Below are 40,566 nucleotides of genomic sequence, written 5' to 3'. Positions count from 1 at the left end.
GGCGTGAGCCGCGAAGCAAGTACATCACCAGATGGCGCAGGTGCCAAGGGCTTCAGCAGGGTCAGCTTCGCGGCTCACGCCGCTCCTACAAACGCCTTGGTCCTGCGCTCAGTCCGCCGGCGTCAGCTGCCGCAGTTCCTTGCGTGCGGCATCGATCCAGGCGCGCTGTGCCTGCTGGTAGTAGCGCGGCGAGGTCTCGGCGCGGTCGAGGATGTTCTGCAGTTGCCTGGCCGCGTCGTCGTCGCGGCCGGCGCGCTTGAGCAGCAGTGCATAGCGCAGCCGTGCTTCCTCGCCCGGGTAGCCGCCGATCATCGCCTCGTACTCGTGCAGGGCAGCAGGGATGTCCGCGCTGTCCTCCACGGTGCGGGCATACAGCAGGTGGCCGTCATGCGAGCGGAAGTTGGGGTTGGCCGCGATCAAGGCTTCCAGCGTCTTGCGCGCCTGTGCCGGCTGCTGCAGGCCGTACTGGGCTTTGGCCAGACCCAGCATCAGGTCCGGGTCCTCGCTGTGCAATCCGCGCAGCGCACCTTCGTACAATGCCGCTGCCTCGGCATATTCGCCGCGGTCCAGGTGCTCCTGGGCCAGGCGCCTGCGGTTGTCGGCGGTGTCGGAAACGCGCAGCCGCTGGTCGGCCTGGCGCTTGCCACGTGTCGGGTCGATCTGGTCGCGGACCTTGCGCAAGCCACGACGCGCGGTCGGGTTGTTGCGCAGTCCGGGCAGTACTTCGGCGATCACATAGATCAGCACCGCCAGGTACGAGAAGAACAGCAGGATGAAGATCCAGTACAGCGGTCGCCCGGTGCGCACGACGTGCACGCAGCAGGCGACCTGCAGGATCAGCGAAAGCAGAATGATCGGACTCATCCGTGTGTCCCAGTGGCGGAAGCGGCTCAGGCCGCTTCGTAGGCACCGTAGCTGCGCAGGCGCGCGTAGCGGCGCGCCAGCAGTTCGTCGAGGGGCAGCTTCTCCAGCGCGTCCAGCTCATTGAGCAGCACGGCCTTCAGGCGCTTGCCCATCTGCGTGGGGTTGCGGTGGGCGCCGCCGATCGGCTCGCGGATCATCTTGTCGATCAGGCCCAGGCTCTTCAGGCGCGGGGCGGTCATGCCCAGCTGCTCGGCGGCGTCCTTGGCCTTGCCGGCGTCCTTCCACAGGATGGACGCGCAGCCTTCCGGGCTGATGGTCGAGTAGACGCTGTATTCCAGCATCAGGGTGCGGTCGCCAACGCCCAGTGCCAGTGCCCCGCCGGAGCCGCCTTCACCGATAACGGTGCAGATCACCGGCACCTTCAGCTCGGCCATTTCCATCAGGTTGCGGGCGATGGCTTCGGACTGGCCGCGCTCTTCAGCGTCGATGCCCGGCCAGGCGCCAGCGGTGTCGATCAGGGTCAGCACCGGCAGGCCAAAACGCTCGGCCATCTTCATCAGGCGCAAGGCCTTGCGGTAGCCCTCGGGCTTGGGCATGCCGAAGTTGCGGCGCACCTTTTCCTTGGTGTCACGGCCCTTCTGGTGGCCGATCAGCATCACCGAGCGGCCGCCGATACGGGCCAGGCCACCAACGATGGCCTTGTCGTCGGCAAAGGCGCGGTCGCCGGCCAGTTCCTGGAACTCATCGCAGAAGATGCGGATGTAGTCGAGCGCGTAAGGACGCGACGGGTGGCGGGCCACCTGCAGCACCTGCCACGAGGACAGGTTGCGGAAGATCTGGGCAGTACGCAGGCGCAGCTTGTCTTCCAGCGCCTTGACCTCAGCATCGACATTGACCGCCGGCCCGGCGCTGGCATTGCGCAGGTCCTTGATCTTGGATTCCAGATCGGCGATGGGTTGCTCGAAATCGAGGTAGTTCGGATTCATCGGAAACCGTCAGCAATGAAAGGGGGGAAGTGTAGCCGAACGCGCCGTATCAACCCGTACGCGTCCGTCCGGACAATCAATTGGCCCAGGGCGGGCTGTACTTGACCTTGACCCGGCGCACGGCCGGGTCCTCGCGCAGGGCATCGAGCAGCTTGGGCGTGACCCGCACCGAGCCGCTGCTGCCGAGGTCGAGCATGCCGGCGATGCTGCCGGGTTTGCCGTTGAGCAGCAGGTCCAGGCGAAGGGGGGTACGGCCCGGGCGGGCGGTGGCGAGCAGGGCATCGATGCGCTGCCAGATCGGGCCGCCACGGCCGTCCACGCGCATCGATACGCGCAAGGCGTGGTCGGCGCAGAGTTGCTCGTAGTCCCAGCACTGGCGGATACGCAGGGCATAACCGCCGTTGAACTCGTCTTCGCGCAGGCCGCCCTTGACCACCAGGATGCGGTCCTTGGTCATCAGGTGGCCGAATTCGGCCAGGCCATCGGAGAACGCGCTGCATTCGACCCGGCCCTTGCCGTCTTCCAGGGTCACGAAGACCTGGCTGTCGCCCTTGCGGCGTACACCAATGACCATGCCGGCCAGGATCACCGGGGATTCCTGGCGCCAGGCGCGTTTCTCGCCGTCCTTGGAGGGGAAGGCCGGTGCAATCAGTTTGTCGAGTCCGCCGAGGTCGGTGCCGACCAGCTCCTTGACGTCATCGGCATACGGGTCGAACGGATGGCCGCTGAGGAAGAAGCCCAGCGTCTCGCGCTCGCCATTGAGCAGCTGTGCCAGCGGCCATTCCTTGCTCTCGGGCAGGTCGAGCTGGCTGGCGGTGCTGACCGGGTCCGGTGCACCGAACAGCGAGTTCTGCCCGGAGGCCTTCTCGCGCGCCATCTGCTCGGTGGCCTTGATCACCTCCGGCAGCTGCAGCGCCAGCGTCGCGCGGTTCTTGCCGATGCCGTCGAAGGCACCGCAGTTGATCATCGCTTCCAGCGTGCGGCGGTTGAGCTTGCCCGATTCCACGCGTGCGCAGAAATCCAGCAGCGAGGCGTACTCGCCGCCGCGTTCGCGTTGCTCGACTACCGCTTCGCAGGCACCTTGGCCGACGCCCTTGATCGCACCGAGGCCGTAACGGATGGTGTCGGCGTTGGCCGCCTCGAACATATAGGCCGAGTCGTTGACGCGCGGCGGCAGCACGGTCAGGCCAAGGTTCTTCACCTCGGCCAGGAAGCCGACCACCTTGTCGGTGTTGTCCATGTCCGAGGACAGCGTCGCGGCCATGAACTCGGCCGGGTAATGGCGCTTGAGCCAGGCGGTCTGGTAGCTGACCAATGCATAAGCCGCAGCATGCGATTTATTGAAACCGTAGCCTGCAAACTTCTCCATCAAGTCGAAGATTTCGTCGGCCTTGGGGCCATCGACGCCGCCGGTGGCCGCACCTTCGCGGAAGATCTCGCGGTGCTTGGCCATTTCCGCCGGCACCTTCTTGCCCATCGCACGACGCAACAGGTCGGCGCCGCCCAGCGAGTAATTGCCGACGATCTGCGCCATCTGCATCACCTGCTCCTGGTACACCATGATGCCGTAGGTGTCTTTCAGGATGACTTCGGTACGCGGATCGGGATAGATGATTTCTTCCTGGCCGTGCTTACGCGCGTTGAAGGAAGGAATCAGGTCCATCGGGCCCGGGCGGTACAGCGACACCAGCGCGATCAGGTCTTCGAAGCGGTCGGGACGCGCGTCCTTCAGCAGGCGGCGCATGCCCGAGGATTCGAACTGGAACACCGCGCCGGTATTGCCGTTGGCGAAGATGTCCTTGTAGGTCGGGGCGTCGTCGAGCGGGATATGGGCGATGTCGATCGGCGGAATGCCGGCACGCTCATGGCGCCTGTTGATCGCCTTCACCGCCCAATCAATGATGGTCAGCGTGCGCAGGCCGAGGAAGTCGAACTTCACCAGGCCGACTTCTTCAACGTCGTTCTTGTCGAACTGGGTGACCGGGTTCTTGCCGATGCCACCATCGTCATGTTCGGCGTACAGCGGGCAGAACTCGCTCAGCGGTTCCGGCCCGATCACCACGCCACCGGCATGCTTGCCGGCGTTGCGGGTCAGGTCTTCCAGCTGCAGGGCCAGGTCGATCAGATCGCGGACGTCGTCTTCGGATTCGTAACGCTGGATCAGCTCGGCCGAGGCCATTTCCGAACTCGTGCCTTCCTTGCCCTTGCCCAGCGCATCCTTCAGGTGGATGCCGAGGATGTTGGGGATCAGCTTGGAAACGCCGTCGACCAGACCGTAGGGGAAGCCGAGCACACGGCCGGTGTCACGCACCACCGCCTTGGCCGCCATGGTGCCGTAGGTGATGATCTGACTGACGCGCTCGCGGCCGTACTTGCGTGCAACGTAGTCGATCACCTCGTCGCGGCGATCCATGCAGAAGTCGATGTCGAAGTCGGGCATCGACACGCGTTCCGGGTTGAGGAAGCGCTCGAACAGCAGGTTGTAGGGCAGCGGATCCAGATCGGTGATCTTCAGCGCCCAGGCCACCAGCGAACCGGCACCGGAACCACGGCCCGGACCGATCGGAATGCCCTGGTTCTTACCCCACTGGATGAAGTCGGCCACGATCAGGAAGTAGCCGGGGAAGCCCATCTTGATGATCGTGTCGAGCTCGAACTCCAGCCGCGCGTCATAGTCCTCACGGGTCATGCCGGCAGCAATTGGATGCACCTGCAGGCGTTCTTCCAGGCCGTCGCGCGAGATCTTCTGGATCCAGCTGTCCAGGGTCTGGTCGTCCGGCACCGGATAGTTGGGCAGGAAGTAGGTGCCCAGCCGCATCTCGACGTTGCAGCGTTCGGCCAGCGCCAGGGTGTTGTCGATCGCGTCGGGGATGTCGGCGAACAGCTCGCACATCTGTTCCGGCGTCTTCAGGTATTGCTCGGCGCTGTACTCACGTGGACGCTTGGGGTCGTCCAGCACGCGGCCGGTGGAAATGCAGACGCGCGCCTCATGCGCGTAGAAATCATCCGGCGACAGGAAGCGCACATCATTGGTGGCCACCACCGGCAGGCCGCGCTGGCCGGCAGCCTGCAGCGCGAACTGGTTGAAGGCTTCTTCGCCATCGCGGCCGGTGCGGGTCAGTTCCAGGTGCAGGCCGTCACCGAACACGCGCTGCCAGTCGGCGAGCTGCTGCTCGGCCAGATCATGGCGGCCGTCATTGGCCAGGCGCCCGGCCAGGCTGTGACGGCCGGCCAGCGCGAAGAGGTTCCTGCAGCCGTCCTTCAGCCACTGTGGGTGCACGGCAACGCCACCTTCGTTGCGATGGCCTTCCATCCACGCACGGGTCAGCAGCCTTGACAGGCTCAGGTAGCCTTCGCGGTCGCGGCACAGCAAGGTCATGCGCCAAGGGTCCTGGCCGTCCTCGGTGATCAACAGGTCGGCGCCGGCGATGGGCTTGATGCCCACGCCTTCGGCAGCCTTGTAGAACTTCACCAGCGCGAACATGTTGTTCAGGTCGGTGACCGCCAGCGCCGGTGCCTTCATCTCGACCGAGCGACTCAGCAGGTTGGCCTGCTTGGCCTTCTTGGGGTCGGCCTGATCGGGTTTGGCGGGTACGCGGATGGTGGAGTCCACCATCGAGAATTCGGTGTGGACGTGGAGATGGACGAAGCGGGAAGAAGTAGACATGCGGAGCCAGAAGTATGCCGGTGCAGGGTAGCGACGGGGGCGGGGTGGGGCAAGGCTTGACATGCCTGCGACCCGCGCCGGCCCGGGCCAATGGCCCGCAGGTGCACACTATCAGGACAGGCGCAGGCCAGGCGGGCTTGGTCGTCCACGCCACGCCCGGCAGAGCTCCAGCCTGAGCTTGGCGGGTCTGGCTGGAGCGCTGTCGGTGTCGCTGTCAGTGGATGCGGAAGTAGCTGAGCGGTTCAGGTGCGTAGCTGCTTTCACGCACCCGCCGCTGGTGTTCATGCAGGCGGGCTCGATTTCATGCAGCTCCAGCCAGCTGCGGCGGTTGAAGGCGATGTCATGGTAGCCGCGGCCTTGGCGCTCGGCTTCCCGCTGGTAGTCGAGGAAGTTGGCGACTACGCCGGCCAGTTTCGGCCAGGCGGTGTCAATGGCGATGGCCTGATCCAGCTGGCCGACGCTGGTGACCGTGTCGGGGATCAGCGGGTGGCTGGCTTGCGGCGGGCAATGATCATATGCAATCGATTGCTTGCCCCGATGGGGCAGCGAGTGACTCAAGCGGTTTCCAGGCAAGCACGCACCGGGGCGAAGCTGCGCCGGTGCTGGGGGCAGGGGCCATGTGTGCGCAGCGCGGCCATATGCAGCGGTGTGCCATAGCCCTTGTGCTGGTCAAAGCCGTACTCGGGGTGTTGCTGGTGCAGCTCCAGCATGAAGCGGTCGCGGCTGACCTTGGCCAGGATCGAGGCGGCCATGATGCTGCGGTCAATGGCGTCGCCACCAACCAGCGCTTCGGCCGGGCAGGGCAGGCCCTTGGGAATCTTGTTGCCATCGATGCGGGCGAACTGCGCCACATGTGCGACGCCTTCCACCGCCAGGCGCATGCCCTGCATGGTGGCCTGGAAGATATTGAGGCTGTCGATCTCGGCCACGTCGACCATCACGATCTTGTAAGCCAATGCACGTTCGATGATGCGGTCGTAGAGCTGGTCGCGGCGTAGTGCGGTCAATGCCTTGGAGTCATCCAGACCGTTGATGCGTGGACGTTCGGGGTCGAAGACAACGGCCGCCACCGCGACCGGGCCGGCCAGCGGGCCGCGCCCGGCCTCGTCGACACCGGCGACCAGGCGTGGTGCTTGCCGTGCGAGCAGGGCGGCATCGTCAAACAAGGACAGCGAGGCATCCGCTGCCTTGGGGGTGCGCCTTGTGGTCACGGCTGGCCTTGCTTGCGCGGCGCCTGCAACAGGCCCGCGACAGCCTCTGCTGCACGTGCCGAGGCGTCCTGGCGTAGCTGCTGGTGCAGCTGCTGGTAGTCGTCCTGCAGACCGCTGACGCAATCGGGATGCTCAAACCAGTTGCGTACTGCGGCGGACAGGTTTTCTGGCGTGCATTCGTGCTGGATCAGCTCCGGCGCCAGGTCCTTGCCGGCCAGTACATTGGGCAGGGCAAAACGATCGACCTTGATCAGGCCCAGCGCCTTGACGATGCGATAGGTGAGCTCGGCAACGCGGTAGCCCACCACCATCGGGCGCTTGACCAGCATGGTTTCCAGGGTCGCGGTGCCGGATGCCAGCATCACCACGTCGGCGGCGATCATCGCTTCGCGTGCCTTGCCATCGAGCAGGTGCAGGCGCGCGCTGGGGAGCGCTGCGCTGCGGATCTGTTCGGTGATCATCGCCTTGCACTTGGCATTGGCCGCGGGCACGACGATATGCAGGCCGCGGTCTTGTTCGCACAGCTGCCAGGCGGCGGCGAAGAACGGCGGGCCGAGCCGGCTCACTTCGCCCAGGCGGCTGCCGGGCAGTACCGCAAGCAGCTTTGCCTGCTCGGGAATGCCCAGCGCTTGCCGCGCTGCCGTGCGATCGCTGTGCAGCGGAATTTCATCAGCCATCGGATGGCCGACGAAGCGTGCATCAATGCCGTGTCGGGCATAGATCGGCGGTTCCATCGGGAACAGGCACAGCACCAGATCGGCGCTGGCACCGATCTTCTCGGCGCGCTTCTCGCGCCAGGCCCAGACCGAGGGGCTGACGTAATGCACGGTGCGCAGGCCGCGCTGCTTGAGCCACTTTTCAACGCCCAGATTGAAATCCGGTGCGTCGATGCCGATGAATACATCGGGCTGCCAGTCGAGCACGCGCTGGCGGAATTCCTTGCGCAGCTTCAGCAGGCGCGGCAGATGGCGCAGGATCTCGGCCAGCCCCATCAGCGCCAGCTCGCTGGCATCAAACCAGGTTTCGCAGCCGGCATTTCGCATTGCGTCGCCGCCGATGCCTGCAAATTCGGCATCGGGGTAGCGCGCACGCAGGGCATTGATCAGGCCGGCGCCGAGCAGGTCGCCCGACGCCTCACCGGCTACCAGCGCGATGCGCGGCTTGCGGCCAAGCGCCAGTCCGGAATCCTGGGTTACAGCGTTCATCGTTGCAGCGGACGCTCGCCGTGCTCGATGAAGTCCAGCATCTGCTTGACGTCATCGCTGCTCTGGGCCTGCTCGGCCAACGCCACCTTGGCTTCGGCCAGCGGAACACCTGCAACGTAGATGGTGCGGTAAGCGCGCTTGATCGCACTGATGCGTTCGGTGTCGAAACCACGACGCTTCAGGCCCTCACTGTTGATACCGCGTGGACGACCGTGGCCGTCGATGCCGACCATGGTGAACGGCGGGATGTCGCCGGTGACCAGTGCACCCATGCCGAGGAAGGCATGGTCGCCGATGCGGCAGAACTGGTGGGCACCGGCGAAGCCGCTGATGATCACCCAGTTGCCGACCGAGACGTGGCCGGCCAGGGTGGTGTTGTTGGAGAACACGCAGTGGTCGGCGACATGGCAGTCATGGGCGACATGCACGTAGGCCAGCATCCAGTTGTCGTTGCCGATGGTGGTGACACCACCGCCGCCGGCAGTGCCGCGGCTGAGGGTGACGAATTCACGGAACACATTGCGGTCGCCGATCACCAGCTCGGTGCGTTCACCGGCGAACTTCTTGTCCTGCGGTTCGCCGCCGACCGCGACGTGGCCGATGAAGCGATTGTCGCGACCGATCCGGGTCGGACCGTGGATGCTGCAATGCGGCCCCACTTCGGTGCCATCGCCGATCTCGACGTCGGCGCCGATCAGGGTGAACGCACCCACGCGCACGCCTTGGCCGAGTTTGGCCGAGGGATCGATGACCGCGGTCGGGTGAATCAAGGGTGCGTTATCGCTCATCGTTTGCTCCAGGCAGATTATTCGCGGGTGCCGGCGCAGAGCACTTCGGCGTGTGCGACGATTTCACCATCCACCTTGGCTTCGCCGTAGTAGACCGCCATGTTGCGGATCATGCGCTTGACCTGCACATGCAGTTCCAGCACGTCGCCCGGCACCACCTGCTTCATGAAGCGCACGTTGTCGACCTTGACCAGGTAGAACAGCTTGGACTGCGCGTCGCGGCCAAGGCTGAGCTGGGTCAGCACGCCACCTGCCTGGGCCAGGGCTTCGATGATCAGCACGCCCGGCATGATCGGCTGGCCCGGGAAGTGGCCCTGGAAGTAGGGCTCGTTGATGGTTACGTTCTTGTGCGCGACGATGCGCTTGGCGTCCACATCCAGTTCGACAACCTTGTCGACCAGCAGGAACGGGTAGCGGTGCGGGATCAACGTCTGGATCGTGGTGACGTCGATGGGCATCTGCAGTGGTGCGTTCATTCTTTCTCCTTGCTCACAGCCAGGATGCGCCGTGCCAGCGAATCGAGCTGCTTGAAGCGCGCGGCGTTTTTGCGCCACGTGCGGTTGTCGGTCAAAGGGGTGCCTGACGAGTACTCGCCCGGTTCGGTAATCGAGTTGCGCACCACCGACTTGCCGGTGATGACGACGTGGTCGCAGATTTCCAGGTGGCCAACGACGCCGACGGCGCCGCCGAGCAGGCAGTAGCGGCCGATCTTGGCGCTGCCGGCAATGCCGGTCGAGCCCGCGATGGCGCTGTGCGCGCCGATCTGTACGTTGTGGGCGATCTGCACCAGATTGTCCACGCGCACGTCTTCGTCCAGAGTGGTGTCTTCCAGTGCGCCACGGTCGATGCAGGTGTTGGCGCCGATCTCGCAATCGTCGCCGATGCGCACGCCACCCAGCTGCGGGACCTTGATCCAGTGGCCGTTGTCCATTGCCAGGCCGAAGCCCTCGGCACCGAGCACCGCGCCCGGGTGGATGCGCACGCGCTTGCCCAGCTTGACCCGCGCAACCAGGGTGACGCGGGCCAGCAGTTCGGTGCCGGCCTCGACCACGCAGTCGTCGCCGATGATGCTGCCGACGCCGATGATGCAGCTCTCGCCGATCACGCTGCGTGCGCCGATGCAGACGTGCGGGCCGATATGGGCGCTGGCGGCCACCGTCGCGCTGGGGTCGATGACCGCGCTGGGGTGGATGCCGGGCTCGCGCACCGGGACGGTTTCGAACAGTGCGCCGATCTTGGCGAAGGTGGTGTACGGGTCCTTGGCGACCAAGGCGGCGCCTGGTGCGGCCTCGGCGTCATCGGCGCGCAGCAGCACGATCGACGCCTTGCTGTCGGCCAGCTGTGCCCGGTAACGCGGATTGGCCAGGAAGGTCAGCTGCCCGGGGCCGGCATGGGCCAGCGTGGCAACGCCGTGGATGGCGACCGACGGGTCACCGTGCACCTGCAGGCCGAATCGGTCGGCAAGTTCCTGAGCGGTATAGGTAAGAGTATTCACGCAGCAAGTTTACCGTGTGCGCCGATGGCGGTCATGCGAACGGACGTTATCACCCTTGCAGGGCAAGGGCAGCGGGGTGGGCGGGAGGCCGGATGTGGGCAGAAGGGTCAGCATGGCTTTGATGGGAATGGCCGGTTGCGCCGAGCGCAGGCACTGGACCCATAAAAGCAAAGCCCGGGACTGTGTTTCTTCCCGGGGCAGTTTGATGCGGTAATTCTGGTGGAGAGCCCCCTTTGGTAAAGGGGGCGCGCCGACAGGCGCGGGGAATCGGTAGACCAGAGCGCGCCCGAAGATTGCGCCATGGCGCAATCTTCGGTACCCGGGGCGCAGCCTCGGGTCAGCGGGTCAGTTCTATTTAGAACTGACCACCAAAGGTGAACTGCAGACGCTCGATCTCGTCACCGTCTTCCTTCTTCAACGGGAAGGCATAGCTGATGGAGATCGGGCCGACCGGGGCGCGCCACAACAGGGCGACACCGGCAGATGCGCGCAGCTCGTTGGCCTTGAAGTTGCTGGTGCCGTTGTAGACGTTACCGAAGTCGAAGAACGCCGAAACGCGCGCCGACGGGCTGTCGAACAGCTTCGGGAAATAGGCTTCGATCGAGCCGACTGTCTTCACCGAGCCACCCAGCGGCTGGCCATTGTAGTAGCCGCCGATGATTTCCGAGCGCGGACCCAGGGTGTTGTCCTCGAAGCCACGCACCGAGTTGGTGCCGCCAGCGTAGAAGTTCTCGAAGAACGGCAGGCCGCTCGCCTTGATCTGGCGGTGGTTGGCGGTGGGGTTGGTGGCGCAGTCAACCACCTGGGTGGTGTCAGCGGTGCCAGGTACCGCCGGGGTATCGCCATTGGCTGGCGTGCCGGGGGTGCCGGGGATTACATTCCAGCAGATGTCACGGACCTTGTCGCTGCCGTACGAATCGCCGTAACCCAGTTCCAGGCGGGTATTGATCACCAGTGACGGGATGATCGGCCAGTATTTGGAGAACTGGTAGCTGAGCTTGTAGTACTCAACGGTCGAGCCAGGCAGCGTGGCTTCCAGGCCGAGGCGCTGGTAGGTGCCGCGGGTCGGCATGAAATAGTCGTTGCGGGTGTCGCGTGCCCAGCCCAGCTCCGAACGCCAGGAGTGGAAGGTGCGCGTGCCAACGGCATCGATGTACTCGATGATCGAGGCGGGCGTGTAACCGGGGTACGTGGTGATCTGGTTGCTGTCGATGCCGAACATCAGCGAGAACGCATCGTTCTCGGTGATCGGAATGCCGAACACCACCTGCGCCGAACCGTTGGTGCTGTTGTACTGCGCGGTGTTGAAGTCGGAGTAGTCGAGCTCACGCCAGGACAGGTTGTAGCCCAGCGAGACGCCGTCATCAGTGAAGTAGGGGTTGGTGTAGCTGAAGCCATAACGCTGCAGGTAGCTGCTGCGCGAGGCCTCGACCGACACGCGGTTACCGCCGCCGAGGAAGTTGTTCTGCGACAGCTGCACCGAGGTGGTCATGCCGTAGGACTGCGAATAGCCCAGGCCGAACACGAAGCTGCCGGAGGTGGTTTCCTTGACGTTGTAGACCACGTCGACCTGGTCGTTGCTGCCGGTGACCGGTTGGGTCTCGACGTCGACCGATTCGAAGTAGCCCAGACGCTGCAGGCGGATCTTGGAACGGTCAATCGCAGCCTGCGAATACCAGCTGTTCTCGAACTGGCGCATTTCACGGCGCAAGACTTCGTCGCTGGTGCGCGAGTTGCCCTTGAATACGATGCGGCGCACGGCCACGCGCGGGCCCGGTACCACCTGCATGTTGACCGCCACGGTACGGTCGGCGCGGTTGCTGGTCGGGATCGGGTTGACCTTGGCGAAGGCGTAGCCAACGTTGGACAGGCTGTTGGTGATGCCATCAGCGCTGAACTCCAGCAGGGCGCGCGAGAAGGTATCGCCCGACTTCTGGATGACCATCCGCTCGACGTCTTCCTGCGGCAGGATGGTGTCGCCAGTGACCTTGATCTCGGAAATCTTGTACTGCTCGCCCTCGGTCACGCCGGCGGTGACGAACATGTCACGCTTGTCCGGGCTGATCGAGACCTGGGTGGAGTCGATGCTGAAATCGACGTAGCCACGGTCCAGGTACCAGGAGTTGAGCTTTTCCAGGTCGCCAGACAGCTTTTCCTTGGAGTACTGGTCATCGCGGCGATACCACGAGGCCCAGTTGTGCTCCTTGGATTCCCAGGTGTCGAGAATGTCGTTGGCTTCGAATTTTTCGGTGCCGATCAGGTTGACGTGGCGGATCTTGGCCGCCTTGCCTTCCTTGACGGCAATCGCAACGTCGACGCGGTTACGGTCCAGCGGGCTCACCGTCGGGGTGATTTCCACGTTGTATTTGCCGCGGTCGTTGTACTGCCGGCGCAGTTCCTGGGTCACGCGGTCCAGGCTCAGGCGGTCAAAGGTGCCGCCTTCGCTCAGGCCGATGTCGGACAGGCCCTTGAGCAGCTGCTCGCTCTTGATGTCCTTGTTGCCGGTGACGGTCAACTTGTTGATCGCCGGGCGTTCCTTGACGGTGACGACCAGGATGTCGCCCTGGCGGTCCAGCTGCACGTCTTCGAAGAAGCCGGTCTTGTACAGGGCGCGGATGGTGTCGCCGATCTTGGCGTCGTCCACCGTGTCGCCGCGTTCCACCGGCAGGTAGGTGAACACGGTGCCGGAGGAAATGCGCTGCAGGCCGTCCACGCGGATGTCGCTGGCGGTAAAGGGCTCGGCCGCCTGTGCAAGCACAGGCAGGGCCAGACCGGCAGCAAGTGCGAGGGCCAGCAAGCGGCGATTGGGAAGTCGCGTCATATCACGTCCGGTTGGAGTCGATTTCGATAATGCGTGGGTGCCGGCGTAAGACGACGACAACGGGAAAAAGTTCATCGCGGGACCAGGCTGAGGATGTCGTTGTAGAACGCCAATCCCATCAACCCCGCCAACAGCGCCAGACCGATGTATTGGCCGGCAGCCATGGCGCGCTCGCTAAGCGGGCTGCCCTTGACCAACTCGATAAGGTAATACAGCAGGTGCCCGCCGTCCAAGATGGGGATGGGCAGCAGGTTGATGATGCACAGGCTCAGCGACAGCAAAGCCAGGAAATACAGGAACCAATCCAGCCCGCGTTCAGCCGAGGCATTGGCCACGCGGGCGATGGTGATCGGGCCGGAAATGTTCTTTACCGAGGCGTGGCCAGTGAGCATGCGCCGCATCATACCCAGCGAATCTGTCGCCAATTTGCCGGTTTCGCGCACGGCGGCCGGCAGCGCGGCGAACACGCCGTACTGCTGGCGGGCGTCGTAGGCGGGGGCCTGGTTGGTGGCAAAGCCAACCCCGATCAGCCAGCGTGGCTTGCCGTCCGGCCCTTGGCCGGCCTGCGGGGTCAGCTCCAATGCCAGCCGCTCGCCGTTGCGCTCGACCTCGACCATGCCGGGACCGCCGCGCTGGCCAAGTTGCTGGATCAGCGGGGTGACCTGGTCGGCGCTGTCCACGCGCTGGCCGTCCACGGCCAGGATCAGGTCGCCGGTCTGCAGCAAGCCGGCGGCGGCCGAATCGGCGGAAACCGAGTCGACACGGGCTGGTTGCAGCCAGAACTGCCAGATGAAGCCTGCCTGCGTCGGAACCTGTCGCTCATCAAACCCCGCCGGCAGCTGCGACAGCGGCAGCACCCGGGTGCGTTCGTTGTCCAGGTTGTCGCGGACGCGCACGTGCGCATCCTGGCGGTCCATCGCAGCGGTGGTGAAGGCCATGCTGGCCTCGGCCCAGGTCTCGACGCTGCGGTCCTCGACGGCAAGGATGCGGTCGCCGGCGACAAAGCCGGCCTGTGCGGCCATGCCGGTGGTGCGGCCGATGGTGGCTGAATAGTCCTGGCGCCCGATCACGAACATCGCCCAAAGCAGGGCGATGCACAGGATCAGGTTGGCAGCAGGGCCGGCGGCGACAATGGCGATGCGCTGCCAGACGGTCTTGTTGTTGAAGGCGACGGCGCGTTCACCGGCCGGGACCTCGACCTCGCGCTCGTCCAGCATCTTCACATAACCGCCCAGTGGGATGGCGGCGATGGCGAACTCGGTGCCGTTGCGGTTGCGGCGGCTCCACAGTGGCTTGCCGAAGCCCACCGAGAAGCGCAGTACCTTTACCCCGCAGCGGCGGGCTACCCAGTAATGGCCGAATTCATGAAACGTCACCAGCACGCCCAGGCTGACGATCATCCACCACACGGACCCCAGGAAATCAGCCATGGGCACAGCTCGGTTGTAGGGTGGGATCAGACATTCGGCAGGCGGGCAATGGCGGATTCGGTGATTTGGCGGGCCTGGGCATCAGCTGCCAACAGGGCGTCCAGTGTATCGGCCGCCACGTAGGGCAGGGTAGATAGCGTGTGTTCCACCAGTGCCGGGATCGACAGGAAGCCTATGCGCCCCTGAAGAAAGGCTGAAACGGCGACTTCGTTGGCTGCATTCAGGATCGCCGGGGCGCTGCCGCCGGCCTCCATCGCCTGCCAGGCCAGGCGCAGGCAGGGGAAGGCGTCCATGTCTGGCGCCTCGAAATCCAGCCGGCCCTGCGTCAGCAGGTCCAGCCCGCCGACGCCCGACTCGATCCGTTGCGGCCAGCCCAGGCCGACGGCCAGGGTGGTGCGCATGTCCGGCAAGCCAAGCTGGGCAAGGGTTGAGCCGTCGATGAATTCGACCAGCGAGTGCACCAGGCTCTGCGGGTGCACCAGCACGTCGATGCGTGAACCGGGGACGTTGAACAGGTGGTGGGCCTCGATGACTTCCAGGCCTTTGTTCATCAACGTCGCCGAATCGACCGAGATCTTCGGGCCCATCGACCACTTCGGGTGGGCAACGGCCTGGGCCACGGTCACCTTTTCCAGCTCGGCGCGGCCGCGCCCCCGGAACGGGCCGCCGGACGCGGTCAGAATGATGCGGCGGACGCCGGCTTCCAGCCGCGCGTCGCGCGAGCGCAGGCATTGGAAGATGGCGTTGTGCTCGCTGTCGATCGGAATGATCTCGGCGCCAGCGTTGGCGGCCTCGCGGGTCAGCAGCTCGCCGGCCAGTACCAGTGATTCCTTGTTGGCCAGCAGCAGTCGCTTGCCGGCGCGGGCGGCGGCGAGCGTGGAAGACAGGCCGGCGGCACCAACAATGGCGGCCGCCACGGTGTCGCAGCAATCGCTGGCGGCCAGTGCGTCGATGGCTTGATGACCGGCATGTGCTTCGGTCGCCAGCCCGGCGTGCTTGAGGCCGTCGCGCAGGCGCGCGAACAGCGCCGGGTCGGCAATGGCGGCGTGGTCCGGGCGGTGTTGTTGGCACAGCGCGATCAAGCCATCCACATTGCTGCCAGCGGCCAACACTGTGGCACGCATCTGCTGCGGATGGCGGGCAATCACATCCAGCGCCGAGGTGCCGATGGAGCCGGTGGCGCCAAGAATGGCGACCTGACGTAAGGAAGAGGTGGACATGCTTAGAAGCCGAAGATTTCCTTGCCCAGCGCGAATACCGGCAGCGCGGCGAGCACGCCGTCGATACGGTCCAGCACGCCGCCGTGGCCGGGGATGATGTGTCCGGAATCCTTGGCGCCGGCGTGGCGCTTGAGCAGGCTTTCAAACAGGTCGCCGAGCACCGAAGCCAACACTGCCACCGCGGTGACCAGCATCAGCCAGCCGAACTGCGGGGCCTGCACGCCGGCAAGCCAGCCGAACACGCCAGCGGTAACCAGGCCAGCGACCAGTCCGCCAAGCAGTCCTTCAATGGTCTTGTTGGGGCTGATGCGCGGGGCCAGCTTGTGCTTGCCAAAGGTACGACCGGCGAAATACGCGCCGGAATCGGCCGCCCAGACCAGGGTCAATGCGGTCAACAACCACAGGTGGCCATTGCTGCCAGCGTGGATCAGGACCAGCGAGGCCCAGGCCGGGATGATCGCCAGGCTGCTGGCGGCGAGCTTCAGCATGCGTGCGCTGCTTTCGTCATGCGCGCCAAAATCGAAGAAACGCAGCCACAGCAAGGCCAGCAGCCAGAAGCCGACGCCGACCAGCGCGGCCAGTTGGAACAGCACCATGCTGCCGTCCGAGGCCCAGACCAGCAGCACCATCAGCAGCAGGTTCAGCACCACCAGCACGGTACGCGGCAGGCCAACCACGCCGGTGAGCTTGAGCCATTCCCACAGGCCGACCAGGAACACCAGGGCGGCAGCGGCAGCCAGCCATTGGCTTGGCAGGAACAGGATTGCGCAGATCGCCACCGGGGCCATGATCAGCGCTGCAATCACGCGGGTCTTTGTCATGAATGTGCGCTCGCTGCCGCAGCGGCGGCAATCTGGGCGCTGGTCAGACCAAAGCGGCGCTCACGCCTTGCATAGTCATCCAGTGCCAGTTGAAGGACGGCCGCATCGACATCCGGCCACAGCACGTCAGTGAACCACAGTTCGCTGTAAGCCAGCTGCCACAGCAGGAAGTTGCTGATGCGGGTGTCGCCACCGGTACGGATGAACAGGTCCGGCGGCGCCATGTCGGCCAGCGCCACGTGCTGGCCGAGGGCCTGCTCGTCGATCTGCTCGGGGCGCAGGGTGCCGGCGGCGACCTGTTCGGCCAGGGCGCGCGCAGCCAGTGCGATGTCCTGGCGACCACCATAGCTGGCGGCGATGCTCAGGGTCATCGCGGAATTGCCGACCGTGCGTTGCTCGGCCTTGTCCATGCGCTGGACGATGCTGCCGGCGAAGCGGCTGCGGTCGCCGATGAAGCGCACGCGCACGCCACGGCGGTGGAGTTCATCCACCTCGCGGTCCAGTGCGCCGAGGAACAGTTTCATCAGCGAGTCGACTTCCTCCTGCGGGCGGCCCCAGTTTTCACTGGAAAACGCAAACAGGGTGAGTGCGCCAACGCCACGCTCGAGGCAGAAATCGATGCTGCGGTTGACCGCGCGCGCACCGGCACGGTGGCCGATCATGCGCGGCCGCCGGCGCTGCTGCGCCCAACGGCCGTTGCCATCCATGATGATGGCAATGTGCCCCGGCAATGCCGGGGCCGCGGTATCGTCGTGCAGGACGGAGGACACGCCTCAGACCGCCATCAGTTCCTGTTCTTTGAGCTTGACCACTTCGTCGACGTCCTTGATCGCCTTGTCGGTCAACTTCTGGATGTCGTCCTGGCTGCGACGGTCGTCATCCTCGGTGATCGCCTTGTCCTTGAGCAGCTTGGCCACTTCCTGGTTGGCGTCTCGGCGGATGTTGCGGATGGCGATCTTGGTTTCTTCGCCTTCCTTGCTCACCGACTTGGCCAGTTCCTTGCGGCGCTCTTCGGTGAGCGGCGGCAGGTTCAGGCGGATCACCGTGCCCATGGTGGTGGGAGTGATGCCGATGTCGGAGGCATAGATGGCCTTTTCCACGTCCTTGATCATGTTCTTGTCGAACAGGGTGATCACCAGCGAACGTCCTTCGGACACGCTGATGCTGGCCACCTGATTCAAGGGGGTGTCGGTGCCGTAAGCCTTGACCTTGATGCCGTCCAGCAGGGTCGGCGAAGCGCGACCGGTGCGGATGGTGGTGAGGGTATGGCGCAGAGCTTCGATGCTCTTGGTCATGCGCGCCTGCGCATCTTGCTTGATATCGTTGATCATCGGCCGAATCCTGGATGTTTCTAGAACCGGCCGATTATAGGCGATTACCCCTGCCCACCGCGCCGGCAGCGTGGGTTAGTGGGCGTCGCGGCCGTGCACCAGGGTGCCGATGGGCTCGCCGTGCAGGATTTTCAGCAGTTCGCCGGGCTGGCTCATGTCGAAAACGCGCAGCGGCAGGTCGCTGTCACGGGCCAGCGCAAAGGCAGCCGTGTCCATGACTTCCAGACCCTGGTTGATGACCTGGTCGTAGCTCAGGCTGTCATAGCGGACCGCATCGGCATGCTTGTTCGGGTCCTTGTCATAGACGCCGTCGACCTTGGTGGCCTTGAGCAGCAGGTCGGCGCCGATCTCGATGGCACGCAGTGCAGCGCCCGAATCGGTGGTGAAGAAGGGGTTGCCGGTGCCGGCGGCGAAGATCACCAGGCGGCCCTTTTCCAGGTGGCGGATGGCGCGGCGGCGGATGTAGTCCTCGCACACGTCGTTGATCTTGATCGCGCTCATCACGCGGGCCTTGCCACCCGCTTTTTCAAGCGCGTCCTGCATGGCGAGGGCGTTGATGACGGTCGCCAGCATGCCCATGTGGTCGCCGGTGACGCGGTCCATGCCGCCTGCAGCCAGGCCGGCGCCGCGGAAGATGTTGCCGCCGCCAACCACCAGCGCGATTTCGACGCCGGCGCTCTGGGCCTCGATGACTTCATGGGCAAGGCGGTTGATGACCTTGGGGTCGATGCCGTAGTCCTCGTCCCCCATCAGCGCCTCCCCGGAAAGTTTCAACAGGATGCGGCGGTAGGCGAGCTTGGACATGGTGACCTCAGATGGCTGGAAAACGCGGGGGATTCTAACGGATGCCGCAGTTTCAGGTGACATCTATTGTTGCAATGCAGCGACAAAACCCGGGTCAATCGGAATCCGGTTCAGCAGGCGGTGGGGTGGGGATCCGGGGCGCGGGCGATGACCCGGTTGCGGCCAAGGTTCTTGGAGCGGTACAGCACGTCATCGGCGGCCTTGAGCAGGTCGCGCATGTCGGTGAAGCGCTCGTATGCACCATGAGTGGCGACGCCGGCCGAAAAGGTCACATGCAGCGGCATGTTGGCTACGGTGACGATCGGGGTCTGGGTGATGGCGCCAAGTACGCGGCGTATCACTTCCAGCGCGGTCTGTTCGTTGGTGCCCGGGAACAACACCACGAACTCCTCGCCACCGAAGCGGGCAACGGTATCGCTACCGCGCAGCTGGCCCTGCAGCTGGCTGGCGAATGCCTGCAGGACCTGGTCGCCGACCAGGTGGCCGTGCTGGTCGTTGATCTTCTTGAAGTCGTCCAGGTCGATGAAGGCCACCGACAGTGGCCGGTCGGCGCGGCCGGCGCGGTCGAACTCCTGCGCCAGCACCACTTCCAGCTGGCGCCGGTTCAACAGGCCGGTGAGTGCGTCCAGGTGCGCCTGTTCGGTCAAGCGGCGAGCCTGCTGCTCGAAATCATCGGCACGTCGCTTGGCGGCGCCGGCATCCTGTAGCTCGCGCAGGTTGCGCAGGGCCATCAACTCGGCGGCGTGATCGAGCAGGTAGGTGATGCGGGCGGGGGATGGCACCGGCACGTCGAACAATGCGCTGATCTCCGGCAGCATCTGGCTGACCTGTTGCAGCACCAGTTCGAACTGGCTGCTGTCCATTTCCAGTTGTGCATGCACCAGGCGCAGGGCGGTGTCGCGGGCCTGGTCGGTGTCCTTGCTCAGCCAGATCTCGGCAATGCTGCCTGACAGGGCAACGCAGCGGCCGAACAGGTCGGTTGGTTCGGCCGGCGCTTCGCTGTGCCTGATGGCGTCGACCAGGTAGGGCGGCAGGCCCCATTGCTCGCACAGCTCGGCACCGATATCGGCGTGGCTGCACTCGAATATGGTGCGTTCGTGGGCGAGCAGTTCCTCATTGCTGCCGGCACCGGCAAGCAGGCTGGGGTAGTTGTCGCTGCGCAGCTGCAACAGGGCGAGGATGCCGATGTCCTGCAGCAGGCCGGCCAGCATCAGTTCTTCCACCTTGCGGACGTTGCGTGCCAGCCCCAGGTAGCGCGCGGCCAGGGCGCTGAGGATGCTGCGCCGCCAGACGGCTTGCAGCAGCTGTGCGTGGTCTTCGTCCTCGCGCAGTGCGCGTGACAGGCTGAAGCCCAGCGCCAGCTGCAAGGTGGCGTTGAGGCCGAGCATGGTCAATGCCTGGCCCAGGTTTTCGATGCGGCGGCGGCTCGCGTACAGAGGGGAGTTGGCGATGCGCATCATGCGTGCGCTCAAGCCCATATCCAGCGCTATCACGTCAGCGGCGCTGGCGATGTCGGTTTCCGGGTCCTGCGCAAGCTCGATCAAACGGACAGCGATGGCCGGCGGCGAGGGCAGGTTGCGGCAGAGGGACAGGGCTGCAGTGAGCTCGGGGGACATGTCGAAGAAGCAGGCGGCAGTGGCGCAAGCATACAGGATGGTTTAAGCAAAGACGGGGTCTTGCAGTCCAGTGCCGGGAGTGTGTTGTCGCGGGTACTTCGTGGCAAAGAAAAAGCCGCGGATAACCGCGGCTCTTTCAGGTGTTGCGTGTGGCAGGTGCTTAGACCTGCATCGCCTTGGCAACTTCGGCGGCGTAGTCTTCCACCACCTTCTCGATGCCTTCGCCGACAGCCAGACGCTGGAAGCCGACGACGTCGCCGCCAGCGGCCTTGACGGCCTGCTCGACGGTCTTGTCGCTGTCCAGCACGTAGCTCTGGCCGTACAGGGTCACTTCGCTGATGATCTTGTTGATCTTGCCGCTGATGATCTTTTCCAGGATGTCCGCCGGCTTGGCCTTGTCCTTGTCGGTCATCTTGGCCAGCTCGATTTCCTTTTCCTTTGCAACGAAGTCGGCCGGAACGTCGGCTGCCTTGTTGTGCGGCGGGTTCATCGCGGCCACGTGCATTGCCAGGCCCGAAGCCAGCTCGGCGTTGCCGCCGGCCAGTTCGACCAGCACGCCGATCTTGCCGTTGCTGTGCACGTAGGTGCCAACGGTGTTGTCGCCGCTGATCTTGACCAGGCGACGGATCTGGATATTTTCACCCAGCTTCTGGATCGCGATGGCGCGGGTTTCTTCGACGGTTTCGCCGCTGGCCAGCTTGACCGACTTCAGGGCTTCCACGTCGGCGGCGCCGGATGCCAGGGCGGCAGCGGCAACGGCATCGACGAATGCCTTGAAGTTGACGTCGTTGGCAACGAAGTCGGTTTCCGAGTTCACTTCGACCAGGACGGCGTTGCCGCCGTTGCTGGCAACGCCCACGCGGCCTTCGGCGGTGACGCGATCAGCCTTCTTGTCGGCCTTGGCAGCGCCGGACTTGCGCAGGGCTTCCGCCGCTGCGTCGATGTCGCCGTTGGTTTCGGACAGAGCCTTCTTGCACTCCATCATGCCGGCGCCGGTGCGCTCGCGCAGTTCCTTGACCAGGGAAGCAGTGATTTCCATGGAATTACCTCATCAATAGAAAGGGGTAGGCCGGCCATGATGGCCGGCCGTTGTTACGCAGCCCTGTCAGTGCTCGGCGCCATTGGTGCCGGCACAGGGGAAGCGGGCGCAATGGCTGCGCCCGCCGGTAGGGATCAGGCCGAAGCCTCGTCACCCTTCTTGGCCGGAGCCTTCTTGGCCGGAGCGCGGCGGGCCGGCTTGGCTTCTTCGCCAGCAGCGGCTTCGCTGAACTCTTCTTCGCGCACGGTGGCGGCGTTCGGAGCAGCAGCCTTGCCTTCCAGCACGGCGTCGGCGGCGGCGCGAGCGTACAGCTGCACGGCACGGATGGCGTCGTCGTTGCCCGGGATGGCGTAATCAACCAGTTCCGGGTTGTAGTTGGTGTCAACAACGGCGATCACCGGGATGCCGAGCTTCTTGGCTTCCTTGATGGCGATGTCTTCGTGGCCGATGTCGATGACGAAGATGGCGTCGGGCAGGCGGTTCATTTCCTTGATGCCGCCCAGCGAGGCTTCCAGCTTGTCGCGCTCACGGCGCAGGCCCAGCACTTCGTGCTTGACCAGCTTGTCGAAGCTGCCGTCGGTTTCACCGGCTTCCAGTTCCTTCAGGCGGGCAACCGACTTCTTCACGGTGGCGAAGTTGGTCAGGGTGCCGCCCAGCCAGCGCTGGTTCATGAACGGCATGCCGCAACGCTCTGCTTCTTCCTTGATGGATTCGCGTGCGCTGCGCTTGGTGCCGAGGAACAGGATGGTGCCGCGCTTCTGGGCAACCGAGGAGATGAAGTTCATCGCATCGTTGAACAGCGGGACGGTCTTTTCCAGGTTGATGATGTGGATCTTGCCGCGGGCGCCAAAGATGTACTGGCCCATCTTCGGGTTCCAGTAACGGGTCTGGTGGCCGAAGTGGACGCCGGCTTCCAACATCTGACGCATGGTGATCTGGGGCATTGCAAAACTCCTGATGGTGGAACTGACACCGCGCGCGACCGGTTTGTTGGGGTCGTGCTGCGATGCGCGGCTTTCATGTCGAGCGCGCAAACAGTTCCGGGGTTGGGCTTCCCTGGCGCCTCCGTGGCCGAACCCTGACGAACAGGGCACCCCGGCACGGATGGGGGCGACAGGTGAGGATTCACCGGTTGACGCCCGGTGTCAGCGCGCTCCAACGGGCATGCGCCCGAAAAAGCCGGCGAAGTATAGCCCCTGGCTGGGCTGCGCGCAATTTGTCGGATCAGCGAGCAGAGGGGGGGGCGGCTGCCTAGTAGGTAAGCGTGACCGTGATCGTGTCGCTGTAGCTGCCTGGAATGGGGGCCGGCTGTGGGAACACCCTGCCATAGACGGGGAAGGCCACATCTTCGTTTTCACCCACATCACTGGCGCCGGTCGCCTCCGAGTCGCCCCAGGGAATGAGCAGTGCCGGGTCGAGGTAGAGCTCGTAGGGCAGGAAGTTGCCATTTGAAGCCATCCGGCGCTGCCCATTGGCAGGGTTGTTGCCGTTGCTCAGAGTCATGGTCCATACCGTACCGGTAGCGCAGCGCATGCGGATCAGTGAGCTCTGGTCGCGGGGGGCATCGAGGCGGCTGGCGCTGCCGAAGTCCAGGTCGGTGGCGATGGTGATCAGGCAGGCGCTGGGCACTTGCGCGCTGACGGTGCCAAAAAGGAACTGCGATTGACCTGCACCACCCAGCAAGGGGAAGGTGCCATCGCGGCAGTTTTCCGCGGTTGGTGGCGCGAGTAGTGGTGGGCCATAGCTGTAACGAAGGATGGAGGTGCCTGGATTACCCTCGTATCGGTAGGCTGCTGGCAGCATCTGTCCTCCCGGGACGCGGGCATAGATGTTGAACGGGATCTGTTGTGGGCTCAGTGCTCCCGCCTGGATCGAGATCGCGTAAACGGGCTGGCTGCCGCCAAATGCGCCGAGCAGCTGTGTCTGCGCCGGGTTCGCATAGAGGTCGTAGTTCATCAGGGCGCCTGCGTCATTTGTCATGCGGCGTGGTGCCACGCCGCCGGGAACGCCTTCGCCAGGGAAGATGCAGGCGGTGATCTGGTTGCCGAACGGTGCCAGGCCCTGGCAGCTGACGACGACGGTGGCCGCTGTGTCGGTAGTGGCGGTGCTGCGGATTTCGCCGAAATCGATGTTCGGGCTGCGGATCACTTGGCAGCTTTGTGCCCACGCGAAGAACGGGAGCCCAGCCAACACCAGCAGCAGGATATGCAGGGTCGCCATGCGCGGATTTCGCGGCAATGGCCTGGCCGTGTCGCTCATGGTTGGCACTGCAGTGTCGTGATGCCGGGCGGGTCGCTGCCTTGCACGATGGTGGGGAGGGGAATCACGCAGTCGTGGCTGTCGTCCACCGGGATGCGCAGCACCGCGTCGGCAGGCGGATCCTGCAGATACACCTCACCGTCATGGCCGGTGACGGTGGTTGCGACGATCCGGCCTGCCAGTTCGACTGCGATCGTGCTGCCGACGCCCAGCCATTTCCCATCCGCGCCGCGGACCTGCAGGCGCAGCGGGCGGCTTGGTTGCAGTCTGAAAACCACGCTTGCGCCGCTTCCCGATGCGGGTACCACCAGTTGCTGTGGAGTATCCAGCAGCAAGTCCATTGGCAAGCCAAGGGTATCGATGCTGATGAGGTTGCGTTGCCACGCGCGCAGCGGTGCAACCAGCAGCTGTCCTTGCGCATCGGTGGTGCCGATCAATCGGTTCTCCAGTCGCACCGGAACCTGCGCCACGCCATTGGTCGACACCAGGGCAAACGCGTCGTCAACCTGGCGCAGTGCACGAATGCTGCGGCCGAACCACACGATGCTGCCATTGGCATCGGCGTACCCGGTGGTACCGGCGTCGGGATCGTAATCCATGCCGATACGCCACTGGCCGGCATCGCCCAGATGGCTCAGTTCGGCGTTGGCGCTGCGGCGTGTGCCCAGGCTTGCCTGCGCGCGCCAGCCCCAGCCGCCCGCATCCGCCGGCACACTGCGACCTGCCTGCAGGGCCAGCGCGTTGCCGTCGCTGCCGTGGCGTACTGAGCTGCTGAGTTGGGTAAGCCGCCCCAGTGGCAGCGAGAGATACAGGTTGGCGCTGTCCGTGCGCCGGTTGTCGAGGTCGTGCTGGAGCTGCACGCTGAGCCAGGCATTGCCATGCAGGTTGCGTGACCAGCCCAGCCCGGTCAGGCGGGTGGGGAGGCTGCCGGGGTAATGCTGGGAGATGTAGCTGAGGCTGAACTGGCCGCTGTGGATATTGCCAAGGCCCACGAAAAACTGATCGGTACGGCGGGGCAGGAGTGCATTGGCAAGAAACGCAGGGGCATCGCGGAAGTCGCTGCTGCTGCGCTGGGTGCGGGCCGAGACGCTGAAGCCGTGCGCGCTCCATTGATAACCCAGTGCGTGTTGATGTCCGCGCATGATGCCGGCGCGACTGCGGCTGAAGGAGGCGCTCACTACCCCGCCGCGCTCGCCCAGCAGGGCCACCGCACCCATGCCGGCCAGCTGCAGGTCCGTGCTGAGCTCGGTATGCGCCTCGATAGTCAGGTGCTGGCGAACGCCGTGGCGCAGGCTGGCACTGGCCATCGGCCTGTCACCGTAAGCGAAGGAGCGCAGCCCGTAGTCCTCGCGTAACACGCCCAGATCCAGTGACCAGTCGCTCAGGCCGGCCTGCAGCAGAGTGGGCGTGCCGTACAGCGCAAACTCCAGCATCCGCTGCTGCCCATTGATATCGGTCACCAGCAGCTGCGCCTGGCCACTGCCGTTGAGCGTGGGGGCGGCATCCAGTTGGAATCGCCCTGGCTGCACGTTGCGGCTGGCCTGGCGGATGCCATTGATGTAAAGGTCGACCGTGGATGGCAGCAGGGCATCGCCGCTGAACGACGCCAATGGAGTGGTCACGCGGTAGGGCTGCAGGGAAAAATCGCGTGACAGGTGTACGCCGGCAATGCGGACGGCGCGCGACCATTCCAGCGCGCCGGTCAGGGTGTCGCCAATGCCCAGGGTGAGCATCGGGCCGGGCAGGTCGAGTTGCCAGCGGCTGTCCAGGCGGATGTTGCGGCGCTGCCAGCGGCCTCGGTCATCGTCCAGGCTGGTGTTCTGTGTGGTTGACCAGATGCCTGCCCCGACGCCGAACAGGCGCAGCTCGCTGAAGCTGCTGGCGCTGCGGAACCCGCGTTGCTGTTGTGCATGCAGGTCGTAGTTGAGCAGGAGGCCGGGGCTGCTGTCGCTTGCCGCGAGCACGCTGGGAGGCGTCGCCGGACGTAGTTGAGTGACTGGCCGATTCAGTCCGGCCAACGGCAGCTGCAGTGCGAGGCGCTGGTTGCGGGCGTCGTAGCTGATCTCGATATCCGGCAGTTGGGCAAGATCAACCGATTGCTGGTCGGGCTCCACGCCCTCCGGCAGGCGCAGGCCCAGTTCCTGCAATGTCGCCGCGCTGGCGGCCAGCTGTTGCCCGGTAGCGATGAAGCGTGCCAGCTGGGTGCTGCTGCCCTGGTTGATCCGGACTTCCAGATACAGCTCCTGCGGCAGCTGTTCGCCAATGCCGGCGGGTGCGGTATCCGGGCGGGCAGGGGGCGCGGCAGACAGGGAGGAGCTACTCGCCATGAGCATTGCCAGATCAAAGGTCAGCAGAGCGCAGCGGCTGCGGGATGGCGGCATCGTTCAGCCTGGCCTGCAAAGTGCCGGTGAGGGGGAAGGGGTGCGGTAGCGGCAGCGTCCATTGCATGTGCTGGCCTGCCAATACATAACCGAGCAGGCCGGGTGTCAGTTCAATCGGTGGGCCGTTCTCGGGCAGCCAGCGCAACTGGCTCAGGCGCACGCGCTGTGCGCCCGTGTTGTGTACGGTCAGGGTCAGCAGGCCCGGGTCTAGCTGCCAGCGGGCGTGCAATCCGCTTGTGTCGGTGGCGGCCTTGCTTCCCAGTTCGCGCGGGCTCGCCCCCGCAGGCAGGACGAACGCCGGGATCGAGTAGCGCAGCAGGAAATTCAAGCCCTGGTTGGGTTTGACGTGGGGGGCGGGGAGCTCGTCCACCAGCAGGCGATAGGCCTGCTCCTGGGGGTCGCCTGTTGGCACGGGCGCCGGCCGCAGCACGCGTACCAATTGCCGTTGGCCGGGGCCAATCTGGACGATGGCCGGGCGCGCCAGCAGCATCTGCGATGGCTCAAGCACGTCGGCTGCATCGCTTTGCGTCCAGTGCTGTACGCGCACCTGTGCATGCAGTGGCTGATCGCCGTTGTTCTCCAGCCACAGTGCCTGCGCCTGCACGCCATCACTGAATTCCAACAGGATCGGCGCGACCTGCAGGTTGCCGGCGCTCGCCAAAGGGGCCAATAACAGCAGGCCCCAGTGTGCACGGCGCAAGGGGCGCGGAGCGGTGCCGCGGGCGCGTGGGCAGGCTGGCTGCATCTGGTCAGGCCTCAATAGGTGATCGTGGCAATCACCGTGTCGCCATAGCTGCCGGCTGGCGCATCGGTGGAAGGCACGCGGCCATAGACCGGAATCGTCTGCGCGCTGGCAGTGCCGGTGCCGGCCAGGGTGTCGGTGCCGATCACCTCGCCCCAGAAATTCTGCCGGCCGGCATCGCGGTACAACCCATAGGCAACGAAGTTGCTGGCGCCGTCGCTCATGCGCCGGTTGTCGGCGGCGGCAGTGGTGCTGGTGGCATTGGCGCCGGGGTTCATGCCGATGGTGTAGGGGGTGCCGTTGGTACAGTTCACCTCCAGCGTGCCCTGGGCGTCGAGCGGAGTACCGGTGGCGCGGGCCACGCTGCCAAAGTCGATGTCGCTGGCGGCGACGGCCTGGATATCACAGGACTCGGTAATGACGATGCGGACCTGGAACTGCGCGGTCTGGGTTGCTGCCTGGGTGAGGCCTGCAGTTCCCGTCAATGCGATGCTGGCTGCGGTGATCAAGAGCGTGCGCGTGAGCATGTCGATTCTCCCGGCGGTTGGCGGCAGCGGCGAGGCCATGGTGCATGGCCCCGGGGCGCGCGCAGAGCAAAGCACGGCAGCGCAGCGCTGACACGTGTTCACGCTGGCAGTTTTGCCTGAACGGGGGATCTTGCTAAGTTCGGTCAATCGGGACGCCGCGCTGACCGGTCGTGGTTTCCCCGCTGGCTCAGAACACTCGCGCGAACGCTGCGACCAGGCGCTTGTCAGGACTGACTCGCATGAGTGCACACAGGCAGGCCGCCCGTCGGCGCTTCCGGTCGCAAAGGTGGCGGCCGGATCCTGGAGTGGCGCCTGACTCCGCGTTCATTAATGTGAAATACTTAGCGAAAAAGCCCAAATGGGGGATAATCGGCACATGGCAATCCAACTGAAAACCCCCGAAGAAATCGAGAAGATGCGCATCGCCGGTCGTCTGGCGGCTGAGGTGCTCGACATCATCACCCCGCACGTCAAGCCCGGTGTCACCACCGAAGAGCTGGATCGCATCTGCAACGACCACATCATCAACGTGCAGGGCACCATCCCGGCCAATGTGGGCTACCGCGGATTCCCCAAGACCGTGTGCACCTCGGTCAACAACGTCATCTGCCACGGCATTCCCAGCGAAGCCAAGGTGCTCAAGGACGGCGACATCGTCAATATCGACGTGACCGTCATCAAGGATGGCTGGCACGGTGATACCAGCCGCATGTATTACGTCGGCACGCCGTCGGTGATGGCCAAGCGCCTGGTGGAAACCACCAAGGAAGCGATGTGGCGCGGTATCCGTGCGGTCAAGCCGGGCGCGACGCTGGGCGATGTGGGTCATGCGATCCAGGAATTCGCGGAAGCTGAGCGTTTCAGCGTGGTGCGTGAGTACTGCGGCCATGGCATCGGCAAGGTCTACCACGACGAACCGCAGGTGCTGCATTACGGCCGTCCGGGCCAGGGCCTGGTGCTCAAGCAGGGCATGACCTTCACCATCGAGCCGATGATCAATGAAGGCACCCGCTACACCAAGGTGCTGCCCGATGGCTGGACCGTGGTGACCAAGGACCGCAAGCTCTCGGCGCAGTGGGAACACACCATTGTGGTGACCGAGGATGGCGTTGAGGTATTGACGTTGTCCCCGGCGGAATCCGCGCAGGCATGACCTCTTTGCCGGCGGGCCCGATTCTGGACACGCCGGCAGATCCTGCCGGTGACGCGCAATGGGCTGCTGATGCACGGCAGTCACTTGCCCACACCGATGCCCGCCTGGGCAAGCGCTTCGAGCAGACCGACAATGTCGAACGTCTGCCCGGCCTGCGCGCGCGTGCGGTCGATCAGCTGATCATTGAAGCCTGGCAACGCTGCATTCCGGCGACAGCAGGCTTGGCGCTGTTCGCGGTCGGCGGCTACGGCCGTGGCGAGCTGTTCCCGCGCTCGGACATTGACCTGCTGGTGCTGGCCGAGACCGACGTGCAGCAACGCCACGAAGCCGCTTTGGCGCGCTTGTTCGCCCTGCTATGGGATGCCGGTTTGCCGGCCAGTCATGCGGTGCGCTCGGCAACGCAGTGCGTGCAAGCCGCTGCAGACCAGACCGTGCTGACTGCCTTGATCGAGGCGCGACCGCTGGTTGCGGACGCAACCGCCCAGCACGGTCTGGCGAGGGCGATTGCGCCCAGCCTGGTATGGCCGCCGCGTGAGTACTTCCTGGCCAAGCGCGAGGAACTGCTTGCCCGCCACCAGCGCTTCGGTGATACCGCAGACAACCTGGAGCCGGACATCAAGGACGGCCCTGGCGGCCTGCGCGATCTCAATACACTGGGCTGGATGGCGCTGCGCGCCTTCGGTGTCAGCAATATCGATGCGCTGGTCGGGCTGGGCCATCTGGGCCTGGACGAGGCCGCCGCGCTGAAGCGCGAACGCCAGGTATTGGCGCGGCTGCGTTTCGGCCTGCACCTGGTCGCACAGCGGCCGGAAGAACGGCTGCGTTTCGATTACCAGAAGACCTTGGCCGCGCGCATGGGATTCGGCGATGACGCCGAAAGCCTGGGCGTGGAGAAGATGATGCAGGGCTTCTATCGCAGTGCCACGGTGATCCGCCGCATCAGCGACCGCCTGCTGCAACGCTTTGAAGAACAGTTTGACGGTGAGGCGACCCCGCAGCCGGTAGGTGATGGGTTCTCGCTGCGCCGCGGCTATCTGTCCGCCGACGACCCGTTCTGGCCGCATGGCGACATCCGCAGCATCTTTGCCTTGTTCGCGTGCTGGGCACGCACCGTCGATGTGCGCGGCCTGCATTCGATGACGGCCCGCGGTCTGGCCGAGATGCTGGACGAGATTCCTGACTTCACCGCCGTGGACGACGATGTACGCGAGCAGTTCATGGCCTTGCTGCGCGGTCCGCGTGCGGTCGATACGCTCGCGCGGATGGCGCGGCTTGGCGTGCTCGGGCAATGGATTCCCGCATTCGCTGCGGTGTCCGGGCGCATGCAGTTCGATCTGTTCCATGTCTACACGGTGGACCAGCACACCTTGATGGTGCTGCGGAACATGGCCTTGTTCGCCAGCGGCCGCGCCGATGAGCGTTTCTCCATCGCGCACGAAGTCTGGCCGCGCCTGCGCAAGCCGGAGTTGCTGCTGCTGGCCGGGCTGTTCCACGACATCGCCAAGGGCCGCGGTGGTGATCATTCCGAACTGGGCGCGGTGGATGCGCGTGAATTCTGCAGCGCACATGGTTTGAGCAGCACGGACACTGAACTGGTGGCGTGGCTGGTCGAGCAGCACCTGCGCATGTCGGTGACCGCGCAGAAGCAGGACATCACCGACCCCGAGGTGATCCATCGCTTTGCCGGCCTGGTCGGCGACCGTGATCGTCTCGATTACCTGTACCTGCTTACCTGCGCCGATATCGCCGGTACCAGTCCCAAGATGTGGAATGCATGGAAGGACAGGCTGCTGGCCGACCTGTATTTCGCCACCCGTCGCGCGTTGCGCGAAGGCTTGGAGCATCCCCTGCCGGAAGCCGAACGGGTGCAGGAAGCGCGCGACAACGTGCGCGAACAGATGCGCCTGCTTGGTCATGAGGATGCGGTGATCGATCGCCAGTTCGCGGCCATGCCGGATGAGAGCTTCGTGCGTTTCCGCCCGGAGCAGTTGGTCTGGCAGGCTGCGTCCCTGGTGGAAATCCACAAGGGCGGCACCCTGGTCAAGGTGCGGCGGATTACTCCCGAGAGTGATGCGCTGGAAGTGTTCGTGCACTCGCCCGACCGTGACGGCTTGTTCGCCGCGATCGTGATGACACTGGACCGGGCCGGCTACGGCATTCACCGCGCGCGCGTGCTTGACGGCCCCGACGACACCATCTTCGATACCTTCGAGGTGACGCCGGCCGGCAGCTTCGCCGACGGCGACGCCGCGCGCCTGGAATCGGTGCTGCGCAAGGCGCTGGCCGGCAATATCCTGATCCTGCGTCCCTCGCGGCGGGTGATGCCACGGCAGCTCAAGCACTTCCGCTTCGCCCCGCGCATCGAGTTCCTCGACGCCAGTCATGAAGGCCGGACCGTCTTGAACCTGGTGGCGCCGGATCGTCCCGGCCTGCTTGCCGACGTCGCACATGTGCTGCGTGACCAGCGCCTGCGCGTGCAGGACGCACGCATCGCCACCTTTGGTGAGCGTGCCGAGGATCAGTTCCAGCTTACCGATCGCCACGATCACCCCCTTACCGAAACCTCCATGCAGGCCTTGCGTGATGCATTGCTTGCCTGCCTGGATCCCGACAACAAGCCAGGAGACCCCCACTGATGGCAAGCAAGCCCGCAACCAGGAAGACCGTGACCAAGAAGACCGCCAAGAAGGCAGCACCTGCAAAGGCCGCGCCGAAGAAAAAAGCCGCAGTAGCGACCAAGCCGGTCGCCAAGCCTGTTGCGAAGACGGTCAAGGCACCGGTCAAGAAGGTTGCCGCTGCCAAGCCGAAGTCGACCAAGCCGGTGACACCGTCGGTAGGTCCGCGCAGCCTGCGCAAGCCGCCGGCACCGGGCGTGGCCGAGTTGAAGTTCAGCATCGAGAGCGCATTCGAGCGCCGCACCATGCTGACCATGGACGAGATCGAAGGTTCGACCCGCGCGCTGGTCAACCGCGTCATCGACGGCCTGGAGTCCGGTGAATTCCGTGTTGCCGAGCCCGATGGCAATGGCGGCTGGAAGGTCAACGAGTGGTTGAAGAAGGCGGTGCTGCTGTACTTCCGTGTCAATGACATGGCAGTGATGGACGGCGCCCCGGCCCCGTTCTGGGACAAGGTCGAGTCGCGCTTCGAGGGCTACGACGAGCCTGCCTTCCGCGCGGCTGGTGTGCGCGTGGTGCCAGGGGCGATCGCCCGCCGCGGTACGCACTTCGGCAAGGACGTGGTGCTGATGCCGAGCTTCACCAATATCGGCGCCCATGTGGGCGAAGGCACCATGGTTGATACCTGGGCCACGGTGGGTTCGTGCGCGCAGATCGGCAAGCACTGCCACCTGTCCGGTGGTGCCGGCATCGGTGGCGTACTCGAGCCGTTGCAGGCCAGCCCGACCATCATCGAAGACCATTGCTTCATCGGCGCCCGTTCGGAAGTGGTGGAAGGCGTGGTTGTCGGCCACCACAGCGTGATCGGCATGGGCGTGTTCCTGAGCCAGAGCACCCGTATCTACAACCGTGCCACCGGCGAAGTGACGTATGGCTATGTACCGCCGTACAGCGTGGTGGTCAGCGGCTCGCTGCCGTCCAAGGACGGCACGCACTCGCTGTACTGCGCGGTGATCGTCAAGCAGGTGGATGCCAAGACCCGCAGCAAGACCAGCGTCAATGACCTGCTGCGTGGGTTGGCGGACTAAAAAGCAAACGTCAGGAGTCTCCCTTCTCCCGCCCGCGGGAGAAGGTGCCCCGAAGGGGCGGATGAGGGGAAGCTTTTGCTTCGCTCTTGTCTGGCTTGGTGGAAGCTTCTGTTACCAATACGAGCTAAAAGCCTCCCCTCACCCCCAGCCCCTCTCCCGCAAGCGGGGGAGGGGAGCAGATCACCGCGAGCTTTGAACCATGACCACGATCTACGGACTGAAAAACTGCGACACCTGCAAGAAAGCCACCAAGTGGCTGGATCGCTTCAACATCGCCTACACCTTCGTCGACTACCGCGACAACAAGCCCAGCCCGGAAACCCTGCTCGAATGGGCGGGCAAGGCCGGCGGTTTCGCGTCGATGATCAACAAATCCTCGACCACATGGCGGCAGCTGCCGGACAACCGCAAGTCGCCCGAGTCCGATGCCGAGTGGAAACTACTGCTGCGCGAGTACCCGCAGCTGATCAAGCGCCCATTGGTTATCACCGACGACGGCACCCTGAGCCAGGGTTTCAGTGACAACGGCTTCAAAGCCCGCTTCAACATCGCCTGATCCGTCTTCCAGCAACAGTGGGAGCGCGACGTAAACCGTGAAGCAACCGATCCAGAAGGCCCCCATGAACGACGTACTAGCCCTGACCTGCGATCTGATCGCCCGCCCCTCGGTTACCCCGGAAGACGCAGGCTGCCAGCAGCTGATCGCAGCCCGCCTCAGCGCCGCAGGCTTCAACTGCGAGCACCTGCGCCTGGGGCAAGTGGACAACCTCTGGGCTACCCACGGCAGCGGTGCGCCGGTATTGGTGCTGCTCGGCCACACCGACGTGGTGCCGACCGGTCCGGTCGAGGCCTGGAGCAGCGATCCGTTCAAGCCGGAAGTGCGTGACGGCGTGCTGTACGGACGCGGCACCGCCGACATGAAAGGCAGTGTTGCCGCCTTCGTGGTGGCGGCCGAACAGTTCGTTGCCGCCCACCCGAACCACCCCGGCACGCTGGCGGTGCTGCTTACCAGCGACGAGGAAGGTGACGCCATCGATGGCGTGCGCCACGTTGCCAAACTCTTTGTCGAACGCGGGCAGGGCATCGACTGGTGCATTACCGGTGAGCCTTCGTCTACCGCCAAGCTCGGTGACCTGCTGCGCGTCGGCCGCCGTGGCAGCCTCTCGGCCAAGCTGCGCATCAAGGGCGTGCAGGGCCATGTCGCCTATCCGGACAAGGCACGCAACCCCATCCATCTGGCCGCACCGGCGTTGGCTGAGCTGACTGCCCGTCATTGGGACGATGGCTACGAAAGCTTCCCGTCCACCAGCCTGCAGATATCCAACATCAACGCCGGCACCGGCGCCAACAATGTGATCCCGGGCGAGCTGCAGGTGATGTTCAACCTGCGCTACAACCCGCATTGGAATGCCGACAAGCTGGAGGCCGAGATCGGCGCGCTGTTGGACCGTCATGGCCTGGACTACGACCTGCATTGGCACCGCAGCGGTGAGCCGTTCTATACGCCGGTAGGCCGCTTGCGCAGCGTCGCCCGCGAAGTGCTGGCTGAATTCGCCGGTGCCGCGCCCGAAGAAAGCACCGGCGGTGGTACCTCTGATGCCCGCTTCATCGCTCCGCTGGGCGCACAATGCATCGAGGTGGGGCCGGTCAATGCCAGCATCCACCAGGTCGATGAGAACGTGCGCGTCGCCGATCTGGAGGCGCTGCCTGGGCTGTACAGGAAACTGATCGAAAAGCTGCTGGACTAAGCTGTTACGGTGCAAGTGCACAATCTTGCCGGGGGGGCGAGATGGACAGTGTTCAAATGCGGTTCCGTAAAGGGCTGATGGCCCTGCTGCTGGTGTGCGTGCTGCCATTCGCGCACGCCAGCACAACACTGCATGGCTTGCCGCTGCTACGTCAGTTCGGGGCAAGCCAGTTGCCTGCCGCGCCAACCTATCCCGGGATGGTCGTCGACCGCGCGGGCAACCTCTATGCTGCCAGTGGCGAAGGCGTGATGGTCTTCCGTAGCGGGGTATGGGCGCTGTTGGAGGCGTCTGGCGAAGCGCCGGTGTACTCGATCATGCTGGCGCGTGATGGCAGCATCCATGTCGCCGGCGCGGGGGTTTTCGGACGCTTGCTGCGACAGCCTGATGGCACCCACAAATTCGTAGACCTGTTGCCACGCTTGGCCAGTGCGGGTCTGGTGCAAGGGCCGGTCGAGGTCTTCTCGTTGGGGGAAACCTCGCGTGGCGTGCACGCGGTAAGCGCTGGCGCCTTGTTCGTGCTTGAAAAGGACGGCAGCACCACGCGCATGCAGCTTCCCGCTGGCGCACGTACGCGTCCGTTGGTGGCCGGCGACGAGGTCTTCTTCCGGGTTCCGGGGCAAGGTCTTTACCGTGTCGACAAGGCCGCGATGGTGCTGGTCGAAGGCATGGAGTCGCTGGCCAAGCTGCGTGTTCCAGCGGCCTGGCCGTACCGGGGCGGCTTGCTGTTTGCCGCGGCCGATGGCTTCCATTTCAGCGATGGTAGGCGTGTGCGCAAGCTCGACACGGAGGCCGATGCGGCCTTCCGTCTGCACGAGCCGTACACCGGTATTGCCCTTGCCGACGGTGGCTTCGCGATCGGCAGCTTCGACGGCACGATCATGCGTTTCTCCCCCGATCTGCACCTGCTCGACAGCTTTGCCGCGTGTGCGGGTGAGATGCACGACCTGGTGGAGGATCGCGAGGGCGCGGTGTGGATCTCAGGCGAGAACGGCATCGCGCGCCTGCGCTGGTCGCTGCCATGGACACGCTATGGGCGCCTGCATGGCCTGGGCGGACGCATCTTCGACAGCACCTGGTATGACGGTCGCCTGTGGGTGGCAAGCATGGGGGTGTGGAGCGCGCAACCGTCTGCGGCGGGCACGCCAATGTTCTCGCTCTCGCAATGGCCGCGACGTGATCTGGAGACCTTCGCGCTGGAGGGAACAAACGCCGGTCTCCTGATCGGAGATCGCTATGGACTGGCGGTGCTCGATCCCGGGCAAACGCAACCACGACGGCTGCTGCCGCCGGCGCTGGGTGACAGTGTTAGCAGGCTGATGCCCTCGGCGTTCGACGCCAGGCGCATGTTCGCGTTGACCAACACCAAGATCATCGTGCTCGGCCAACACGACGGGCGCTGGCAGCTGCAGGCGCAGTGGCAGATCGGCGGCGCTGCGCTTGGGGTGTATGAAGTTGTCGCCGGCGAGTTGTGGGCGGGCGATGCAAGCGGTGGCGCGAGGCGCTGGCGCTTCGCTACGGATAGTGGCCAACTGCTCGCTGAGCAGCCTTTTGGGCCGAAGCAGGGCTTGCCTGCAGCTGCAGGCAAGGGCACTCGTTTGTTCCGGAGTGATCGCGTGTTGTACGCGATATCCGGGCAGCAGGTGCATCGTTTGCAGGGTGAACGGTTTGTTGCCGCGGTTTTGCCCGTGCTGCCGGGGCTGCAGGCTCCCATGGAACTGGAGGGCGAGGACAACGCCAAGGGCAGCTTCGCCTGGACGCCACGGCAGCTGTGGTGGCGCAAGCCAGGTGCGTCCACGTTCCAACTGCAGCAGGTCAGTGATAGCCGAGTGCCAGGCTTCATGACAGTTGCCCTGCATCGCGATGGACAACTGCGCGTGGTTACCCGCGACAGCGTGTTGCAGTTGGATCCTGCTGCGATTGAGTCCGTCGCGACACCACCGCAGGCGCGACTGGATCGCATCGAGCTGCAAGGTCCGAATCATCCGCCGGTACTGTTGCCGCTGTTGCCAAAGACAACGCCGCACTTGCCAGCGGGGGCGGGATTGGCCTTGCGCTTCGGCGTGCAGAGCATGGAGCCGGAGGTCGAGTTCCGTTACCGGATGCCGGGCTATCACGACGAATGGTCGCCATGGACGGCAGGGCGTGAGCTGACCTACCAGCGCTTGCCAGCGGGTGCTTACATCTTCCAGTTGCAGGCGAGGGTACTGGGCGGCGCACCCACCGAGGCGATGAGCTACCCGCTGCAGGTTGCACCCTTCTGGTACCAGCGGCCCTGGGTTCGGGTGGGCTTTGGCGTGGCGGGTTTATTGTTTGTGGTGGCGGTGGTGCGGCTCCGCACCCGTGCCATCAATGCACAAAACCGTCTGCTTGAGCAGAAGATCAACGAGCGCACAGCCGAGCTGCAGAGCGCCAATTCCAGGCTCTCTGCCCTGGCGGTGACCGACGGACTCACCGGCATCGCCAACCGCCACGCGATGGAGAAGGCCTTGCCACGGGCGTGGCAGCGCTGTCTCGAACAGCAGGAGCCGCTGGCGGTGATGATGATCGACGTAGACCACTTCAAACAGTTCAACGACACATACGGGCACCACATCGGTGACCTGCAGTTGCGCCGCGTTGCGCAGACCCTGGACGCGCAGGTGACCGGTGCCGAAGAGCTGGTCGCACGCTATGGCGGCGAGGAGTTCGTGTTGATCCTGCCCGGTTGCGACGGGCAGATGGCGATGGCGCTTGGGGAGCGTCTGCGCAGTGCGGTGGAACAAGTGACCGGTGCAGCGGGGCAACGGGTGACCATCAGTGTCGGGGTGGCGGTTTGCACTCCGGTGCCTGGGGAAGACCCGATGGCGCTCGTGCGCTGTGCTGACCTGGCGCTCTATCGCGGCAAGCGCGAGGGGCGGAACCGGGTTGAGATCGCAACGCTCGATGCGGAGTGACCGCGAGGGGCATGACCTGGGCCAGCGGTAAGCCCTTATTGGTGCATATCCGAAGCGCCTGTTTTCCTAGGCGACGATCAACCCAAATGCCGCCAGCGCCGCCGCTGCCTGCCGCTGCGAAATCACTGCTTTCTTGAAGTGCTTGGCATCCATCAGGTTGAGCCCGCTGATATCGGTATCGCGCAGGTCGGCACCTTCGAAGCGGGTCAGGCGGGTCTGCGTGTTGCGCAGGCTGCCGCCACTGAAAACAGCATCGCGGAAGTCGCAGCCTGAGAGGTCGGCATCGGAGAAATCCATGCCTTCCAGCTGCGCTTTGCGGAATGACATGCCGCGCAGGTCGGCGCTGACCAGCAGGCAGTCGCGGAACTCCAGTGCCCAGCCGCTGACTTCCTGCAGGTGGGCACCGGTCAGCTTGCAGTCCTTGAACTGTACCGACGATAGTGTGGCGCGTCGCCAGAAGCTGTTGTTGAGGTCGCAATGGTCAAAGCGCGAATCACTGAGCTGTGCGGAACTGAAGTCGCAGTGGCTGCCGCGGCATTTCTGCCACTGGCTTTCCTCCAGTGATGCGGCAAGCCAGTTGGCCCTGCTCAGCGAACACTGCTTGAACTGGAAGCCGTCCATGTCCAGGCGCGAGAAATCACCCTCGTCCAGCGTGCAGGATTCAAACACCGCTGCACGCGGATGCGCTCGGATGATCTGCTGCATGCGCACGCGGTCGATGGTTTCTTCGTGGAAAATCGGGGTGTTCGTCATGTCCAACTCTGCAGGTGCTTGTGCGTCATTCTGCGCGACATCGCTCTGCTGATGCAGTCTTGTTGCGGCGGACGTTGTGTGTACAGACCTGCTCGATCTATTCGAAGATGAAGAATGGCGGCGCGATGGCCCTGCGCCAGTACGACTCCTCGGCCAGATAGAACTCCTGCGCCTGGGCGCGCGCGAACCACGCCGCCGCTGCAGTCTCATTTTTCGGCAGGCCTTTGCTGCCGCGGCCGAGCGCCAAGCCGCTGAAGTACTGGCCGTAGACATTGCCCTGTTCGCCGGCGCGCTGATACCAGCGCAGTGCCTCGCGCATATCCGCTGGCATGCCGATGCCCGCTTTGTGCAAGGCGCCAAGATCGACCTGGGCCTCGGCATCGCCGCGCGCGGCACGCCGCTGGATGCGGGCGATGGTCGGATTGGTGGAGGGCTGGTCGGGGGCAAGGCGCGTAGCTTCGGTTGAGGCATGGGTTGCGTTGCGCAATGCGTCCAGCTTGTACAGCTCACGCATGTACACCGCCGAACGCAGGCGCCAGCGCAGTGCGCCCGCCATGTCGCCCTGGCGTTCGTACCAGCGTGCCAGATCGGACATGGCATACGGTGAGCCGTGGTAGGCGGCACTCTGGTACCAGCGCAGTGCCTTGCGTGGCGATGGCTTGAAGCGGACGTCCTCCGGCTTCTGCGGTTCGTCACTGCTGTCCAGGCGGCCGCGCTCAAGCAGCCTGCCCAATTGCTCCTCGGCGCCGGTGCTGCGGTGCGTGCGCGGTATTGTCGCCGCGGCGCGCGCGTACCAGTCCAATGCGCGCGGGTCGTTCCAGGCCTGATACATCTTCGCCACCCGCAGGGCGGAATCGAACTGGCCATCGGCGGCCGCGGACAGCGCGTCGCGTTCGGTGTCGCTGGCAGGGCGGGTGTTGGGCGTTGTCGCGCAACCGAGCAGGATGAACAGGGGCAGGGCGTACAGCAGCACGCGGGGTGTGGGACGGGGCATCCAGCAGGTCCGGGCAAGGTGGCGGGGGATTATCGCGGAGTGCGCCGGCCCGGCCGCTGAATCGGTTGCCAAAGCAACAGTTGCGCGGGCGCCGAAAGCGGGATACGGTCAGCGCCATGTCCTCGTTCCTGGCCACCGCCGTCAACAATAACAACCGCAATAATCTGCGCGCGAATAATCGTGCGCGGCCACTGCGGGACTGCGACCAGAGCTAGAACAGGCAACACGCTCAGGACACCAGAAAACCCGCATCGGCCGATGCGGGTTTTTTTGTGGCCGGGGCGGGAACACCGAGCGGCTGCAGGTCTTCAAGCCGTTGCTTCCAATGTTTGTCCCCACACAACCCAGGAGCTTTCCCATGTGTTCCATCTTCGGCATTTTTGGCCTGCAATCCGGTGACGACCTGCAGGCGCTGCGTCGGCAGGCGCTTGAACAATCCCAGCGCCAGCGGCATCGCGGCCCGGACTGGAGCGGCGTCTACGTAGACGACGGGGCTATCCTGGTGCACGAGCGCCTGGCCATCGTCGACCCTGCCGGCGGCTCGCAGCCGCTGCTGTCCGACGACGGCCAGCTGGCGCTGGCAGTGAACGGTGAGATCTACAACCACCAGGAGCTGAAGAAGGAACTGACCCAGCCCTACGCCTTCCAGACCGGCTCGGACTGCGAAGTGATCAACGCGCTGTACCGCGAGGACGAACCGGCGTCCTACTTGAACAGGCTCAACGGCATCTTCGCCTTTGCGTTGTGGGACCGCGAGAAACAGCGCGTGATCATCGCCCGCGACCCGATCGGCGTGGTGCCGCTGTACTGGGGCCACGACAAGCAGGGCCGGCTGTGCGTGGCCTCGGAAATGAAGTCGCTGTCCGATACCTGTGCCGACGTGGCGCAGTTCCCGCCCGGCCATTGGTATGACAGCAGCACCGACACGCTGAGCAAGTACTACGAGCGTCCGTGGCGCGAGTACGAGGCGGTGGAAGGTGTGGATGTATCGCTGGCCGAACTGCGCGAGGCCTTCGAGCGTGCCGTGCACCGCCAATTGATGACCGACGTGCCCTATGGCGTGCTGCTGTCCGGTGGCCTGGATTCCTCGCTGGTCGCCGCGGTCGCGGCGCGCTATGCGCGCAACCGCATCGAAGACGGCGGTCAGAGCGAGGCCTGGTGGCCGCGCCTGCACAGTTTCGCCATTGGCCTGAAGGGTTCGCCCGACCTGGCCGCGGCCAAGGTGGCGGCGGAAATGCTGGGCACCGTGCACCACGGCTTCGAGTACACCTTCGAGGAAGGCCTGGATGCGGTGCCGGAAGTGATCCGTCACGTCGAGACTTACGACGTCACCACCATCCGCGCATCGACACCGATGTTCCTGTTGGCGCGACGGATCAAGGCAATGGGCGTGAAGATGGTGCTGTCCGGTGAGGGCAGTGACGAGATCTTCGGTGGCTACCTGTACTTCCACAAGGCGCCGAACGCACGTGAGTTCCATGAAGAACTCGTGCGCAAGCTGGATGCGCTGAACAACTACGACTGCTTGCGCGCGAACAAGTCGATGATGGCTTGGGGCGTGGAGCCGCGCGTGCCGTTCCTGGACCGCGAATTCCTTGATGTGGCGATGAAGATGGATGCGCGCCACAAGATGGTCGACAAGGCCAGCGGCCGCATCGAGAAGGCGGTGTTGCGTGAGGCCTTTGAGGGCTACCTGCCCAAGGAAATCCTGTGGCGGCAGAAGGAGCAGTTCAGCGACGGCGTCGGCTACGGCTGGATCGACGGTTTGAAGGCGCATGCCGAAGCGCAGGTCAGCGACCGGGTGCTGGCAGCGGCCGACAAGCGCTTCCCGCACAACCCGCCGCAGACCAAGGAGGCCTATTACTACCGCCATGTGTTCGAGCAGTTCTTCCCCAGCCACGCGGCATCGGAAACCGTGCCGGGCGGCAAGTCGATTGCCTGCTCGTCACCCGCGGCGATTGCATGGGACGCCAGCTTCGCCAGCATGGCCGATCCGTCCGGCCGCGCCGTGGCCGGTGTGCACGAGCAGGCCTTGGCCGGCTGAGTGACGACGCGCGGCCCGTAGTGATGCGGGC

At 64.8% G+C, this 40,566-nt stretch carries 32 protein-coding genes; 7 read left to right on the top strand and 25 right to left on the bottom strand.

From position 1 onward, the window contains the following. Positions 1–108 precede the first annotated feature (108 nt). The 23 genes from QMX78_RS05645 to QMX78_RS05535 all read right to left on the bottom strand — a co-directional run bounded on the left by QMX78_RS05645 (position 109) and on the right by QMX78_RS05535 (position 27,207). The gene (locus QMX78_RS05645; protein ID WP_282267407.1) at positions 109–864 is read right to left on the bottom strand and encodes a tetratricopeptide repeat protein; all 756 of its coding nucleotides are present in this window, start codon (positions 862–864) and stop codon (positions 109–111) included. A gap of 26 nt (positions 865–890) precedes the next feature. Then, complete coding sequence (locus QMX78_RS05640; protein ID WP_282267404.1) at positions 891–1,850, bottom strand: acetyl-CoA carboxylase carboxyltransferase subunit alpha; 960 nt, start codon at positions 1,848–1,850, stop codon at positions 891–893. A gap of 76 nt (positions 1,851–1,926) precedes the next feature. Next, positions 1,927–5,517: a DNA polymerase III subunit alpha gene (dnaE, locus tag QMX78_RS05635; protein WP_282267402.1), complete on the bottom strand. Its 3,591-nt coding sequence runs from the start codon at positions 5,515–5,517 to the stop codon at positions 1,927–1,929. A 111-nt stretch (positions 5,518–5,628) separates the two neighbouring features. Continuing rightward, the gene (locus tag QMX78_RS05630) at positions 5,629–6,075 is read right to left on the bottom strand and encodes a hypothetical protein (protein ID WP_282267400.1); all 447 of its coding nucleotides are present in this window, start codon (positions 6,073–6,075) and stop codon (positions 5,629–5,631) included. Then, positions 6,072–6,689, bottom strand: a complete 618-nt coding sequence (locus QMX78_RS05625; RefSeq protein WP_282267413.1) for a ribonuclease HII — start codon at positions 6,687–6,689, stop codon at positions 6,072–6,074. The genes QMX78_RS05630 and QMX78_RS05625 overlap by 4 nt, the downstream gene beginning before the upstream one ends. A gap of 35 nt (positions 6,690–6,724) precedes the next feature. Next, positions 6,725–7,933 carry a lipid-A-disaccharide synthase gene (gene lpxB / locus QMX78_RS05620; RefSeq protein ID WP_282267398.1) on the bottom strand — a complete coding sequence of 403 codons (1,209 nt, stop codon included), beginning with the start codon at positions 7,931–7,933 and terminating at the stop codon, positions 6,725–6,727. Next, positions 7,930–8,721 (bottom strand): acyl-ACP--UDP-N-acetylglucosamine O-acyltransferase, encoded by a 792-nt coding sequence (lpxA, locus tag QMX78_RS05615; RefSeq protein ID WP_282267397.1) that lies wholly within the window; start codon positions 8,719–8,721, stop codon positions 7,930–7,932. The genes lpxB and lpxA overlap by 4 nt, the downstream gene beginning before the upstream one ends. A 17-nt stretch (positions 8,722–8,738) precedes the next feature. Next, positions 8,739–9,197 (bottom strand): 3-hydroxyacyl-ACP dehydratase FabZ, encoded by a 459-nt coding sequence (gene fabZ, locus QMX78_RS05610; RefSeq protein ID WP_282267396.1) that lies wholly within the window; start codon positions 9,195–9,197, stop codon positions 8,739–8,741. After that, the gene (lpxD, locus tag QMX78_RS05605) at positions 9,194–10,216 is read right to left on the bottom strand and encodes a UDP-3-O-(3-hydroxymyristoyl)glucosamine N-acyltransferase (RefSeq protein ID WP_282267395.1); all 1,023 of its coding nucleotides are present in this window, start codon (positions 10,214–10,216) and stop codon (positions 9,194–9,196) included. Before lpxD ends, fabZ begins: the two co-directional genes overlap by 4 nt. Before the next feature lie 355 nt (positions 10,217–10,571). Then, on the bottom strand, positions 10,572–13,037 hold the full coding sequence (bamA, locus tag QMX78_RS05600) for an outer membrane protein assembly factor BamA (RefSeq protein WP_282267394.1): 2,466 nt from the start codon (positions 13,035–13,037) through the stop codon (positions 10,572–10,574). Positions 13,038–13,108: 71 nt separating this feature from the next. Then, positions 13,109–14,467, bottom strand: a complete 1,359-nt coding sequence (gene rseP, locus QMX78_RS05595) for an RIP metalloprotease RseP (protein WP_282267393.1) — start codon at positions 14,465–14,467, stop codon at positions 13,109–13,111. A 26-nt stretch (positions 14,468–14,493) separates the two neighbouring features. Next, positions 14,494–15,687: a 1-deoxy-D-xylulose-5-phosphate reductoisomerase gene (locus QMX78_RS05590; RefSeq protein ID WP_282267392.1), complete on the bottom strand. Its 1,194-nt coding sequence runs from the start codon at positions 15,685–15,687 to the stop codon at positions 14,494–14,496. A 2-nt stretch (positions 15,688–15,689) separates the two neighbouring features. Continuing rightward, positions 15,690–16,508 (bottom strand): phosphatidate cytidylyltransferase, encoded by an 819-nt coding sequence (locus tag QMX78_RS05585; RefSeq protein ID WP_282267390.1) that lies wholly within the window; start codon positions 16,506–16,508, stop codon positions 15,690–15,692. Then, on the bottom strand, positions 16,505–17,266 hold the full coding sequence (gene uppS, locus QMX78_RS05580; protein ID WP_282267411.1) for a polyprenyl diphosphate synthase: 762 nt from the start codon (positions 17,264–17,266) through the stop codon (positions 16,505–16,507). The genes QMX78_RS05585 and uppS overlap by 4 nt, the downstream gene beginning before the upstream one ends. A gap of 15 nt (positions 17,267–17,281) precedes the next feature. Next, positions 17,282–17,839 carry a ribosome recycling factor gene (frr, locus tag QMX78_RS05575; RefSeq protein WP_282267388.1) on the bottom strand — a complete coding sequence of 186 codons (558 nt, stop codon included), beginning with the start codon at positions 17,837–17,839 and terminating at the stop codon, positions 17,282–17,284. A gap of 75 nt (positions 17,840–17,914) precedes the next feature. After that, entirely contained in the window at positions 17,915–18,643 is a 729-nt protein-coding gene (gene pyrH / locus QMX78_RS05570; protein WP_282267386.1) for a UMP kinase, read from the bottom strand. A 110-nt stretch (positions 18,644–18,753) separates the two neighbouring features. After that, on the bottom strand, positions 18,754–20,259 hold the full coding sequence (locus QMX78_RS05565; protein WP_282267384.1) for a GGDEF domain-containing protein: 1,506 nt from the start codon (positions 20,257–20,259) through the stop codon (positions 18,754–18,756). Positions 20,260–20,419: 160 nt separating this feature from the next. Continuing rightward, complete coding sequence (gene tsf, locus QMX78_RS05560) at positions 20,420–21,298, bottom strand: translation elongation factor Ts (protein WP_282267382.1); 879 nt, start codon at positions 21,296–21,298, stop codon at positions 20,420–20,422. A 134-nt stretch (positions 21,299–21,432) separates the two neighbouring features. Next, entirely contained in the window at positions 21,433–22,242 is an 810-nt protein-coding gene (rpsB, locus tag QMX78_RS05555) for a 30S ribosomal protein S2 (protein ID WP_282267380.1), read from the bottom strand. Positions 22,243–22,549: 307 nt separating this feature from the next. Continuing rightward, positions 22,550–23,557 carry a spore coat U domain-containing protein gene (locus tag QMX78_RS05550; protein ID WP_282267378.1) on the bottom strand — a complete coding sequence of 336 codons (1,008 nt, stop codon included), beginning with the start codon at positions 23,555–23,557 and terminating at the stop codon, positions 22,550–22,552. Further along, entirely contained in the window at positions 23,554–25,884 is a 2,331-nt protein-coding gene (locus tag QMX78_RS05545) for a fimbria/pilus outer membrane usher protein (protein ID WP_282267376.1), read from the bottom strand. Before QMX78_RS05545 ends, QMX78_RS05550 begins: the two co-directional genes overlap by 4 nt. Before the next feature lie 13 nt (positions 25,885–25,897). Further along, positions 25,898–26,683 carry a fimbria/pilus periplasmic chaperone gene (locus QMX78_RS05540; protein ID WP_282267374.1) on the bottom strand — a complete coding sequence of 262 codons (786 nt, stop codon included), beginning with the start codon at positions 26,681–26,683 and terminating at the stop codon, positions 25,898–25,900. A gap of 11 nt (positions 26,684–26,694) precedes the next feature. After that, positions 26,695–27,207: a spore coat U domain-containing protein gene (locus QMX78_RS05535; protein WP_282267372.1), complete on the bottom strand. Its 513-nt coding sequence runs from the start codon at positions 27,205–27,207 to the stop codon at positions 26,695–26,697. Between the two features lie 376 nt (positions 27,208–27,583). Here QMX78_RS05535 and map point away from each other — a divergent pair, with 376 nt between their 5' ends. The 6 genes from map to QMX78_RS05505 all read left to right on the top strand — a co-directional run bounded on the left by map (position 27,584) and on the right by QMX78_RS05505 (position 36,744). Continuing rightward, a complete protein-coding gene (gene map / locus QMX78_RS05530; protein ID WP_282267370.1) occupies positions 27,584–28,360 on the top strand; it encodes a type I methionyl aminopeptidase in 777 nt (258 codons plus the stop codon). Positions 28,361–28,380: 20 nt separating this feature from the next. Then, positions 28,381–30,996 carry a [protein-PII] uridylyltransferase gene (locus QMX78_RS05525; protein WP_282267409.1) on the top strand — a complete coding sequence of 872 codons (2,616 nt, stop codon included), beginning with the start codon at positions 28,381–28,383 and terminating at the stop codon, positions 30,994–30,996. Beyond that, the gene (gene dapD, locus QMX78_RS05520) at positions 30,996–32,063 is read left to right on the top strand and encodes a 2,3,4,5-tetrahydropyridine-2,6-dicarboxylate N-succinyltransferase (RefSeq protein ID WP_282267368.1); all 1,068 of its coding nucleotides are present in this window, start codon (positions 30,996–30,998) and stop codon (positions 32,061–32,063) included. Before QMX78_RS05525 ends, dapD begins: the two co-directional genes overlap by 1 nt. A gap of 199 nt (positions 32,064–32,262) precedes the next feature. Beyond that, positions 32,263–32,619, top strand: coding sequence for a Spx/MgsR family RNA polymerase-binding regulatory protein (locus QMX78_RS05515; protein WP_282267367.1), 357 nt, complete (start codon positions 32,263–32,265; stop codon positions 32,617–32,619). 64 nt (positions 32,620–32,683) lie between these two features. Beyond that, entirely contained in the window at positions 32,684–33,811 is a 1,128-nt protein-coding gene (gene dapE, locus QMX78_RS05510; protein WP_282267366.1) for a succinyl-diaminopimelate desuccinylase, read from the top strand. A gap of 56 nt (positions 33,812–33,867) precedes the next feature. After that, positions 33,868–36,744 carry a GGDEF domain-containing protein gene (locus QMX78_RS05505; RefSeq protein ID WP_282267365.1) on the top strand — a complete coding sequence of 959 codons (2,877 nt, stop codon included), beginning with the start codon at positions 33,868–33,870 and terminating at the stop codon, positions 36,742–36,744. 66 nt (positions 36,745–36,810) lie between these two features. On the opposite strand, the gene QMX78_RS05500 is transcribed toward QMX78_RS05505, so the two are convergent. Both QMX78_RS05500 and QMX78_RS05495 read right to left on the bottom strand, forming a co-directional pair. Further along, complete coding sequence (locus QMX78_RS05500; RefSeq protein WP_282267361.1) at positions 36,811–37,497, bottom strand: pentapeptide repeat-containing protein; 687 nt, start codon at positions 37,495–37,497, stop codon at positions 36,811–36,813. A gap of 97 nt (positions 37,498–37,594) precedes the next feature. Further along, positions 37,595–38,491: a tetratricopeptide repeat protein gene (locus QMX78_RS05495; RefSeq protein WP_282267359.1), complete on the bottom strand. Its 897-nt coding sequence runs from the start codon at positions 38,489–38,491 to the stop codon at positions 37,595–37,597. Positions 38,492–38,849: 358 nt separating this feature from the next. On the opposite strand from QMX78_RS05495, the gene asnB reads away from it, so the two are divergent. Then, a complete protein-coding gene (gene asnB, locus QMX78_RS05490) occupies positions 38,850–40,535 on the top strand; it encodes an asparagine synthase B (RefSeq protein ID WP_282267357.1) in 1,686 nt (561 codons plus the stop codon). Positions 40,536–40,566: the final 31 nt, after the last annotated feature.

This window comes from Stenotrophomonas sp. PS02298 (genome assembly GCF_029959445.1).
Classification (GTDB): domain Bacteria; phylum Pseudomonadota; class Gammaproteobacteria; order Xanthomonadales; family Xanthomonadaceae; genus Stenotrophomonas.
This window is presented reverse-complemented; position numbering and strand designations above follow the sequence as displayed.

Bases quoted from the DNA above. Each gene is read 5' to 3' on its own strand.
- QMX78_RS05645 (WP_282267407.1), bottom strand. From the start codon at position 864: ATGAGTCCGATCATTCTGCTTTCGCTGATCCTGCAGGTCGCCTGCTGC.
- QMX78_RS05640 (WP_282267404.1), bottom strand. From the start codon at position 1,850: ATGAATCCGAACTACCTCGATTTCGAGCAACCCATCGCCGATCTGGAA.
- dnaE (WP_282267402.1), bottom strand. From the start codon at position 5,517: ATGTCTACTTCTTCCCGCTTCGTCCATCTCCACGTCCACACCGAATTC.
- lpxB (WP_282267398.1), bottom strand. From the start codon at position 7,933: ATGAACGCTGTAACCCAGGATTCCGGACTGGCGCTTGGCCGCAAGCCG.
- lpxA (WP_282267397.1), bottom strand. From the start codon at position 8,721: ATGAGCGATAACGCACCCTTGATTCACCCGACCGCGGTCATCGATCCC.
- fabZ (WP_282267396.1), bottom strand. From the start codon at position 9,197: ATGAACGCACCACTGCAGATGCCCATCGACGTCACCACGATCCAGACG.
- bamA (WP_282267394.1), bottom strand. From the start codon at position 13,037: ATGACGCGACTTCCCAATCGCCGCTTGCTGGCCCTCGCACTTGCTGCC.
- rseP (WP_282267393.1), bottom strand. From the start codon at position 14,467: ATGGCTGATTTCCTGGGGTCCGTGTGGTGGATGATCGTCAGCCTGGGC.
- QMX78_RS05590 (WP_282267392.1), bottom strand. From the start codon at position 15,687: ATGTCCACCTCTTCCTTACGTCAGGTCGCCATTCTTGGCGCCACCGGC.
- QMX78_RS05585 (WP_282267390.1), bottom strand. From the start codon at position 16,508: ATGACAAAGACCCGCGTGATTGCAGCGCTGATCATGGCCCCGGTGGCG.
- frr (WP_282267388.1), bottom strand. From the start codon at position 17,839: ATGATCAACGATATCAAGCAAGATGCGCAGGCGCGCATGACCAAGAGC.
- pyrH (WP_282267386.1), bottom strand. From the start codon at position 18,643: ATGTCCAAGCTCGCCTACCGCCGCATCCTGTTGAAACTTTCCGGGGAG.
- QMX78_RS05565 (WP_282267384.1), bottom strand. From the start codon at position 20,259: ATGTCCCCCGAGCTCACTGCAGCCCTGTCCCTCTGCCGCAACCTGCCC.
- tsf (WP_282267382.1), bottom strand. From the start codon at position 21,298: ATGGAAATCACTGCTTCCCTGGTCAAGGAACTGCGCGAGCGCACCGGC.
- rpsB (WP_282267380.1), bottom strand. From the start codon at position 22,242: ATGCCCCAGATCACCATGCGTCAGATGTTGGAAGCCGGCGTCCACTTC.
- QMX78_RS05550 (WP_282267378.1), bottom strand. From the start codon at position 23,557: ATGAGCGACACGGCCAGGCCATTGCCGCGAAATCCGCGCATGGCGACC.
- QMX78_RS05545 (WP_282267376.1), bottom strand. From the start codon at position 25,884: ATGGCGAGTAGCTCCTCCCTGTCTGCCGCGCCCCCTGCCCGCCCGGAT.
- QMX78_RS05540 (WP_282267374.1), bottom strand. From the start codon at position 26,683: ATGCAGCCAGCCTGCCCACGCGCCCGCGGCACCGCTCCGCGCCCCTTG.
- QMX78_RS05535 (WP_282267372.1), bottom strand. From the start codon at position 27,207: ATGCTCACGCGCACGCTCTTGATCACCGCAGCCAGCATCGCATTGACG.
- map (WP_282267370.1), top strand. From the start codon at position 27,584: ATGGCAATCCAACTGAAAACCCCCGAAGAAATCGAGAAGATGCGCATC.
- dapD (WP_282267368.1), top strand. From the start codon at position 30,996: ATGGCAAGCAAGCCCGCAACCAGGAAGACCGTGACCAAGAAGACCGCC.
- QMX78_RS05515 (WP_282267367.1), top strand. From the start codon at position 32,263: ATGACCACGATCTACGGACTGAAAAACTGCGACACCTGCAAGAAAGCC.
- dapE (WP_282267366.1), top strand. From the start codon at position 32,684: ATGAACGACGTACTAGCCCTGACCTGCGATCTGATCGCCCGCCCCTCG.
- QMX78_RS05505 (WP_282267365.1), top strand. From the start codon at position 33,868: ATGCGGTTCCGTAAAGGGCTGATGGCCCTGCTGCTGGTGTGCGTGCTG.
- QMX78_RS05500 (WP_282267361.1), bottom strand. From the start codon at position 37,497: ATGACGAACACCCCGATTTTCCACGAAGAAACCATCGACCGCGTGCGC.
- QMX78_RS05495 (WP_282267359.1), bottom strand. From the start codon at position 38,491: ATGCCCCGTCCCACACCCCGCGTGCTGCTGTACGCCCTGCCCCTGTTC.
- asnB (WP_282267357.1), top strand. From the start codon at position 38,850: ATGTGTTCCATCTTCGGCATTTTTGGCCTGCAATCCGGTGACGACCTG.